The sequence below is a fragment of the Alteromonas sp. MB-3u-76 genome, from assembly GCF_002831605.1.
GTDB lineage: Bacteria > Pseudomonadota > Gammaproteobacteria > Enterobacterales > Alteromonadaceae > Alteromonas > Alteromonas hispanica.
This window is the reverse complement of the sequence record NZ_CP025115.1, coordinates 4209331-4265785: the sequence shown is the minus strand read 5'-3', so window position 1 is coordinate 4265785 and position 56455 is coordinate 4209331. Positions and strand designations below refer to the sequence as shown.

General features: G+C 44.5%; 60 protein-coding genes (2 of these 60 running past the window's edge). 32 read left to right on the top strand and 28 right to left on the bottom strand.

The window, feature by feature from the left end; all coding sequences use genetic code 11:
* Together plsB and CW735_RS18995 are read right to left on the bottom strand one after the other, a co-directional pair.
* On the bottom strand, window positions 1–1421 hold the 5' portion of the coding sequence (gene plsB, locus CW735_RS19000) for a glycerol-3-phosphate 1-O-acyltransferase PlsB (protein ID WP_071981012.1). Its footprint begins 1036 nt before the window's first position; 1421 of the gene's 2457 nt are visible here — the first part of the coding sequence; its start codon is at window positions 1419–1421; the stop codon falls past the left edge of the window.
* 169 nt (window positions 1422–1590) lie between these two features.
* Window positions 1591–1986 (bottom strand): GNAT family N-acetyltransferase, encoded by a 396-nt coding sequence (locus CW735_RS18995; RefSeq protein WP_083595344.1) that lies wholly within the window; start codon window positions 1984–1986, stop codon window positions 1591–1593.
* A gap of 304 nt (window positions 1987–2290) precedes the next feature.
* Here CW735_RS18995 and CW735_RS18990 point away from each other — a divergent pair, with 304 nt between their 5' ends.
* The 7 genes from CW735_RS18990 to CW735_RS18965 all read left to right on the top strand — a co-directional run bounded on the left by CW735_RS18990 (window position 2291) and on the right by CW735_RS18965 (window position 10264).
* Window positions 2291–4024, top strand: a complete 1734-nt coding sequence (locus tag CW735_RS18990) for a GAF domain-containing protein (RefSeq protein WP_232230526.1) — start codon at window positions 2291–2293, stop codon at window positions 4022–4024.
* A gap of 72 nt (window positions 4025–4096) precedes the next feature.
* Entirely contained in the window at window positions 4097–4585 is a 489-nt protein-coding gene (locus CW735_RS19995; protein WP_232368327.1) for a GGDEF domain-containing protein, read from the top strand.
* Window positions 4586–4691: 106 nt separating this feature from the next.
* Window positions 4692–5318, top strand: coding sequence for a transcriptional repressor LexA (gene lexA / locus CW735_RS18985; RefSeq protein ID WP_071981010.1), 627 nt, complete (start codon window positions 4692–4694; stop codon window positions 5316–5318).
* Between the two features lie 605 nt (window positions 5319–5923).
* Window positions 5924–7066, top strand: coding sequence for a cytochrome c oxidase subunit II (gene coxB / locus CW735_RS18980; RefSeq protein WP_083595343.1), 1143 nt, complete (start codon window positions 5924–5926; stop codon window positions 7064–7066).
* Between the two features lie 9 nt (window positions 7067–7075).
* Entirely contained in the window at window positions 7076–8689 is a 1614-nt protein-coding gene (gene ctaD / locus CW735_RS18975; protein ID WP_071981009.1) for a cytochrome c oxidase subunit I, read from the top strand.
* An 84-nt stretch (window positions 8690–8773) separates the two neighbouring features.
* Window positions 8774–9361, top strand: coding sequence for a cytochrome c oxidase assembly protein (locus tag CW735_RS18970; RefSeq protein ID WP_071981008.1), 588 nt, complete (start codon window positions 8774–8776; stop codon window positions 9359–9361).
* A gap of 21 nt (window positions 9362–9382) precedes the next feature.
* Window positions 9383–10264: a cytochrome c oxidase subunit 3 gene (locus CW735_RS18965; protein WP_100973104.1), complete on the top strand. Its 882-nt coding sequence runs from the start codon at window positions 9383–9385 to the stop codon at window positions 10262–10264.
* A 19-nt stretch (window positions 10265–10283) separates the two neighbouring features.
* Here CW735_RS18965 and CW735_RS18960 read toward each other — a convergent pair whose 3' ends face one another.
* Entirely contained in the window at window positions 10284–10493 is a 210-nt protein-coding gene (locus CW735_RS18960; protein WP_071981006.1) for a DUF2909 domain-containing protein, read from the bottom strand.
* Window positions 10494–10538: 45 nt separating this feature from the next.
* Here CW735_RS18960 and CW735_RS18955 point away from each other — a divergent pair, with 45 nt between their 5' ends.
* Genes CW735_RS18955 through CW735_RS18930 form a run of 6 tightly spaced genes read left to right on the top strand, consistent with a single transcriptional unit; the run spans window position 10539 to window position 15093 of the window.
* Window positions 10539–11243 carry an SURF1 family protein gene (locus CW735_RS18955; protein ID WP_100973103.1) on the top strand — a complete coding sequence of 235 codons (705 nt, stop codon included), beginning with the start codon at window positions 10539–10541 and terminating at the stop codon, window positions 11241–11243.
* Window positions 11236–11775 carry a hypothetical protein gene (locus CW735_RS18950; RefSeq protein WP_100973102.1) on the top strand — a complete coding sequence of 180 codons (540 nt, stop codon included), beginning with the start codon at window positions 11236–11238 and terminating at the stop codon, window positions 11773–11775. Before CW735_RS18955 ends, CW735_RS18950 begins: the two co-directional genes overlap by 8 nt.
* Before the next feature lie 5 nt (window positions 11776–11780).
* Window positions 11781–12944 (top strand): COX15/CtaA family protein, encoded by a 1164-nt coding sequence (locus tag CW735_RS18945; RefSeq protein ID WP_100973101.1) that lies wholly within the window; start codon window positions 11781–11783, stop codon window positions 12942–12944.
* Window positions 12937–13854, top strand: a complete 918-nt coding sequence (cyoE, locus tag CW735_RS18940; RefSeq protein ID WP_071981002.1) for a heme o synthase — start codon at window positions 12937–12939, stop codon at window positions 13852–13854. Before CW735_RS18945 ends, cyoE begins: the two co-directional genes overlap by 8 nt.
* Window positions 13851–14498 carry an SCO family protein gene (locus tag CW735_RS18935; protein WP_071981001.1) on the top strand — a complete coding sequence of 216 codons (648 nt, stop codon included), beginning with the start codon at window positions 13851–13853 and terminating at the stop codon, window positions 14496–14498. The genes cyoE and CW735_RS18935 overlap by 4 nt, the downstream gene beginning before the upstream one ends.
* A 4-nt stretch (window positions 14499–14502) precedes the next feature.
* On the top strand, window positions 14503–15093 hold the full coding sequence (locus CW735_RS18930) for a GNAT family N-acetyltransferase (protein WP_071981000.1): 591 nt from the start codon (window positions 14503–14505) through the stop codon (window positions 15091–15093).
* A gap of 130 nt (window positions 15094–15223) precedes the next feature.
* On the opposite strand, the gene CW735_RS18925 is transcribed toward CW735_RS18930, so the two are convergent.
* Window positions 15224–16318, bottom strand: coding sequence for a polysaccharide deacetylase family protein (locus tag CW735_RS18925; protein WP_083595342.1), 1095 nt, complete (start codon window positions 16316–16318; stop codon window positions 15224–15226).
* Window positions 16319–16370: 52 nt separating this feature from the next.
* On the opposite strand from CW735_RS18925, the gene CW735_RS18920 reads away from it, so the two are divergent.
* Window positions 16371–17717, top strand: a complete 1347-nt coding sequence (locus CW735_RS18920) for an MATE family efflux transporter (protein ID WP_071980999.1) — start codon at window positions 16371–16373, stop codon at window positions 17715–17717.
* 113 nt (window positions 17718–17830) lie between these two features.
* On the opposite strand, the gene CW735_RS18915 is transcribed toward CW735_RS18920, so the two are convergent.
* The 3 genes from CW735_RS18915 to nfuA form a co-directional block, all read right to left on the bottom strand.
* Entirely contained in the window at window positions 17831–18214 is a 384-nt protein-coding gene (locus CW735_RS18915; protein ID WP_071980998.1) for a VOC family protein, read from the bottom strand.
* A gap of 59 nt (window positions 18215–18273) precedes the next feature.
* Window positions 18274–18966 (bottom strand): aspartate/glutamate racemase family protein, encoded by a 693-nt coding sequence (locus CW735_RS18910; RefSeq protein WP_071980997.1) that lies wholly within the window; start codon window positions 18964–18966, stop codon window positions 18274–18276.
* Window positions 18967–19418: 452 nt separating this feature from the next.
* A complete protein-coding gene (gene nfuA, locus CW735_RS18900; protein WP_071980996.1) occupies window positions 19419–19997 on the bottom strand; it encodes a Fe-S biogenesis protein NfuA in 579 nt (192 codons plus the stop codon).
* Window positions 19998–20158: 161 nt separating this feature from the next.
* Here nfuA and CW735_RS18895 point away from each other — a divergent pair, with 161 nt between their 5' ends.
* On the top strand, window positions 20159–22813 hold the full coding sequence (locus CW735_RS18895; RefSeq protein ID WP_071980995.1) for a M14 metallopeptidase family protein: 2655 nt from the start codon (window positions 20159–20161) through the stop codon (window positions 22811–22813).
* Window positions 22814–22898: 85 nt separating this feature from the next.
* On the opposite strand, the gene CW735_RS18890 is transcribed toward CW735_RS18895, so the two are convergent.
* Window positions 22899–23525, bottom strand: coding sequence for a ComF family protein (locus CW735_RS18890; RefSeq protein ID WP_232230524.1), 627 nt, complete (start codon window positions 23523–23525; stop codon window positions 22899–22901).
* 135 nt (window positions 23526–23660) lie between these two features.
* On the opposite strand from CW735_RS18890, the gene bioH reads away from it, so the two are divergent.
* The 3 genes from bioH to CW735_RS18875 all read left to right on the top strand — a co-directional run bounded on the left by bioH (window position 23661) and on the right by CW735_RS18875 (window position 25993).
* Window positions 23661–24530 (top strand): pimeloyl-ACP methyl ester esterase BioH, encoded by an 870-nt coding sequence (gene bioH, locus CW735_RS18885; RefSeq protein ID WP_100973100.1) that lies wholly within the window; start codon window positions 23661–23663, stop codon window positions 24528–24530.
* Between the two features lie 121 nt (window positions 24531–24651).
* Window positions 24652–24957 carry a hypothetical protein gene (locus tag CW735_RS18880; protein ID WP_100973099.1) on the top strand — a complete coding sequence of 102 codons (306 nt, stop codon included), beginning with the start codon at window positions 24652–24654 and terminating at the stop codon, window positions 24955–24957.
* A gap of 10 nt (window positions 24958–24967) precedes the next feature.
* Window positions 24968–25993 (top strand): putative metalloprotease CJM1_0395 family protein, encoded by a 1026-nt coding sequence (locus tag CW735_RS18875; protein WP_071980992.1) that lies wholly within the window; start codon window positions 24968–24970, stop codon window positions 25991–25993.
* Between the two features lie 53 nt (window positions 25994–26046).
* Here CW735_RS18875 and CW735_RS18870 read toward each other — a convergent pair whose 3' ends face one another.
* Both CW735_RS18870 and greB read right to left on the bottom strand, forming a co-directional pair.
* Window positions 26047–28410: a Tex family protein gene (locus CW735_RS18870; protein WP_071980991.1), complete on the bottom strand. Its 2364-nt coding sequence runs from the start codon at window positions 28408–28410 to the stop codon at window positions 26047–26049.
* A 179-nt stretch (window positions 28411–28589) separates the two neighbouring features.
* Entirely contained in the window at window positions 28590–29075 is a 486-nt protein-coding gene (greB, locus tag CW735_RS18865; RefSeq protein WP_071980990.1) for a transcription elongation factor GreB, read from the bottom strand.
* Between the two features lie 278 nt (window positions 29076–29353).
* Between greB and CW735_RS18860 the strand changes: the two genes are divergently transcribed.
* Complete coding sequence (locus CW735_RS18860; protein WP_198033579.1) at window positions 29354–29623, top strand: hypothetical protein; 270 nt, start codon at window positions 29354–29356, stop codon at window positions 29621–29623.
* Between the two features lie 324 nt (window positions 29624–29947).
* Here the strand turns inward: CW735_RS18860 and fkpA are convergent, their stop codons facing one another.
* Complete coding sequence (gene fkpA / locus CW735_RS18850; protein ID WP_071980988.1) at window positions 29948–30733, bottom strand: FKBP-type peptidyl-prolyl cis-trans isomerase; 786 nt, start codon at window positions 30731–30733, stop codon at window positions 29948–29950.
* A gap of 198 nt (window positions 30734–30931) precedes the next feature.
* On the opposite strand from fkpA, the gene CW735_RS18845 reads away from it, so the two are divergent.
* The 3 genes from CW735_RS18845 to CW735_RS19785 all read left to right on the top strand — a co-directional run bounded on the left by CW735_RS18845 (window position 30932) and on the right by CW735_RS19785 (window position 32379).
* Complete coding sequence (locus CW735_RS18845) at window positions 30932–31864, top strand: WD40 repeat domain-containing protein (RefSeq protein ID WP_083595414.1); 933 nt, start codon at window positions 30932–30934, stop codon at window positions 31862–31864.
* 107 nt (window positions 31865–31971) lie between these two features.
* Entirely contained in the window at window positions 31972–32163 is a 192-nt protein-coding gene (locus tag CW735_RS18840; protein ID WP_071981400.1) for a SlyX family protein, read from the top strand.
* Between the two features lie 42 nt (window positions 32164–32205).
* Entirely contained in the window at window positions 32206–32379 is a 174-nt protein-coding gene (locus tag CW735_RS19785) for a hypothetical protein (protein ID WP_198033578.1), read from the top strand.
* Window positions 32380–32475: 96 nt separating this feature from the next.
* Here CW735_RS19785 and CW735_RS18835 read toward each other — a convergent pair whose 3' ends face one another.
* Window positions 32476–32682: a YheV family putative zinc ribbon protein gene (locus CW735_RS18835; protein ID WP_071980986.1), complete on the bottom strand. Its 207-nt coding sequence runs from the start codon at window positions 32680–32682 to the stop codon at window positions 32476–32478.
* Window positions 32683–32798: 116 nt separating this feature from the next.
* Here CW735_RS18835 and CW735_RS18830 point away from each other — a divergent pair, with 116 nt between their 5' ends.
* The 4 genes from CW735_RS18830 to CW735_RS18815 are packed head-to-tail and all read left to right on the top strand — an operon-like array spanning window position 32799 to window position 36694.
* Window positions 32799–34745, top strand: coding sequence for an ATP-binding cassette domain-containing protein (locus CW735_RS18830; protein WP_071980985.1), 1947 nt, complete (start codon window positions 32799–32801; stop codon window positions 34743–34745).
* On the top strand, window positions 34726–35325 hold the full coding sequence (locus CW735_RS18825; protein WP_071980984.1) for a DUF2390 domain-containing protein: 600 nt from the start codon (window positions 34726–34728) through the stop codon (window positions 35323–35325). The genes CW735_RS18830 and CW735_RS18825 overlap by 20 nt, the downstream gene beginning before the upstream one ends.
* A 55-nt stretch (window positions 35326–35380) precedes the next feature.
* Window positions 35381–36421, top strand: a complete 1041-nt coding sequence (locus CW735_RS18820) for a hydrolase (protein ID WP_071980983.1) — start codon at window positions 35381–35383, stop codon at window positions 36419–36421.
* Between the two features lie 36 nt (window positions 36422–36457).
* The gene (locus CW735_RS18815; protein ID WP_071980982.1) at window positions 36458–36694 is read left to right on the top strand and encodes a YheU family protein; all 237 of its coding nucleotides are present in this window, start codon (window positions 36458–36460) and stop codon (window positions 36692–36694) included.
* Window positions 36695–36783: 89 nt separating this feature from the next.
* On the opposite strand, the gene CW735_RS18810 is transcribed toward CW735_RS18815, so the two are convergent.
* Window positions 36784–37365, bottom strand: coding sequence for a porin family protein (locus CW735_RS18810; RefSeq protein WP_071980981.1), 582 nt, complete (start codon window positions 37363–37365; stop codon window positions 36784–36786).
* A gap of 614 nt (window positions 37366–37979) precedes the next feature.
* On the opposite strand from CW735_RS18810, the gene CW735_RS18805 reads away from it, so the two are divergent.
* Window positions 37980–39626 carry a glucan biosynthesis protein gene (locus CW735_RS18805; RefSeq protein ID WP_232368326.1) on the top strand — a complete coding sequence of 549 codons (1647 nt, stop codon included), beginning with the start codon at window positions 37980–37982 and terminating at the stop codon, window positions 39624–39626.
* Window positions 39627–39750: 124 nt separating this feature from the next.
* The gene (gene mdoH, locus CW735_RS18800) at window positions 39751–41637 is read left to right on the top strand and encodes a glucans biosynthesis glucosyltransferase MdoH (RefSeq protein ID WP_232368435.1); all 1887 of its coding nucleotides are present in this window, start codon (window positions 39751–39753) and stop codon (window positions 41635–41637) included.
* 159 nt (window positions 41638–41796) lie between these two features.
* On the opposite strand, the gene CW735_RS18795 is transcribed toward mdoH, so the two are convergent.
* The 3 genes from CW735_RS18795 to nudE all read right to left on the bottom strand — a co-directional run bounded on the left by CW735_RS18795 (window position 41797) and on the right by nudE (window position 43948).
* Window positions 41797–42378, bottom strand: coding sequence for a YceI family protein (locus CW735_RS18795; protein ID WP_083595339.1), 582 nt, complete (start codon window positions 42376–42378; stop codon window positions 41797–41799).
* A 157-nt stretch (window positions 42379–42535) separates the two neighbouring features.
* A complete protein-coding gene (cysQ, locus tag CW735_RS18790) occupies window positions 42536–43381 on the bottom strand; it encodes a 3'(2'),5'-bisphosphate nucleotidase CysQ (protein WP_071980978.1) in 846 nt (281 codons plus the stop codon).
* Between the two features lie 3 nt (window positions 43382–43384).
* Window positions 43385–43948 (bottom strand): ADP compounds hydrolase NudE, encoded by a 564-nt coding sequence (gene nudE / locus CW735_RS18785; protein ID WP_071980977.1) that lies wholly within the window; start codon window positions 43946–43948, stop codon window positions 43385–43387.
* A 76-nt stretch (window positions 43949–44024) separates the two neighbouring features.
* Between nudE and yrfG the strand changes: the two genes are divergently transcribed.
* From yrfG to CW735_RS18770, 3 genes are all read left to right on the top strand, one after another.
* The gene (gene yrfG, locus CW735_RS18780; protein ID WP_071980976.1) at window positions 44025–44723 is read left to right on the top strand and encodes a GMP/IMP nucleotidase; all 699 of its coding nucleotides are present in this window, start codon (window positions 44025–44027) and stop codon (window positions 44721–44723) included.
* Window positions 44724–44725: 2 nt separating this feature from the next.
* Window positions 44726–45271: an inosine/xanthosine triphosphatase gene (yjjX, locus tag CW735_RS18775; protein WP_071980975.1), complete on the top strand. Its 546-nt coding sequence runs from the start codon at window positions 44726–44728 to the stop codon at window positions 45269–45271.
* A gap of 197 nt (window positions 45272–45468) precedes the next feature.
* The gene (locus CW735_RS18770) at window positions 45469–46854 is read left to right on the top strand and encodes an NAD-dependent succinate-semialdehyde dehydrogenase (RefSeq protein WP_100973097.1); all 1386 of its coding nucleotides are present in this window, start codon (window positions 45469–45471) and stop codon (window positions 46852–46854) included.
* Between the two features lie 72 nt (window positions 46855–46926).
* Here CW735_RS18770 and CW735_RS19680 read toward each other — a convergent pair whose 3' ends face one another.
* Window positions 46927–47262 carry a hypothetical protein gene (locus tag CW735_RS19680; RefSeq protein WP_157812725.1) on the bottom strand — a complete coding sequence of 112 codons (336 nt, stop codon included), beginning with the start codon at window positions 47260–47262 and terminating at the stop codon, window positions 46927–46929.
* On the opposite strand from CW735_RS19680, the gene CW735_RS18760 reads away from it, so the two are divergent.
* Complete coding sequence (locus CW735_RS18760) at window positions 47263–47469, top strand: hypothetical protein (protein ID WP_015068459.1); 207 nt, start codon at window positions 47263–47265, stop codon at window positions 47467–47469.
* Window positions 47470–47843: 374 nt separating this feature from the next.
* On the opposite strand, the gene CW735_RS18755 is transcribed toward CW735_RS18760, so the two are convergent.
* The 11 genes from CW735_RS18755 to gspF all read right to left on the bottom strand — a co-directional run.
* Window positions 47844–48716: an alpha/beta fold hydrolase gene (locus CW735_RS18755; RefSeq protein WP_100973096.1), complete on the bottom strand. Its 873-nt coding sequence runs from the start codon at window positions 48714–48716 to the stop codon at window positions 47844–47846.
* Window positions 48717–48832: 116 nt separating this feature from the next.
* Complete coding sequence (locus tag CW735_RS18750; RefSeq protein ID WP_100973095.1) at window positions 48833–50260, bottom strand: YdgA family protein; 1428 nt, start codon at window positions 50258–50260, stop codon at window positions 48833–48835.
* 38 nt (window positions 50261–50298) lie between these two features.
* The gene (locus CW735_RS18745) at window positions 50299–51054 is read right to left on the bottom strand and encodes a type II secretion system protein N (protein WP_100973094.1); all 756 of its coding nucleotides are present in this window, start codon (window positions 51052–51054) and stop codon (window positions 50299–50301) included.
* On the bottom strand, window positions 51051–51530 hold the full coding sequence (gene gspM, locus CW735_RS18740) for a type II secretion system protein GspM (RefSeq protein WP_071980970.1): 480 nt from the start codon (window positions 51528–51530) through the stop codon (window positions 51051–51053). The genes CW735_RS18745 and gspM overlap by 4 nt, the downstream gene beginning before the upstream one ends.
* Window positions 51527–52726 carry a type II secretion system protein GspL gene (gene gspL / locus CW735_RS18735; protein ID WP_071980969.1) on the bottom strand — a complete coding sequence of 400 codons (1200 nt, stop codon included), beginning with the start codon at window positions 52724–52726 and terminating at the stop codon, window positions 51527–51529. The genes gspM and gspL overlap by 4 nt, the downstream gene beginning before the upstream one ends.
* Complete coding sequence (gene gspK / locus CW735_RS18730; protein WP_071980968.1) at window positions 52726–53736, bottom strand: type II secretion system minor pseudopilin GspK; 1011 nt, start codon at window positions 53734–53736, stop codon at window positions 52726–52728. Before gspK ends, gspL begins: the two co-directional genes overlap by 1 nt.
* Complete coding sequence (gene gspJ / locus CW735_RS18725; protein ID WP_071980967.1) at window positions 53736–54362, bottom strand: type II secretion system minor pseudopilin GspJ; 627 nt, start codon at window positions 54360–54362, stop codon at window positions 53736–53738. The genes gspK and gspJ overlap by 1 nt, the downstream gene beginning before the upstream one ends.
* A gap of 4 nt (window positions 54363–54366) precedes the next feature.
* The gene (gspI, locus tag CW735_RS18720) at window positions 54367–54765 is read right to left on the bottom strand and encodes a type II secretion system minor pseudopilin GspI (protein ID WP_083595338.1); all 399 of its coding nucleotides are present in this window, start codon (window positions 54763–54765) and stop codon (window positions 54367–54369) included.
* The gene (gspH, locus tag CW735_RS18715; RefSeq protein ID WP_071980966.1) at window positions 54762–55388 is read right to left on the bottom strand and encodes a type II secretion system minor pseudopilin GspH; all 627 of its coding nucleotides are present in this window, start codon (window positions 55386–55388) and stop codon (window positions 54762–54764) included. Before gspH ends, gspI begins: the two co-directional genes overlap by 4 nt.
* A gap of 7 nt (window positions 55389–55395) precedes the next feature.
* Window positions 55396–55833 (bottom strand): type II secretion system major pseudopilin GspG, encoded by a 438-nt coding sequence (gspG, locus tag CW735_RS18710; protein ID WP_071980965.1) that lies wholly within the window; start codon window positions 55831–55833, stop codon window positions 55396–55398.
* Window positions 55833–56455 carry the 3' portion of a type II secretion system inner membrane protein GspF gene (gene gspF, locus CW735_RS18705; RefSeq protein ID WP_100973093.1) on the bottom strand. It continues 604 nt past the right edge of the window, so 623 of the gene's 1227 nt are visible here — the last part of the coding sequence; its start codon lies beyond the right edge, outside the window; it ends in the stop codon at window positions 55833–55835. The genes gspG and gspF overlap by 1 nt, the downstream gene beginning before the upstream one ends.

Here is a 56455-nt window from a genome sequence, read left to right as displayed (position 1 = left end):
TCACCAAAATTCACGTAGCCGTGACCATAGTTTTTAAGCTTTCTGATAGCCGTAAAAACTTGAAGGTTAGATTCTTTTTTCTTCTTCGACCCCTTCAGCTCGTTCAAATAGCTCTTCACTTCCATCACGTTTTCATAACCAATATAAACGGGTACCAAACTTACTGGGCGATTTACACCTTTCAGCATGGCCTGAATGGTCATTGCAAGCATACCTGTTTTGGGGGGTATTAGTCTGCCTGTGCGGCTGCGGCCGCCTTCAGGGTAGTATTTAACGGAATAACCTTTATTAAACAGTAATTCCAAGTACTCTCTGAATACTGCCGTGTATAGTTTGTTTCCTGCAAAGCTTCGCCTTAAGAAAAATGCCCCGCTTCTTCTGAATATCTTGCCTACAGGCCAAAAATTTAAGTTTATCCCCGCAGCGATATGTGGCGTGACCATGCCTTCGTGATAGATAACGTAGGTTAAAAGTAAGTAGTCCATGTGGCTGCGGTGGCATGGAACATAAATAATTTCATGACCGTTAGCAGCCAGCTCTCGAATTCGTTCTGCGTGACCCACGCTGATACCGTTATAAATTTTATTCCAAATACGGGTAAGAATTCTGTCACCAAATCTAATCAGCCCTTCGCGATAGTCTGCAGCAATTTCAGTGATATATGTTTTGGCGCGTTCCTTGGCTTTTTCGTGAGAGATTTTTTTGCCGCGAGACTCTTCCGCCATCGCCCTGCGAACTGCATCAGAACCTAACACACTATTGTTGAGCTCCTGACGTTCTAAAAGCGTGGGGCCCGTCATACTTTGGCGCTTACGCTGAAAGTGAGTGCTTGCTACTCTTACAAGTTTTTGCGCTATGCTTTGATCGCTCCCGTGCTGATTAGCCATGGTGCGTGCAGAAACCGCTTTTGAGTAATTGATAAAATTGTCGCGGCCTAAAAACAGTACAATAAACAATTTTCGAAGCCAGCTGGGTGCCGCTTTATACGTAATTAGATCACCTAAACCCGGTTTACCTTTACCTGGCGTTCGTCCCCAGGTCACAAATACAGGAACCACCTGAAGGTCTAGGTTTTGATGATCTCTGTGCAGATGAAATAAGTCGGTGAACACATCGGCAATACCAGTGTTATCTGCACTTGAGCGGAATAGCGGCTGCGTTTTTCTCAAGAAAAGTGTTGATGGGTACTCTCTACCTGCTAGGGAAAGTGTTGCTGTAGGATCGGGAAGCCCTAGTGCTTCTGTCGACATCTTGAGTGCAAGCTGGTCGGTCACCGAATTAGTTGGCAGCAAATATACCATCGGCTTTTCTTTATCAATACCAAGCTCTGAATCGACATTCACCGGAATACTGTGTGCTTTGACGAGCAACTTAACAGGATAATGAAATACCGATAAAAAGGCTTTGCGCATCCACGACATGAATTCTGTCATCCTATGAAATAAAAACGGTAATAGTGTATCACAAAACCAGTGGCGTCTTGTTTTAAACGCGTAAACGGGATGTGGTACAACGAGTTTACGTTCCTTTACTTAGGCTGGTGAAGGGCAGCCTAAGCATTCGGTTTACGTATCGAATATGGGCGCAAATTTAACGAATATAGCGCATAGCAACATTACATCTTTCGTAGGCGCTTCCGTATTTATCCATAATGTCGGCGCAATGCGTAAATCCGTTTTTTTCGTATAAATGGATGGCGGCTTCGCAGTCTTTATTGGTCAATAAAAATAATGTATTGAAAGCAATAGAAGGTGCCTCAGTCAGCACATGCTGCAATAACCTCTCTCCTACCTTTAAGCCGCGAACGTTGGACACAACTCCCATTTTGGTGAGTTCAAATACGCCATCAGACTTTTTCGCCAGGGCACATGTGCCAACTATGCCTAAGGTAGGGTGTTTAGCAAACCAAATGTACCCGCCTTTGTCGATAATAAATTCTTTAGGACGAGAAATAACACCTTCGTCAACAGGTTCAAGAACAAACATCGATGTGATCCATTCTCTATTTATAGAATTAAAATAGGGCGACAATTGTTCGCTAAAAGGCAAAAATTCGAGCGGTGTTGAATGTTCCATGAATGACAAACAGCTTGTTTTACAATAACGCTATGCTAGTGAAAAATAGTGCCAATGAATAGCGAAAAGCGCACCTTTATTACCCAAAACTCGTATCAAACTTTTAACTAACGACAACAGCGGTTTGGTTAAGACTAATTGCTGGGCTTATAAACTGGTATTTAGCCAATAACTAACTACTTTTATAATAGAATCCGCCTAAGAGACGTTAAACTTGGACGACAGCAAACGACTGAAAACCATTGATGCATTCATGCTAAATAGCGAACTTAATTTAGATCTTGATGATTTAATGACGCTGCTAGCTGAAGCATACAATGTACCTATCGCGTTACTTGGAATTGTAGGTAGGCATGAAGAAGTGATTAAGGCATGCCACGGTACAGATATTAAAACTATTCCAAGGGAGCATGCGTTTTGTAATCGCGTAGTCGACTCAGGCGAAGCATTAGTCGTATCTGATGCTAATGAGGATGAGCGCTTTGCCCGCAATCCCATTCTAATTAACGACAATAAAGTCGTCTTCTATGCGGGTACTCCTATTGATGTTGATGGTGAGACCATTGGTGCGGTGTGTTTAATTGACAACCAACCTAGAAAGATTGAGAACGAGAACCTTACTTTATTAAAAAGGATAGGCGCTTTAGTTAGCAAACACATTGCTTTGTCCCGAGAGCATGAGATGCTTAAACGCGAGCATGGGCTTATTGAAAAGTCGCCTATTGTGCTGGCCACATGGAATTTTGCTAATTCTTTAAAGCTTGTATACATCTCTAAAAATGCCCGCGCCGTGTTAGGTGCAGAGGCGGCCGACCTGTTAAACGGGAATATCGAGCTAATTGATTTAATGTGCGATCAGTCTGATGCTGATTTCACGTTTGCGATGCAGGCACACATGGAAGGGGTAGAAAGCCATGTGTGCAGGCTGAAGGTGTCTGCTCCCACCCGCACCATATGGGTGAGTATGATTTCTACTGCCAGCTTTAACGACGATGGTAGTTTGGTTTCAGTACAGGCATTTTTATTCGACACTAGCGATCAGAAATATGTAGAAGACAAGCTAAACGAAACCAACCAGCGTATGCGCTTGCTGCTAGAAGCCTCGGAGTTAGGCACATGGGATTGGAACCTGAAAGCGAATGTTAATCAGGTAAACAAGCGTTGGTGCGAAATTATTGGTATTGATTATGAGTACTACGACAGTAGCTACAGGTACACAAGACAGCTCATCCACCCCGCCGACCTGATGCAATTTGAACAGCATCTTGAAGACCATATTGCAGGAAAAAGCCAAGTTTTTAATACTTCATTTCGAATGCAACATGCCAATGGCAGTTGGGTTTGGGTCGAGTCTTACGGAAAAATAGTAGAGCGCGACACAAATGGAAAGCCCATCCGCATAGCGGGTATCCACCGCGACATTACGCGGAGAATGGAAAGTGAGATTTTTGAGCGGAAAAAAACTCAGCTGCTGCAGTTTATCAACAAAACTCGCGCGTCATACTTGGAAAGCAATGATTTAACATTAGCGTGTCAGACAGTACTGCCCGAGCTTATAGATTTATCTGATAGTCAGTTTGCTTTTATTGCACAAATGCAAGACCAAGATACTGAGCCTAAGCTGTTTATACACGCTATTTCTGAAATTGTTTGGGACAGCGAAAGTTTTTCTCAATATTCGGAGTATAAAAACAGAAATCTATATTTCACTAGTTTCGACAACTTATTTGGGAAAGTTATTGTTTCAGGTGAGGTGATTATTGCTAATTCGCCCATAAACCACCCTGCATCAAGAGGAACGCCAAAAGGTCATCCTCGAATAAACCGATTTCTAGGGCTACCGATTAAGATAAAAGATAGAGTTGTCGGTATGATAGGTTTAGCGAATAAGTTTGAGAGTTACAAACCCTCTGATGCCGAATTTTTCCAGCCATTTGTAGATGCCTGAGCTGGCCTTTTCTATGCCGTTGATTTAGAGCGAGCGAGAGCTGATGCTGAAGAAAGACTGCGCAAGCTGGCAATGACAGACCCCCTTACGGGGCTTCTCAACAGGCGCTCTTTTTTAGATGAGTGCAATAGAATTGCTCAAACACACAAGCAGACTGCTGTGGCGATAGTGGATATAGATTACTTCAAAAGCATTAACGATACCTACGGACATGATGCCGGCGATTACGCCTTAAAAGAGATCGCAAACATTACTCAATCCATCTGCAACGAGCATGGCGTTGTGGCAAGGTTAGGCGGTGAAGAGTTCGCTATTGTATTGGTAGACAAAACCCCAAAAGACGCTGATTTGATTTTTGAAAGACTGCGGGATGCAATTAATTCAGCTCAGTTTAATTATAAAGCGGACCGTATTAGTCTAACAATCAGTACTGGTGTGAGTTATACGATGGATTCTTTCGAGGTTGACTTTAGTGCTTACCTATCTGTTGCAGATCAGGCACTTTATGAAGCTAAGTCCATTGGGCGTAATCGGGTATGCTGGCAACCTGGAATACGTTAAATGGTCGGTATTAAATCCGATTTTTTGTCTGTAGCGCCCGTCAGCGCTTGTTATTTGAATTTAGGTGTATATACTTACAGGAACTGTATGGACAGACAGGTCTTTTATGCGCCCACTCACAGCTCGACAAACAGAAGTTTTAGAACTTATTAAATCTAATATGCAAGCAACGGGAATGCCACCCACGCGTGCAGAAATAGCCCGTCACTTAGGTTTTAAATCGGCAAATGCCGCTGAAGAACATTTAAAGGCCCTTGCGCGTAAAGGCGTGATTGAAATTCTTCCCGGTACATCTCGTGGTATCAAGTTAACCATTCCGATAGAAGATGAAATAGCCGAAGAAGAAGGTTTACCGCTTATTGGGCGAGTTGCTGCCGGTGAACCAATTCTTGCTCAAGAGCACGTAGAGTCTCATTATAAAGTTGATCCTGCTCTGTTCCAGCCTCACGCTGACTTTCTATTGCGTGTAAACGGCATGAGTATGAAAAATATCGGCATACTCGACGGCGATTTACTAGCCGTTCATCGCACCACCGACGTGCACAATGGTCAGGTTGTTGTGGCCAGAGTCGATGAAGATGTAACGGTAAAACGTTTGGAAAAGCGTGGCCGAGAAGTGCTACTTCACGCTGAAAATGAAGAGTTTTCACCCATTAAAGTTGATTTAGCAAACGAACCTTTCGCGATTGAAGGTATTGCTGTAGGCGTTATTAGAAACGCTGACTGGATGTAGCCTTTTACCTTACTGTATTAAAAGCGGCATGATAGCCGCTTTTTTTAGCACTTAAGTCTAATAATCTCCCCTATTTCTCCTGTATAAGCTACAACTTTCAGTACTTATAAATATCATTGATATACCATTTTAGGCGTAAATCTTTAAGCGCCAGTTAAGATGGTTTTGCGCTGGTTTCGAGAGTGTTGCTAAACGAGCTCTGCTCAAAATTTATTCAATATTTGCCGCTTAGCGTTTGATTTTAAGAAATTAAATGGCAATAACCTGCACAACCAATCACTCCAAAAATCTACTCCCTATAACTCTGTTATCCCCCATCTGTGGCACTTTGCTTACTATTTGAGTAACGACCACGAAATTCTGCTTAGATTAAATTTTGACCTCTTCATTAAAATTTTAACAGAAAAGACTAGACGGAACGCTATTATTGCGCAATTCTTATACAAGCTTTAACAAAATAATAACAATGACTTTGAATTCAATTTACAAATTGATGTATTGAGTTAATCGTTCACAAACCACTTGGTAGAGACTGCGCAAAATAACATTTGGCGTTAATGGCTCTGCCATTACGGAGGTGCTGAGTGAAATCACTAAAGATCGCAATGTCAAAATGGTGTGTTAGCGTTCCATTTTTGTTCTTTTCTCAATTCCTTTTCGCGCAAGAGGCCGCAGAAGAATTATCTTCGCTTAATCTTCGCCGCGGTGCTACTGACATAAGTGGCCAAGTATACGACCTGCATATGCTCATGTTCTTTATATGTGTAGCTATTGCCGTGGTGGTGTTTGGAGTTATGTTTGCTTCTATGTATTTACATAGAAAGTCACGAGGCGCCAAGCCAGCAAACTTTCATGAAAATGTAAAAGTAGAAATTGCATGGACGGTGGTTCCATTCCTCATCCTTATTTTTATGGCCGTACCCGCTGCCAATACGCTTATTGCCATGGAAGATACCTCTGAAGCTGACATGACCGTTCTAGTGACAGGATCTCAATGGAAGTGGCATTACAAGTACATGGACAGTGACGTTGAATACTATTCTTTGCTTGCTACTCAGCGTGAGCAAATTCAAAACAAATTTACGAAGACCGACAATTACTTATTAGAGGTAGATCGTCCTTTAGTAATTCCCACCGGGCAAAAGGTGCGATTTTTGATCACATCGGACGACGTTATTCACTCTTGGTGGGTACCCGACTTTGCGGTGAAGAAAGATGCTAATCCAGGCTTTATTAATGAAGCTTGGGCAAAAGTTAACGAGCCAGGCGTTTACAGAGGCCAATGTGCGGAGTTGTGCGGTAAAGACCACGGTTATATGCCGGTAGTGGTTATCGCAAAGGAACCAGCGGAGTTCGACGCGTGGATGGGTGAGCAGGAAGATCGTGCACGTAAAGCGAAAGAAGAAGAACAGCGCTTACTATCGATGAATATGTCAATGGATGAACTTATGACAGAAGGTGAGCGAGTTTACAACGCCACATGCGCAGCGTGTCATATGCCAAATGGTGAAGGTCTGCCGGGCGTTTTCCCAGCGCTTAAAGGCAGCAAAATGGCACTGGAAGATCAAACTGGGCACATTGAAATTGTGCTTCACGGCAAGGCCGGAACGGCGATGCAGTCGTTTAGCAAGATGTTGAGCCTTAAAGAAATTGCAGCGGTTGTTACCTACGAGCGAAATGCGTGGGGCAATAACACCGGTGACATGGTTCAGGCTAAAGATGTCAACGCTTTAGCAACTGGAAACTAGGAGCGAATGATGAGTAAAGCAACTGAAGTAATTTCGCCAGATACCTCTGTGCATCACGATGACCACGATCATCATGACCATATACCGAAGGGAATTACGCGCTGGCTGTTCACTACGAATCACAAAGATATAGGTACATTGTATTTATGGTTCGCTTTCATCATGTTTTTGGTGGGCGGTGCTATGGCAATGGTTATTCGAGCTGAGTTGTTTCAGCCTGGGTTACAAATTGTCGAGCCAAACTTTTTTAACCAGATGACTACTGTTCATGGGTTAATTATGGTGTTTGGTGCCGTAATGCCTGCGTTTACCGGGCTGGCAAACTGGTTAATTCCAATGATGATTGGGGCACCAGATATGGCGCTTCCCAGAATGAACAACTGGAGCTTTTGGATTTTACCAGGCGCCTTTTTAATTCTACTTAGTTCCTTGTTTATGGAAGGTGGCGGTCCGGCGTTTGGTTGGACTTTCTATGCCCCACTATCAACAACCTATAGTGGCGACTCTACAGCACTGTTCGTCTTCTCTGTTCATATTATGGGTATTTCCTCAATCATGGGGGCGATAAACGTTATCGTAACTATCTTTAACATGCGCGCGCCTGGTATGACATGGATGAAAATGCCGCTGTTTGTATGGACTTGGCTAATTACTGCGTTCTTGCTTATTGCAGTTATGCCTGTGTTAGCAGGTGCAGTCACTATGGTACTGACCGACAAATTCTTTGGCACAAGCTTCTTCGATGCGGCCGGTGGTGGCGACCCCGTTATGTTCCAGCATATTTTCTGGTTCTTCGGACACCCTGAGGTTTACATTATGATACTGCCAGCGTTTGGCATTATCTCTCAAATAGTCCCTACGTTCTCCCGCAAGCCGCTATTTGGTTATGCCTCAATGGTGTATGCAACAGCGTCTATAGCATTACTGTCATTTGTTGTTTGGGCTCACCATATGTTTACCACAGGTATGCCGGTTTACATGGAGATGTTCTTTATGTTTGCCACCATGCTCATTTCCGTTCCCACGGGGGTGAAGGTATTTAACTGGGTAGCCACCATGTGGCGAGGGTCGCTTACCTTTGAAATGCCAATGATGTTCGCTATTGCGTTTATCGTGCTATTCACTATTGGTGGGCTATCGGGACTCATGCTGGCAATAACACCGGTTGATTTCCAATATCATGATACCTACTTCGTGGTCGCTCATTTCCACTATGTACTGGTTACTGGTGCTGTCTTCTCCATTATGGCTGCTGTTTACTACTGGCTGCCTAAATGGACGGGCAAAATGTACGACACCACACTGGCGAAGTGGCACTTCTGGTGCTCTCTTGTTTCGGTAAATGTACTGTTCTTCCCTATGCACTTTGTTGGTTTGGCGGGGATGCCTCGTCGTATTCCAGACTACGCACTTCAATTTGCAGACTTCAATAAATGGATAAGTCTAGGTGGCTTCGCCTTTGGGTTGTCTCAACTTATTTTCTTAGCGCTATTAATTAAAGCGTGCAAAAAACAAGGCGAGCCAGTATCGGCACAGGTATGGGATGGAGCTGAAGGGCTCGAGTGGGAAATTCCTTCTCCTGCGCCTTATCACACATTCGAGACGCCACCAGTAGTTAAATAGTGTTTCGAACTTAGACTGAGACGGGGCTATTAGTAATGGCCCCTGGCAGACTAAGAAATAGAATTCCAAGCGGAGGCACAGTGTATGACACAAGCAAGTGCGAACAATAAGATGGTGGTCAAATTAGTGGCCATTGTTATTGGTATGTTTGGATTCGGTTTTGCGTTAGTGCCGCTTTACGATGTCTTTTGCGACATTGCTGGCATAAATGGCAAGACAGAGGGGACTGCAGCGGTTTATCAATCTATCGATATTGATGAAAGCAGAGAGGTTACCGTTGAATTTATTACTCGCACTAATACCGGAATGCCGTGGGAGTTTCGAGCAGAAACCAAACGTATAAAAGTACACCCTGGTGAGTTGAACACGGTGTCGTTTTACGTGCGAAATCCGGCATCGAGCAATATTATCGCACAAGCTATACCGTCGGTTTCGCCAGGCACTGCAGCCATATATCTCAATAAAACCGAATGTTTCTGCTTTAATCAGCAGCCATTGCAGGCGGGGGCAGAAGCCTATATGCCTATGCAGTTTTATGTAGACCCACAGCTACCTGAAGATATTACGTTTTTTACATTGCAGTACACACTCTATGACGTCACCGCGAGAGCGAGTGATCTAACAACTAAACCGAATCCTTTTATGGATCCGTCGTTACAAAGCGGCGAATAGTCTGTTTGGGATAAGGAGAAAATGATGCAGCAAGAATATCAAAAATATTATGTACCCGCGCAAAGTCCGTGGCCCATTGTGGGGGCGGTCGCTCTGTTTTTAATCGCAGTAGGTGCCGGCAATTTTGTGGTTGAGGCAACGAAGGGCGAAAGTGGTTATGGCAGCTATGTGCTGCTAGCAGGGATTGTTGTTTTATTAGTTATGCTAATAGGATGGTTTAAAAACCAAATAGATGAGTCTATGTCTGGACTGTACAGCGACCAGTTAGGACGCTCTTACAGACAGGGCATGAGTTGGTTTATCTTTTCTGAAGTGATGTTTTTTGGAGCCTTCTTTGGCGCACTCTACTACGCGAGATTTATCGCTGTTCCATGGTTGGGCGGTGATTCAAATAATGCGATGACAAACGAAGTGCTTTGGCCAGGGTTCGAGGCCATGTGGCCACTGGTGAACACCCCAGGCGGTATTACCACACAAGAAATGAGTCCAGGTGGATTGCCCACTATTAATACAATTATTTTGCTTGTCTCCTCAGTGACGCTGCATTTCGCACATGTTGGTTTGGAGCAAAATAAGCGCAAACAGCTCACTCTTATGTTAGGTGCGACTATCTTACTTGGCTGTGGATTCTTGTTTTTGCAGGTTGAAGAGTACATCCATGCATACCGCGATTTGGGCTTAACTCTGCAATCGGGCATTTACGGTAATACTTTCTTTATGCTGACAGGGTTTCACGGCATGCACGTTACCTTGGGCACTATCATTCTAATTGTGATGTTCTTCAGGGTGTTGAAAGGCCACTTCACGTCAAAAGAGCACTTTGCCTTCCAGGCAGGAAGCTGGTACTGGCACTTCGTTGATGTGGTGTGGGTAATGTTGTTTATTTTCGTCTACGTGTTGTAGCGCAGCTAGTCGCCAAGCCCTAATAAGGCCTAGGGTTTGGCGAAATTAACCCAGTTCCAATAGCTATCAATATAAGTACAACGATGATGACAGAGGTAAGTACCCTTCGGCCGATATATTTGCTCATAGGGCCATCTTTAGGATCGTTTTTCATCATCACACGCATGGCCATAAAGAGATTAACAATCATAAATAACACCAGGGCGACAAGGATTACTTTTATTAACATAACCATCTCTTCTTTTTTTATTTGTTTTGGTTGGAGCTGTTAAGTATGTCACAACGTTTTCAGTTTTTATTTCCTTGGCTAGTCACCGCAGTGAGTGTGGCGGCGATGTGTGGCCTGGGATTTTGGCAACTGGAGCGTATGGTCGAAAAACAGCAGCGTTTAGCAAGCATAGCGCAAAAGCAAAGCAATGAAAGCCTTAGCTTAACCGATGCGCTGATGGAAGAAGATCCCAGAGATATTGCAATCAGCTTTGTGGGTACACCGGATGGCGAGCGCGCTTTATTACTTGATAATCAAATCCATGAACAAAAAGTTGGCTTTGATGTATTTGCGCCTGTGTTAACTAATGCAGGCTGGATTTTAGTTAACTATGGCTGGATACCGGCGCCAGACTTAACGCGAACAATACCCCAGGTTAACCTATCAAGTGCGACACGCCAATTTGACGGCATTGTGACCGTTCCTGGAGACAACCCCCTTGTTACTGAGACTAATGTCAGCCTTCCCAGTTTTCCTGCCCTTGTCCAACAGATAGCGTTCAAATCGTTAAGTGAAAGTTTAAATGTTGCACTTTTACCTTATGTTGTTGAGCTCACCTCAAAAGACCCGGCTTTTGTTCGCGATTATAAGCCGGTTGTTATGCCGCCAGAAAAACACCTTGGTTACGCAATGCAATGGTTTGGTTTAGCCATCGCTGCGGCAGCCATAGGTGGCTTCGCAATCAGTAAAAAAGGACGTATTCATGAGTAATACTACTTCCAAAAAAACACTAATTATTATGGTCGCCGTTTTTGTTCTTCCGGTGGTGTTAGCGAAAATTGCGCTAGAAAACGATTGGTTCAACAAAGCGTCTACAAATAAAGGCGCATTGCTTCAGCCAACCCTTGATTTAAGCACCATGCTAAAAGAAAGCTCACCAACTTGGCGTCTTCTTTATATTTTGCCTGAACAGTGCGACCTGCGTTGTGAAAATGCTCTGTTTAGTATTAATCAGGTGTGGCTGGCGTTAGGGAAAGAGTCTGATCGCGCTCAAGCGCTGGTATTAACCACGCCAAATAGCGACAAAACTGCACTCGCGTCATTAGCCGATTACCCTAATGTCGCAACGTTGTCGGTAGATGACACGGGGCCGTTAGCTTTTCAAAGCGTTTATGTTGTCGACACCCTGAATAACGCCATGCTTTTTTATCAGATCAGTGAAGATAAAGAAGAGGCGGTGATGGAGAGTCGTAACATGCTCGCTGATATCAAAAAATTGCTTAAATTATCGCGTATAGGGTGATAGCCATGAAAAAACTCACGCTGTTTAGTCTTTTTTTAGCTGCCTTTGTTATTGTCCTTGGGGCCTATACACGCCTTACAGATGCTGGGCTTGGCTGCCCAGACTGGCCCGGCTGTTATGGCAATTTAACCGTGCCGCTTGGCGATGAAAAAGTGAGTGCGGCAAATGCGGCCTACCCAGAACGCCCAGTTGAAGCGTTCAAAGCATGGAACGAAATGATTCACCGTTATTTCGCAGGTACATTAGGATTATGCATAGCAGCCATCGCGTTCATTGCCATAAGACAACGTAAACAGGGCACACCGCTAAAACTACCGCTTATGTTATTAGGGCTAGTCACCTTTCAAGCTGCGTTAGGCATGTGGACCGTGACGCTGAATTTATTACCTGTGGTGGTGATGGGGCATCTGCTTGGTGGTTTCAGTGTGCTTTCTTGCCTATTTATTTTGTACCTGAGGTTACGTGAGGCTGAATTCACTCAACATCCGAATACTAACCGTCAAGCCAGCGCTGTCTATGAAACAAGTAGTGGTGGTAAATCTGCCAATGGTTTTAAGGTATTTGCTTCTATTGGTGTTGGCGTTCTTGTAATACAAATAGCGTTGGGCGGGTGGACTTCTGCCAACTACGCGGCACTTGCCTGCACAGATATGCCAATTTGTGAAGAGGGATGGCAAAGCCGACTCGATTTCGCAGGTGCATTTAGTGTTCCCGATGCAGATAATTACGAGTTTGGTGCTCATGACTATGGCGAGCGAGCCACCATGCATATTGTTCATCGCGCTGGAGCGCTCATTACCTTCGTATATCTCATGGCTTTGGGAGTTGCCATGTTATTTAGTCGCTCCTCGAAAGGCAGCAGCTTAGCTAGCATTTCGCCCTCTCAAAAAAGATTAAGCAAGATAATGATTGGTTGCCTTTGTGCTCAGGTAGCGTTGGGCATTAGTAACGTGGTGTTCGCGCTACCTCTTGCTGTGGCTGTGCTCCACAACGCAGTCGCTGCCATTTTACTTCTTTCGCTATTGGGCATCGTGTTTTCTCTTTACAGCCCGCGCACTGAGTTATTTGCTCGCTCTGCATCTGTTTATGCTGCATCAGATAATGCAGCTTCGTCGTCTCACCCATTGCCACAGGCCTTATCTAAGGCTTCAGGAGGTCTTCATGGCTAAATCAGCCTCTCTTCAATCTCGCGCGGCACGGTCGCATAATACTGTTTCATGGAAAGATTATTATGAAATGACCAAACCCAATGTGGTTATGTTGCTTCTTTTAACCGCATTGGTGGGCATGTGTTTAGCAACGCCTAATTGGGTAAATGCTATGACGCTTATTAGCGGCCTTATAGGTATTGGCATGCTGTCGGCTTCAGCGGCGGTAATTAATCATGTTGTCGACCATAAAATAGATAGCGTTATGGCACGTACCTTTAACCGGCCCGTCGCAAAGGGCAAGGTGAGCGTAAATAACGCACTGTGGTTTGCCGGTATATTAGGCGTAGTTGGTTTCGCCGTGTTGGCAGTTTTTGTCAATATGCTCACTGCATGGCTAACATTCGCCAGTCTTGTAGGTTATGCGTTTGTTTATACTATGTATTTAAAGCGTGCAACGCCGCAGAATATTGTCATTGGCGGTCTTGCTGGGGCAGCGCCTCCGTTACTGGGGTGGACAGCGGTAACAGGTGAGATACACGCCCATGCGCTGCTACTAGTTCTTATTATCTTTACATGGACACCGCCTCATTTTTGGGCGCTGGCCATTCACCGAGAGAAAGACTACGCAAAAGCGAAAGTTCCCATGCTGCCTGTTACTCACGGCGTATCCTTCACTAAAACATCGGTGTTGGCTTACACAGTATTACTCGGCCTAGTTTGCTTGCTACCCTATCTAACTGGCATGAGCGACATGATTTATTTAGTGGGGTCGAGCGCGTTAAACATTGGATTTTTGCTCTACGCTTTAAAATTAAAGTTCGCAGCAGACGAGCAAACGGCGATGAAAACTTTTAGGTTCTCTATAATTCATCTCATGGTATTGTTTGTGGTATTGCTACTCGACCATTACATACCAGTGAGTTTATGAATCAGAAGTTTTTTGTAGGAGTTGTTGCGCTTGTTGCTCTAATCGGTGGTGTTATCGGTGCGCTTTACATAGCGCCACCGAGCACAGACAGTAGCAACACTCCTGCCTATTTCCAAGAGTACCCGCAACCTCGAGCTATTGCCCCTTTTACACTTTCACACCACAGCGGCAAAGAGTTCACAGAGGCATCGCTTAAAGAACAATGGAGCTTGGTGTTTGTAGGTTATACCTTCTGCCCCGATATATGCCCAACCACCATGGCCGAATTAAATGGTATTTATCCACAGCTGCAGCAAATCGACAGTGTTTATCCTATACGCGTCGTATTTGTGTCAATCGACCCTAAAAGAGACACTTTAAATAGACTTTCTGAGTATGTGAGCTATTTTAATAAAGAGTTCATTGCGGTCACAGGTGAGCATAAATCGCTTTTTCCGTTTGTCAGAAACCTTGGCATGATGTACGCCATCGCTGACAGCACAGACAATCCGAATTACCTCGTAGACCACAGCGCATCAGTAGTGCTTATCGACCCTGAAGGGCGAGTAGTGGGAAGATTCAAACCAACTAGACAACCAGGAAAACTGTCGATAAGCGATCCTCAGCAGATTCTGGCAGACATGCCAATTATTATTGCGAAGTAGTTATATGGAAATAAATATCAGGCCGGGCGTGGCATCCGACGCCGCTTTCGCAGCGCCGCTCATTTTAAGCGCTGCCGAATCATTACTCACTGCTATTTTTGGGCATGACAAAAATAAGACGGCCATGGGCTACCTGACTCACTCATGGGAGCTGGGTGGAGGTCAATACGGTTTCAAAAATCATTGGGTGGCTGAAAAAGATAACACAGTGCTAGGCTTAGTTACCGCTTGGCACAGCAAATTGGGCGCGGCATTTGATAGGGCTACGTTGGACAGTATAACGTCTTACTTCACTCTTGATGAAGCCATACAGGTGGTAATGCGAAATCAAACGGTTGCTGTTAATTTAACACCGCCTGGTAACACCGAGTTAATGATTGGTCATTTGGCCGTTGCAACAGAGGGACAGAGACAAGGTGTTGGTCGTAAGCTTGTTCAGACAATGTTTGAGCAGGCTAAAGCCCTTAAAAGACGACATTTAGTATTAGACGTTGAAGTTTCTAATATTGCTGCCATTCGTTTTTATCAATCTCAGGGTTTTATTGAGGACTCTGTAAATAAAGGTTTTATTCGTTTCTCTCGCGAAGCGCTGTAAACGTATTACCTTTGATTAATGGCCTTATATTAAGGCCAATAGATTTTTCTGCTTACTGTTATCCAATATTCTTATTTCATTTCCATTGCCCCAATAGCAAACCTTTTCGTTGAGAAAAGGTCATTAACATTTAATCGGGATATTTACCCTCACTATTGGCGAGGAAAAATGGCACAGAATACCAATAAAAGCGTCCTGCCATAGATTCAGATGGAGCAGTACAGTTAACCCTAGAGCGGCCAACGGGCAATTCACCCTCAATAGAGAAGCTTATTTTTTGATTGTTAACCTCAGTATTAATACTGCTTCCTGCATAAAAGCAATTTACCTGTGATAGGCGCACATCACCTTTTGATACTGTTAGTGTAATTGGCGCGTTAAGCATTTTGTCTTTCAAGCGGGGCTCAGGCATAGAGGTGTGGGTGACGGGCATTGCTAAACTGTTGAGCTTTGTCTTTAGTGTGTCGAGTTTTGCATAAGGCCCTGCAGCGGGGAAACGCGGTAATGCGAACAAATTACTGGTTGGGCCTACAGCGCCAGAGTGCTGTCCAAAACCAACATATCCGTGCTCTTCTAATTTAGATGCCAGAGCTAAATTAAATTCACCGAAAGGGTAGGCTAGGTATTTAAGACTTACGCCAAGTTGCTCTTCTATTTTCTGTTCAGCGGCTTCTACATTTCGCCATACTTTTTCAAGCCATTCGTCGTCGGTGAATTCGTTATTAAGCATGTGCAGGTGGTCTAAAGTGTGGTTGGCAAACAGCACACCGTCTTCGTGCATCGTGCTTACCTGCTCCCATGAGAGCTGTTTAGGCCCTACGCCAATTTCATTGGGGTTGATAAATATTGTGTAGGAAAACCCATACTCAGAAAGAATTGGGTGCGCATTGTGCAAAATATTGGCGTACCCGTCGTCAAAGGTAATGGCAACGGCATTGTCGGGGAGTGGAAGGTTTTCAGAGATTGCTTTAACCACATCTGAAAGCGGAACAACGGTATGGTTTTTTGCAATATACTGCATATGAGAACGAAAAGTATCTGGGCTCACACTTGTGCTTGGCGGTGTGTCATTTGAAACATGGTGATAAAGCAAAATGGCTGCATTTGTGGTGTCTTTTGACGCAGCAACGCTGTGTAGCGAAACCAACATAAATGCTACACAAGCAGTTAAATGAGCAAGGAGTTTGTTTACGAACTTACTCTCTCTATTCATCGTTATTAGCATGTTACACTTCTCCCTAGTTATTCTACCTAACCCTTCATGTTTGAGAGCCTTGATGTCGACTGCCACCGAACAGCATAAACCACTATGGTTTGATCATACACGTTTACTTGCCCTTGCGCTGCCTATGATATTAGCCAATATCACCACACCACTGCTTGGCTTGGTAGATACCGCAGTGCTTGGGCATATGCAGGTGCCAGCTATGCTTGCCGGAGCGTCTGTTGCTGCGCTTATTCTTACGCAAATATATTGGGTTTGTGGTTTTCTAAGGATGTCTGCGACGGGCCTAAGTGCACAAGCAAAAGGGAGTGAAAACCCGACCGTAGAATCGGCAAAAGTACTTTGGCAAGCCATGGCATTTTCTTGTGTTTTAGGTGCTCTCATTTTGCTGCTTCAACAGCCTATTTTACATGTTGGGTTAACGCTTACGCAGCCAAATGAGAGCGTAGCAAGTTACTTAAACGATTATTTCGCAAACCGAGTGTGGGGAGCGCCTGCAGCGATGCTGAATTTGGTGCTTATAGGTTGGCTGGTAGGACAGCAAAAAACCAAGCAGGTCATGATCATTCAAATTGTGGGAAATCTATTAAATGCTGGGCTCGACGTTGCATTTGTTTATGGCCTCGGTTTTTCCGTCGCTGGTGTCGCCCTTGCTAGTGTTATAGCTGAATACAGTATGATGGCAATGGCGTTGTATATTGCCTTAGGTCGGGTAAAAGGCGTACGCATTGCAGGCGATTGGTTTAACCGCGCGGCTCGCCGCGTATTAATGAAGCTAAATGGCGATATGCTTATTCGCAATTTAGCATTACAGGGCTGTTTAGCGTTTCTTACCATACAAGGTGCTCGGTATGGAGAAACATCTGCGGCTGTAAATGCGATATTAATGCAGTTCTTTGTTTTAATTGCCTTGGGATTAGATGGTATCGCCTATGGCGTAGAAGCTTTGGTGGGCGAAGCTAAAGGCGCCGGCGACAACCAAGAGATCAAACGAAGAACCTACCAAGGGTTATTTTGGTCTTCGCTCTTTGCTGTTGGCTATAGCATTGGCTTTTGGCTATTTGGCGAGTCCATTATTCGTTTGCTCACCGAGCATGGGGATATTGTTGAAGCGGCACTGCCCTATTTACCTCTTATGGTGCTGCTGCCTGTTTTAGCCCATTGGTGCTTCTTGTTCGACGGTGTTTTTGTGGGGTTAACAAGGGCTTCGTCAATGAGAAACACGATGCTGGTGAGCGCATTATTCGTTTATTTTCCTATTTGGTTTATTACTCAAAATGCAGGTAATAAGAGCCTGTGGTATGCGCTAATTGCATTCTTATTTGCCAGAGGAGTGACTCTGGGCGTGAGCTTTTACCGGTTAGGCAGTAAAAATGCGTTGTCAGTCAGCGAAAGTTAATGTGCTGATACTGCAAGAGTTATGAAAAGGTTGGCGGTGCTGAGAAAGTTTCTGTGCATAAAATGATGGTGGCAGAAAAACAGGCTTCTCTGCCACATCAAAAGGTCTTGAGCTTATTTTTGGATTATATGTGTTGCGCAGAGTTTATTCCCCGCAGGATCGCGTAAATAAGCAAGGTATAACTGGCGCTCTTCGGTGCCTCTAATGCCGGGTGGATCCTCGCACACAACGCCACCATTTTCGCTACCTACTTTAAACCATTCATCCACCACTTCTGGTGAGCGCGCGGCCAAGCCCAGAGTGAAACCATTACCGTGGGTGGCTTCCTCGCCATTGATTGGCTTTGTCAGTGCGAGTATGCCTTTGGGGGTGAAATAAAATATCCGACCGTGCTCGTCATAAACACCGGCGTCAAATCCAAGCACGCCCAGAATGGCATCGTAGAATTTTTTAGATGCTTCTAGGTCATTCGCACCTAACATGACATGGCTAAACATGTTGTATCCTTCTTCTTATCATTCCCAAATGGGGACTATTTTATACGGCGTATTTAAATCTACCCCGTGGCGAAATCCACTGCAGCTGCGGCATGCAGTGCTGTGGTGTCATACAGTTGAACGTTAGTATGTAGTTGCTGAACTAGTAAAGCAATTTCAGTGCAGCCAAGAATAACGCCCTCTGCTCCTACAGATGCAAGATTGTCGATGATTTCAATATACGCGCTGCGAGACTGTGTGCAAATCACGCCTTTGCATAATTGCTCATAAATGATCCTATGGACAATTTCCCGCTCGTGCTTGGAAGGAACCACAACCTCTATACCAAAACGCGATTTTAACCGCTCGGTGTAAAAGGTTTGCTCCATAGTGAATTGGGTACCAAGCAAACCCACTTTTTTCACCTTGTTAGCGGCTAGAGATGTACCTGTGGCGTCGGCTATATGAAGCAATGGAATAGAGAGATCTTTAACAACGTCGTCAGCTACTTTATGCATGGTATTTGTGCAAATAACAATGGCATCGGCACCTGCTTGAGAAAGCACTTGCGCCTCATTGTTAAGAAGTTCGGCCATTTGATTCCAATCGCCGGCTCGTTGAAGCTGCTCTATCACGGCAAAATCAACGCTACTTAATAGCAATTTTGCGCTGTGAAAACCGCCGAGCTTTGCGTTTACACCGCGATTAATCATTTGGTAGTAGCTTACCGTAGATTCCCAACTCATTCCGCCAATCAGGCCAAGCGTTTTCATTGTGTTTTACTCTGTTTTTAATTTAAAAAGACGCGCTTTCTTTTACCTACATTGCAATGTTGCGCTAGCCATTGCAAGTGACATGAGAAAAGTCACTGTTGCAAAATATGGGCTACATTGTGAAAGGCGATGTGTAAAACCTATGTCTTAGAGTATGGTGTTGAAAGGCGGGTATTAGCGGCTCTTGCTTATTTGGGCGTTATTGAGGTGGTGGAGGTTTTATATTTTTCAACGATGAGAATCTTTGCATAAAAATGCCAAAATAGCCCCACATAGCGTAAGCAAAACCACAAAGGAGTACAGCAACAGAGAAATAATGCAGAACTGCATACAAGTGGCTGATAAAAAATAACAGCACAACGCCGACAGCAAAAATAGTGAGTCCTATTTTGAATCGCTGCCAGCTTGTGTGAATATCTGGAATGGGGATCAAGGTTATTCCAGTTTAAGGCTTAATAGTAAGAGTGCTCACCAGCCTCGTGCTCGGTAGCATCTCGTACGCCATTCAGCTCGCCTGCAAACTGCTCTAGCATTTGTTTTTCAATGCCGTCTTTCAGCGTTACGTCTACCATAGAGCAACCGTTACAGCCGCCGCCAAATTGCAAAATGGCGAAGCCATCGTCGGTGACTTCTGTAAGCACAACTTGTCCGCCATGATTGGCAAGCTGAGGGTTTATCTCAGACTCAATCATGTAATTAATTCGGTCTATAAGGGGAGCGTCGTCTGCTACCTTTCTTGCTTTAGCGTTCGGTGCCTTCAATGTAAGTTGAGAGCCCATCTGATCAGTAATGTAATCAATTTCAGCTTCTTCAAGATAAGGAGCACTTTCTTCATCTACAACCGCGTCAAAACCATTGAACGTTAAGCGAGTGTCAGTATCTTCAACCGCGTCGGGTGGGCAATAAGACACGCCACATTCCGCCGACGAGGTGCCTGGGTTTACGACGAATACACGAATATTCGTGCCAGACTCTTGTTTACTCAGCAGTTTTACAAAGTGAGCCTGGGCTTCTTCTGATATAGTTATCATCGGCAAGTCCTATATTATTCAAAATTTGCAGTATTGTACCAAATTTACCTGACTAAAACAGTCAAGTATTAATTAAAAATTTAGAACATGTTGATGACTAAATCTTATTTAGACCGTTACTATCAACATGCCATCATGAAACAACAAGACGGGGAAGCGCTATGCTAGCGAATCTTTATAACACCGCCAAAAAAACACGCCTTACATGGATAAAAACGCTGCTTTTAAGCACCGCTGTGTGTACATCTGCCATCGGTATGTCAGCAAGCGCCTCGACTATTACCATCGCGCCTGATAAAGGCGGCATGCCTGTTCAAGATTATCTTCCAGACACGGTCACTTACGACCCAGCCATCCCCACGCCTGAGTCGGTGCTAGGAGCAAATCTTGGGCAGTGGCATGTACGTCACGATCAGCTTGTGAATTACATGTACCTTCTTGCTCAAAAGTCCGACCGTATCACCATAGAAGAGACAGGGCGTACTCATGAAAATCGTCCGCTGCTGCTTCTCACTATTACATCTCCTGCTAATCGAGATAACCTTGAAGACATGCGCAAAACACATCTCAATGTGTTGGAAAAAGGAAATACGCCCGCAAGCGACGCCCCTTTGGTTTTCTACATGGGGTATAGCATCCACGGCAACGAACCTTCGGGAGCAAACGCGTCGCTCGCATTAGCCTACTACTTGGCTGCCGGTCAGGGTAAAGAAATTGACACACTGTTAAACAATAACATTGTACTACTAGACCCTTCTTTCAACCCTGACGGGCTGTCGCGCTTTGCACAGTGGGCAAATATGCATAAGGGTAAACAGCTGGTAGCAGACAGTAATAACCGAGAGCATGACGAAGGGTGGCCTTCAGGTAGAACTAATCATTATTGGTTCGACTTAAACCGAGACTGGTTATTACTGGCTCACCCAGAATCCCAAGCGCGTATTAAGCAGTTTCATAAATGGCGTCCGCACGTTTTAACCGACTTTCATGAGATGGGCACAGACAGCACCTACTTTTTCCAACCCGGTGTGCGCTCTCGCAAAAATCCGCTTACGCCTGATGAGAACGTTACGCTAACTGAAGCGATTGCGAACTATCATGCTGCAGCGTTTGACGCGAAAGGTCAGCTTTATTTTACCGAAGAAGCATTTGATGATTTTTATGCAGGGAAAGGCTCTACCTATCCCGATTTACACGGCAGCATAGGCATTCTTTTTGAGCAGGCAAGCTCTCGCGGACATCTTCAATCGTCAATTAACGGAGATTTGGCTTTTAGCGACACTATCGCTAATCAAGTAACCACGTCGCTAAGCACATTTAAAGGTGCTATTGCTAATAAAGCTGCAATTCTCGACTATCAGGCAGAGTTCGTTAACAGCACCATGTCTATGGCGAAAGATGATGACACACATGGCTTTGTGGTAAGTGCTTCGAACGATAGCGGGCGTTTTCTTGCGTTCACCAATCTACTTAAGCAGCACGACATCGCGTTTGATGTAATTACTAAAGATACGTCGGTAAATGACGTAAAAGTAAAAGCAAATAACGCTATTTTTGTTCCAGCTGAACAACCGCAATATCGCTTAGTTAAATCAATCTTTTCAACGCAAACGTCTTTTGAAAATAATACATTTTACGATGTATCAACGTGGAATTTAGCGCTTGCCTTTAACCTCAATTATACCGCGGCTGAAAAGGGAGATATGCGCGGTGTGAAGCGCACTAATATTGAATCATTCGATGGCACATTAGCCAATGTCGATTTGCCTGATGTAGACGAGGACGCTTATGCCTACGCGTTTTCTTGGCAGCCCTACTACTCTCCAGCACTTCTTCAAACCTTGTTAGAAAAAGGTGTTCAAGTGAGAAGTTCTGAAAAAAGTTTTGCTGCTGTAAGTATGGATAACAGTGTTATTAATTTCCCTGCTGGCAGTGTTGTCGTTCCTACAGGGCTGTCGCAACCCAATAATATTGCCACTATTATCAGACAAGTTTCTGAGCAAGTTCAGGTGCCGGTTTATAGTTTGAAAAGTGGGTTAACGCCGTCGGGCAACGATTTGGGCAGTCGCAGCATGTCACCTATTAAAGCGCCAAGTGTCCTTATTGTTGGCGGAGAAGGTACACGAGAGTACGATGTTGGCGAAATTTGGCATTATTTCGATACTAAACTAGGGCTCTCAGCAAGCATTGTAGAGCAACAAAAATTGATGAGAGCTCTACGTGATGACAGTACGCACTATACCCATATTATTTTTCCAAATGGCCGTTACTCATTCTCAGAGAAAGAGAACCTTGAGCTCAAACGCTGGGTAGAAGCAGGTGGTGTGGCAATAGGTCAAAAGTCGGCGCTTCGTTACTTTGCTGAAAACGACTGGTTAGATATCGATATTGTTGGTCGCGATGCCATCGACAACGCTTTTGATGAAAGCACCTTGTCTTACGGCGATGGATCAGCACTGTATGCCAAAAAATTGGTTGCTGGTGCTATTTACGAAGCCGATGTAGATACTACTCATCCGCTTTTTTACGGTTATACAAAAGATACATTGCCGTTGTTCAAAACCAGCAACATGATTGTGAAAAATGAATACTCTCCGTTTACAACGCCTGCACGCTATACCAAAAGTCCGTTAATGGCCGGCTTTAGCGATACTGCGATGGTGGCGTTAGTGGCCGAAACTCCGGCGGTGATAGCTGAAAAGCAAGGCCGAGGCGTAGTAATTGGGTTTACCGATAATACTCAGTTTAGAGGCTATTGGTACGGAACAAACAAGATGTTAGCTAACGCGATATATCAGTCTCATTTCATTCGCTAATTGTCGCTTTAATAATTAACTATTCCGCTAAGTCTTTATTGCTAGTGGAGCGGCTAGAACTTGGATAAGGATGTCTCTAGCCCCGTTATATTTTCAATAAACTACTTTTGGGCGGTGGTGTAAAAGTCATCGCCCAAACCTGAATAGTGATGTTTGGGTATCGCTTCCTTAATAAATAACTCAGCATATTCACAGTAACCCCCGTTGTTATCACGTCATCTACAATAGCCACATTCAATTTCTCACCGCTATTACACGCAATTAGTTCAGCAGCATGATGAACTAGAGAAAAAGCCTGTTTTGCATTATCTTTTCGTTGTGCCTTTGTGAGCTGATGTTGAGTGCTTGCGCCTGTTCTTTTAGCCCATTGGTGAAGACAAGGAATTCCCAGCTGCTTACTTAAATACTCAGCAATGACTCCCGCCTGATTATAATGGCGTGTAGCGAGTCGCCATGCACTTATTGGTACAGGAAGGAGTAAATGAGGCACAGCAAGTGTGCAGTGTTGCTTTTTATCGACAAACCAACGGCATAAGATCTTGCCCGCAGAGAGTGAGTGTGAGAATTTAAAATGATGAATAAGCGAAGACATTGGCCACATATGAAGCCCAAGAATAGATAAGGAATGGTAATGCTTATGGGCGACATGACTGCCAACAGGACCAAATCGCAACAAGTTATTTCCGTGAACCTCATCGTTGAAAAAAAACATGTCAGATTCACACCATTGACACACTGGCGCAGGACTTGCCTGATAACATAATAGGCATGAGAGGTTCATTTCAAAACGGGCTCTGATTTTTAAAGCAGTCCGGTTTTAGACCGAAACACTTATTTGAGGTGCTAAATGGAAAGTTTGATTAAAAATGAGGCACTTGTCACCCGTACTTATGGTACTGAAATCAAAGATAAGAGCAAAAATGCAATAGACACAAACGCTGCTGATGTGAGCAACACAGGAATAGATATAGTTCTTCTCCATGGCTGGGGCATGAATAGCGGTGCTTTTTCTTCTTTTATTCCCTATCTTCAAGACAGCTTTCGCGTAACTACCATAGATTTGCCTGGTTTTGGGGAAAACGTAGCTGCGCTTCCATCTCCTTACACGGTGGATGCGTTAGCAAAACTGTGCGCGGCACAGCTTCCTAAAGATTGCGTATTAATAGGCTGGTCGTTAGGTGGGCTAGTGGCTCAGAAAATAGCGATTAATGCGCCAGAAAAACTGTCCGGTTTAATCACTATTGCGTCAACGCCTCGCTTCAGTGCCGGCCCTTGCTGGCCTGGGATAGCAGAAGATCTATTAAACATGTTTGAGGCGCAGTTAGAAAAGGACTATAAAAAGACGTTAGAGCGCTTTCTTGCTATTCAAGCTATGGGCAGTGCAACTGCAAAAAACGATATAAAGACCATAAGGCAGCAAATAACTGACTACCCAGACCCAGCCGAGGAGGCCTTGAAGCGAGGCCTCAGTATTCTTGCAAACGAAGATTTGCGAGCGCAGATCGGCAGAATTATGACACCGACACTTAGATTATATGGCCGTTTAGACAGCCTTGTACCTACAGCGGGAATAGACAGGGTTTGTGAGCTTCATCCTCAAGCCGATACCGTAGTAATGCCTCACGCTTCTCATGCGCCGTTTATCTCTCACCCTCAGCAAACAGCAGATATCATTTACCGCTTTTCCACTAGCTTACAGCACCAAAGAGCATCTTAAGTGCCCTTTATTGAAATAAAATTCATTGTAGGTACAGCGACTTAGTTTGTACCTCTGCGAACGGGCTTTATATTTCCCTCTTGTTGGTTAATAATTGTGCATGAGAGGTTAGGGGATTTTTATGTCTGAAGTAAGTGGTGTTTCGTTAAATTCTGCGTTTGCGGCAGGACAGATGGGCTTGCAGCGTGCCAGCGATGGTGTGACACAGGCAGCAGCAAATATTGCAGATAGAAATAATAAAGATAACAGCGCACAAGCAGATATACAATCTGCTTCTGCTGATGGGGCTGCTAAAAGCCAGCCTAACTCAAACCTTACCTCCGATCTAATATCGCTAAACGTCAATAGTTTAAACGCCCAAGCGTCGGCAAAAGTTATCGATGTTGCAAACGATACACTTGGGACCATCATAGATACGCTAGCGTAGGGAGCAAGATGTGAACTTTGTCGCACCTATCCTTACCGCTGTTGCTTATCCCACAGCAAACACAAACACCGAGTCTGCTCGTAGAGACAACGTGCAGCGCGAGACCATTCCTAAGCCTAGCGATGCCGAACAGGGCGCTTCGCAAAAGGGGTTAGGATCTGAAGCGGATAAAGCGAGAAGCCCGGGTCTACCTCCATCTCCCGTGACTTACGAACGACCTCAAATTCAGACTGAGTTACAAGCTGCATTTCAAAATGTCTTTGGCCAAGAAAAAGACAACGCACAAGATGAGAGCGCGGGTAAAGAAGGTGCCGAGCAAGAGCAACGAAATCAGCAGCAGTCATCAGTTTCAGAGGTTACCGATGAAGAGCGGCAAGAAATTGAAGAGCTTAAAGCTCGAGATCAAGAGGTTCGTACGCATGAGCAAGCTCATGCCGCTACTGGCGGTCAATATGCTGGTTCTCCGCAGTATGAGTACACTACTGGTCCTGACAACAAACGTTACGTCACCAACGGCCAAGTATCCATAGATATTTCAGAGGCGCAGTCGCCTGAACAAACCTTGCGCAAAATGCAGCAAGTTAGAGCGGCAGCGCTAGCACCAGCACAGCCGTCTTCGCAAGATTTAAAAGTAGCGGCTGAAGCGGCTCAAAAAGCGTTTGAAGCGCGTAACGATATTGCCAAAGAAAACAGAGAAACTGTACAACCGTCTAGCGGCGGGAGTAACCCCATTTCTGGAGTTCAAGGCACGCAAGGTGGCGGTGCTGATGAAGTTAGTGGAATAGAGATTCCCAGCGTTGATATTGCTGTTCCAAGTATTGATGATATTACCGGTAGCGCTGGCGTAGAAAGGCCTACACGTAGTTTAGATGAAGCTATGTCAATGACGAGTGCCGCAGCGACGTCACGAGAGTTAAATATTGAAAGTGAACGGGCAGTAGACAATGCGGGAATGAATGCGCGCATTGGCAGAATTCAGAGCCTCTACACGCAATCTTATACCCCAGCAAGAGAAGGCTTGTCGCTACAAGCCTAGCTTCAGCAGTTGCTGAGCGCGCTGCCTATTGCCTGTCCCCTCACCTTTTCGCCTTATTTTTTCGCTTTTGCAAGAGCATCGGCAAATGCATTTCCCATTGCGCTATTTTGCGGTTGCTTTGCACTGTGGTTTTGACTATTTCTTTGATTACGTCTACCTTCACCCTGGTGTGAACGCGGCGTTTTATTTTGCTTACCCCTACCGTCTCTGTCAGACCTAGGTGAAGATTGAGTGCCTGCGCTTGCAGATTGCGGTGTGTCATCTAGGCGCATGGTGAACGAAATACGTTTACGGGCAACATCTACGTCCATCACTTTAACTTTAACGATATCGCCCGCTTTTACCACTTCACGGGGGTCGGAAATAAACTTGTCTGTCAGTGCCGAGATATGCACCAAACCGTCTTGATGAACGCCCACATCGACAAAGGCACCAAAATTGGCGACGTTACTTACCACCCCTTCTAAAATCATTCCTAATTTTAGGTCATTGATAGTTTCTACGCCTTCCTTGAAAGATGCTGTTTTGAACTCTGGGCGAGGATCTCGGCCGGGCTTTTCCAGTTCCTTAAATATGTCCTTAACTGTTGGAATACCAAAGTCGTCGCTAGTAAAGGTGTCTGGAGATAGACTTTTTAATAGCTCGGTGTTCCCAATAATATCGTTAACGGCAACAGCAGTGGTGTTTACTATTTTATCTACCACAGGATAAGCTTCAGGGTGTACAGACGAAGCATCAAGTGGATTTGTACCATTTACAATTCTCAAAAAACCAGCCGCTTGCTCAAATGCTTTAGGGCCTAAACGCTCTACATCTAATAATGCCTTGCGGTTTGAAAATGCTCCCTTGCTATCGCGCAGTTTAACAATGTTGTGGGCTAAGGTTTTATTTAAGCCCGATACATAGCTAAGTAGTGCAGGAGATGCAGTGTTTACATCTACACCTACGGCGTTTACGCAGTCTTCAATAACTCTGTCTAACGATTTGCCAAGTTGGCTTTGGCTTACATCGTGTTGATATTGGCCTACGCCAATGGCTTTTGGCTCAATTTTAACAAGTTCAGCAAGAGGGTCTTGAAGACGACGGGCAATAGAAACTGCTCCGCGAATAGAAACATCTAGCGTGGGAAGTTCTTTAGAGGCAAGTTCAGACGCAGAGTACACTGATGCCCCAGCCTCACTTACCATTATCTTTTGTGCGTTAATATCACTGTTATTTTTCAGTACTTCACCAACAAGCTTATCGGTTTCTCGCGAGCCGGTTCCATTGCCAATGCTGATGAGATCAACTTTATATTGTTTACACAAAGTGGCTAGGGTACGACTAGATTTATCCCATTGGTTTTGTGGGGCATGAGGAAATATTGTATTTGTTGCCACAACTTTGCCAGTGCTGTCTACAATGGCTACTTTTACACCCGTACGTAAACCGGGATCCAGTCCCATGGTGGTTTTTGCGCCAGCAGGAGCAGCCATCAACAGGTCGTTGAGGTTTTTAGCAAATACTTCAATTGCCTCTTTTTCTGCTCTTTCTCGAAGTGCGCTGAACAATTCTGTTTCCATGTGAAGACCAATTTTAATCTTCCATGTCCACTGAACTACTTGTGCTAAGAAATCGTCTGCTGGGCGCCCTTGGTGCGCAATGGAGTAATGCGAAGCAATAATGTGCTCGCAGTGAGATGGTCCTTTCTCTTCCTGTTGCGGGTCGGCGTCAATTTGGATGTGCAGCAAACCTTCGTTACGGCCTCTAAACATGGCAAGCGCTCGGTGAGAAGGCGTGTTCTTGTATTTTTCACTGTGAGAAAAATAGTCTTTATATTTGCTCGCTTCTTGCTCTTTACCTGGAGCTACAACGCTTTTTATATGTGCGTTATTGATTAAGTAGTCGCGAATTTTACCTAACAGCGAAGCATCTTCTGCAAAGCGCTCCATCAGGATAAAGCGTGCCCCTTCTAAAGCTGCTTTGGTGTCAGCAATGCCTTTTTCTGCGTTTACAAATTCACCAGCGGCTTCTTCAACGGCTGTATTTGGTTGGTTGAATAAAGTATCAGCTAATGGTTCTAATCCCGCCTCTATAGCAATTTGACCTTTGGTTCGGCGTCTGGGTTTGAACGGAAGGTACAAGTCTTCTAACGTTGTTTTGCTATCTGCTTGATTGATACTGGACTTAAGTTCGCTAGTCAGTTTACCTTGCTCGTCTATCGAGCGGAGAATGACGTCTCGGCGTTCTTCTAACTCGCGAAGGTAGGTAAGGCGCTGCTCTAAATTTCTAAGCTGTGTGTCATCAAGCCCTTCAGTAGCCTCTTTTCTATAACGTGCGATGAAAGGCACCGTTGCGCCCTCGTCGAGAAGTTTTACTGCAGCATTTACCTGAGAAGCTTTTACTGAGAGTTCTTCAGCAATTTTGTTGATTATCATATGTGGCCTAAATTTCTAATGAAGCGCTTTTGGCAAAAGCGAAATAACCTATGTCGTTTTATACGTCAGGTCTTTAGTGAAAATAAGTATGACGAATATTCTGTTGGCGAGTATAGCACTGCACCTTGCTGAAAGTCGTCTCAACCCCCTCTTTGTGGAGATATTTTGCGTTTACCCTGTTAAATTTTATCGGTCGGGTCATACCAAATTTTATTTATCCACCATTCTTTAATATCGGTTTCAGTTTTCACTACAAATTCGTCGTCTTCTTCTTTGCCTAATAATGCTCTAGCCATTGGGGAATCAATAGAAATGTAATCTTTGCGACCGAATATTTCGTCGTAGCCTGTGAGTCGAAGCTCCATGACTTCGCCGGCCTCATTCTCTATTTCTACCCAAGCTCCGAAAAATACTTTTCCCTCTTGCTGAGGATCGTAGTCAACCACCTTGAGGTTTTCTAGGCACTTTCTTAAGTAACGTACTCGGCGGTCTATTTCCCTAAGCTTTTTCTTATTATATTGGTAGTCTGCATTTTCGCTGCGATCGCCGAGGCTTGCTGCCCATGTCACTTTTCGAGTTATTTCAGGCCTTTCCTCACGCCACAAAAAATCCAGTTCTTTTCTAAGTTTGGTATAGCCTTTTCGAGTGATAAGTGGTGTTTTCACAATATTCCGTTAGTAAGTAAAAAGATGAAGTTGTCACTATCGCGTTTTCAGCTTTACCGTAAAAGTGTACAGAAAAGGTTAACGCGCATTACGCTTGTAGTGTATGTGGGTAATTATAGAAAACCCAATCACAAATGTAGAGACTCCTGCGTATTACCGTTTTTTGAGAGCTTATTAGGGAAATAAACCTCGTCCTTTTACTGAACCTAATCTTTTTTATTGTTGTCGCAGTATAAATAGTGAACAATTCAAGCGCGGTTAAACCGCAAGGCTGTGTTATGCAAAATAAACTGTCCATGTTGTATCGTCAAAAAGCAGTACACGACCCTGTTAATGTAAGCGGCACAATCATTGGGTTTGTGGTGCTGTTAACCGGCGGCCTTTTACTCTTTTATGCACTTCTGGACATGGTGGTGCGCCTGCAAAGTCTACAAACCGTCTGTTATCTCATTGTAGGTGCAGCTTTTTATAAAATTGGCCAGTCGGTATTAAGGCACTTCGCTACATTTAACGTTGTTACTGAGCGTAGACGGGGACCTAAGCGTTAAAACAAAAAGGTCTAAACGGCTTTGTTTTAGGCGAAAACGTTACAAGCGGACACCTGGTAAACCATGACAAATCACCGTTTTGTACTATAGTTAAAGAGTGATTCGAGGCACCTAGCACATTGAAATATCCACTTTACTATTTGGATAACAACGTGGTTGAACACCACTTGCTCATTGGAAAAGGTAGGCACGGAGATAGCCAAATTCACAAAAACAAAAAGCCGGCGCGTGGTGCGCCGGCTTTCTCTTTGAAGCTTCAGAAATACCGCTTTACTAAGGGTAAGTTAGCCCATGTGTTACCGCAGCATTTTGCTTATCGAGTTACTACTCAGTAGGAGCTTCCGTTGCCGGGGTGGTGACTTCAAGCAACTCCACGTCAAAAATTAGCGTAGAATTTGGTGTAATTGCACCTGTTGCACGCTCACCATAAGCAAGGTCAGACGGAATGTGGAAGCGATACTTTGCGCCTTCCTTCATTAACTGAACGCCTTCAGTCCAGCCAGGAATAACACGGTTCAATGGAAACTCTGCAGGCTCGCCTCTATCGTATGAAGAGTCGAACACAGTGCCGTCTAGTAGCGTACCGCGATAGTGTACTTTAACCATGTCAGTAGCGGCTGGGCTTGCGCCTTCGCCTTCTTCAAGTACTTCATACTGAAGGCCTGACTCAGTTGTTGTGACGCCTTCACGCTCTGCGTTTTCTGCAAGATATGCTTCGCCCGCTTCAATGTTCTTCTCAGCTGCTTGCGCTGCCATTTCTTGTTGCTTTGCACGCAGCATTTCTTCGCCTTGTTGAGCAATTTGTTGAATCTGCTCTGGGGTGAATTTCAACGTGTCGTTCAAGCCGTCAGTAAAGCCTTGTTTAAGCGCTTCTTGATCTAATGCCAAGCCAAGTTGCTCTTGTTGTTGAGCTCGATTGGTAACAAATAAGCCCATACTTGCCCCCATCGCATAAGCTTGCTTTTGCGTATCGGTCATTTCTTCTGCCGCAACAGTCGATGTATCTGCGCTCTCTGCGCTGGTAGTAGTAGCCTTATCTGAAGTATTTGGCTGGCAAGCGAATAAACCAAGCGCAGCTATTGTTGATAGGGCAACGAGCGACTTCTGCATAAAAAACGTCTCCATTAATTTTTATCATCATGCTTCTGTATCTATACTGCTGCATCTAAGGCAGTTTGCACAATAGTTTAAGATGCGTAATCCGTGCTATGTTAAACGTAGCGTTTATAAAGCGAAACCCATTTGATTATGTTTAGGTTCAAAATGTTCCCGAGATTATTGTTACTCGTTCCACTTTTTTGCGGATCCATAGGGTGTTCAGTCCCTGATACTACGCCAATAAAGCAGTGGCGTCATGTTGAAGAAGGTGCTTATGCGGCAGACATTTCTTCAGATGGGACCATCGCCGTGGTGTCGGGAATTAATAATGGCATAAATGTCTGGCGTATTGGAGAGAATGAGCCTTTGTATCGGTGGGGCCATCAGGGAGAAGGTAATAATCTGGTGGTTTCTGTTCATATAAGTGCAGACAAACAATACGTGGTAACGGCCGACAGAGAAGCATTCGCCTTATGGAACATGCAAACGGGTGATCCGGAAGGCTTTTGGCGGATAGATGAATCAAATATTAGAGATGTTGCTGTGGCAAATAACGGTAGAGGGGTACTGGTTGCTCGCTCTAGCGGCACTATCATGTTTTTCGAGCCCGTTACCCAGCGGCGCCTTGAGTTTCTCGGTCACCAAGAAAAAGTAAATTCAATTGATATTTCCCCGAACGGTAAGTTTGCGCTGTCGGGGGGAAATGACTATATCGCTTATCTTTGGAGTACAGAGACGGGCCAAATTATTCACACCTTTACCCACCCCTCGCGAGTCACCAAAGTCGCACTAGACGATCAAGGAAGGTTTGCATTTACAGCGGATAGCCAAAGCAAATCCCAAATTTGGAATGTTCAGTCAGGTGAGCCTGTTAGCAGTTTAAAATTCATTTCGCGGCAGAGAATATTCACCGATGTTGAGTTTTCCAAAGACGGTAAGTATTTACTTACCGGATCGCCGTCTAGAAAGGTGTACCTTTGGGACATTGGCACAGGTGACCAATTGCAATCTATTCAAGTGGCCTCTCGCGAGACAATATCACCACCAACAGCAGTTGTTTATGGCGTTGGGTTCTTGCCCAATGGTAATATAGTGACTGAAAGCAGTAGTGGCCTGGCGGAAGTATGGGCTAGAGAAAATTAGCAGTGGGATTAATATAATAAATGTCTAAGAATCGCAGCGCCGAAGAGACTAAAAAAGATAGCCAAGTATTAGAGTTACAAGAGCAGCTTAAAGATGCTCTAGAGAGTATAGAAGAGCTGCAGACCAAAGTGGCGTTTCAGGAATACACTATTGATTCGCTAAATGATGCGTTGTCTTCTCAACAAAAACAGATGGACGATATATCATTTAAATTGCGTCATGTAGTTGATAGGGTGAAGTCTATAGAGCCATCTAACATGGCTAAAGAGTCTGAAGAAACGCCGCCGCCTCATTTTTAATGTAAGGCATTTTTTGAAATTACTATTTAAGAGAGCTAATTAATGAGCGATTTAGATACAGATTCATTTGATATAGATTCACTCGATAACATCGACTTTGATTCAGTTGAAAAGTCAGTGGCTGAAAACCAGGCCAAAAAAGACCAGCAAGAAAAGCAAGCGGTAGAGGGAATGCGTGATGGAGCGAATGATTGCGGCGACAGCTGTACCATATAACACCACCGGACAATAACATAATCAGACAGATCACCTGATGGGCCTGGTGTGCCCTACCGCCAACAATATCCATCCTTCAGAAAGCGTAAACGTAAATTAGTGAGGCTTGAAAATCCCGATAACGTTTTCGCTTTCGCGCGTCACTGCACTGACTTTATCATCAGTTTGCGCTTCGTTGTAGCCACAGGCTACACACTCTAATTTTTCCACATTGTTCTCATAGTACAATGAAATCGTGTCCAGCTCTTGGCACTTTGGGCACGTTGCGCCTGCGACAAAACGGCGTCTTGATGATTTTGACATATCTATACCTTTTAATGCATTGCCCTTATTATACCGCCAAACACCATGCGTTGATCAGCTTTTACTTTAAGTTTTTGCTATTATACGCGCCCGAAGTTTCCCAGCGAAGGTAAGTCATGATAAAGCTCTCGAATGTATCGCTATTGCGCGGCAGAAAATTGCTGTTAGAGGACGCATCTGCACAGGTTTTTCCTGGTCATAAAGTTGCGTTAATAGGAAGCAATGGCTGTGGTAAGTCGACCTTATTTGCCTTGTTGAGAAGTGAACTTACAGTGGATGCTGGCGATTGCAGCGTACCAAGCGATTGGCGAATTGTTAGCGTTGCTCAGGAAACACCTGCTACCGATCGCAGAGCTATCGATTATGTAATTGATGGCGACAAGCATCTGCGCATGCTGCAAGAAAAGTTACGTGTTGCCGAACAAGAAGAAGACGGCGTGCAAATTGGGCAAGTTCACGGTCAACTAGAACAGGCTGGAGCCTATGATGTTGAATCGAGAGCCGCCACTATTCTATCGGGCTTAGGCTTTACCAATTCTCAATTAACCGCGCCTGTCACCGACTTTTCTGGTGGCTGGCGTATGCGTTTAAACTTGGCGCAGGCACTGCTTTGCCCATCAGATCTATTGTTGCTCGATGAGCCAACTAACCACTTAGATTTAGACGCGGTTATTTGGCTTGAAAAGTGGCTTCAGCGTTTCTCAGGAACATTGCTTCTTATTTCACACGACAAAGCCTTTATCGATAATACAGTTGCGCAAATTATTAGCGTAGAGCAGCAGAAGCTAGTCACCTATACGGGTAATTATTCAGCCTTTGAAACCCAGCGGGCTGAACGTATTCGTCTTCAAAATCTTGAATATGATAAACAGCAACAGAAAGTGGCTCACCTGAACTCCTTTATCACGCGGTTTAAAGCAAAAGCCAGTAAAGCCAAGCAGGCCCAAAGTCGAATTAAGCAGCTTGAAAAGATGGAAACCTTGTTGCCTGCACATATGGCTAGCCCATTTAGCTTTTCGTTTGCTCCCCCGTCTGCTTTACCCAACCCGTTAGTGCAAATGGAGAAAGTGCAGCTAGGATACGGCGAGCATACGGTATTACAGCAGGTTAAACTCAACCTAGTTCCGGGTAGTCGTATTGGTTTACTAGGGCGCAATGGGCAGGGTAAATCGACGCTGATAAAACTGCTTGCAGGGGTTCACGCTCCTAAAAACGGCATTTTTAATACCGCTAAAGGGCTAAAAATTGGCTATTTCGCGCAGCATCAATTAGAGACCCTCGACGCCAATGCCACCCCCATTTTGCACTTGCAGCGAATAGATCAAAAGGCCACTGAGCAGCAGTTGCGGGACTACTTAGGTGGCTTTGGTTTTAACGGTGATGAAGCGCTCGCACCTGTTGCCCCTATGTCGGGCGGTGAAAAAGCGCGCCTTGTATTAGCGTTAATCGTGTATCAAAAGCCAAACTTGCTGCTGTTAGATGAACCGACTAACCACCTAGATTTAGAAATGCGCCATGCGCTAAACATTGCGCTACAAGGTTTTGAAGGTGCAATGGTATTGGTTTCTCACGACCGTTTCCTTTTATCTTCAGTATGTGAAGATTTTTATCTTGTCGATAGAGGCTATGTTGAGCCATTTACTGGCGACTTAGATGATTATCGTGACTGGATTTTAAAACAGCAAGCTGCTGAAAAAGCAAAATCTAATCAAGATGCCAAAGATGAAATTCAGGGAGAGCATGGCGATAAACCTGAACGCAAAATTGACCGCAAAGAAGAAAAGCGCAGAGAAGCTGAATTTAGAAAACAGATCGCTCCCTTAAAGCGTGCCGTAGAAAAACATGAAAAAAATATGGAGTCTCATTCAGCGTCACTTGCTGATGTTGAAGAGGCGCTTGCTGATACCACGCTTTATGGTGAGGACAGAAAATCTGATTTGATGCAGTTGCTCGACAAACAGACTCTGCTGAAACAGCGTTTAGAAGAAGAGGAAATGGCGTGGTTAGATGCGCAAGAGCAAATAGAACAGCAGCGAGAGGCATATGACATCGCAAATGGTTAATCTTGATAAAGAAAAGTTTTGGCAGTACAGCATTACTCGCTATGCAAAAGGAGATGTAGCGCCGCTATCATTATTGCTGCAAGACCAGCATGGGGTTAACGTTAATGTGCTATTACTAGTGTGCTGGTGTTTGGAAAATAACGCTGTTATAAACCTAATGCAGTTAAAGTCTGTAATTGATGCCGCGGCAAATAGCGATGTGCAACTTAAGTTACACAGAGAAAAGCGCAAAGCCGCTCGCCCGGTTTCTAAAGGCTCAAATTTGTCGCAAACCTCAACCGATACTTCTCAAAGCGGTGGCGAACACAATTCTGAAGATGGTGCTGGTAAAAGTACCGGTAAAAGTACCGCAAACTATGAGGCACTAAAAGAGCAAGAATTAGAGCTTGAGAAAAAGCAACAGGAGGCGATTGTTAAAGCTTTTTGTCAATTAGATGTTCACCGAATATCTGCACCACCGTCTGGCGATAAATCGAAGGTATTGAATGCCTCTGTTGCTGCCCTCATCAATGCCTATGGGTTGAGAGAAAATCAAGAAGCTCGCAGTCTGGTTAGTCAGTTAATCGCACAGCTACCGTAAATAATGAGTATTCTCAATATCCAATACTATACCTATTACATAAAAAGAAACCGCAATGAGTAAGTTAGCGAAAGCACACGGAAAAATCATTAAGAGCAGTTTTACAGTGCCTAAATGGGCGAAGAATCGCCATGTGCAAACTATATGGCCTCGGTTTATTCAAAAGCGAATGCCTCTTTCTTATCAAATGGAAAGGCTCACGTTACCCGATAACGATTTTGTCGATGTTGCATGGGGTCCAAAGCCTGAAGAGGTATCAGGTATTGTCGTTCTTTTTCATGGTTTAGAAGGCAGTATTAAGTCTCACTATGCTAACGATATGATGGCAAATCTGTCAGTAAATGGCTGGCAAGTTGTCATGATGCACTACCGCGGCTGTAGCGGTGTACCCAATCTCAACCCTCGTGCCTACCACAGCGGCGAAACAGGCGATCCTAGTTTTTTTCTTGAATGGTTAAGCGATAAGTTTCCACAGGTTCCCAAAGTGGGCATTGGCTTTTCTTTAGGCGGCAACATGCTATTGAAGCTGCTTGGGGAAAACCCCGCGCAAAAATGGCTGCAAGCGGCGGTTGCTATATCTTCGCCGCTTAAGCTTTCTGAGTGTGCAAAGTCGATTAATCACGGCTTTTCTCGGGTTTACCAAAAATATTTGTTAAACAGCATGAAAAGCACACTGCGTAAAAAAATGGAATATATTGATTATCGGAAGCTTATTCAGCTTACTAAAGACGATGTGGATAGCATGACTAGCTTCAACGAGTTCGATGAAAAGGTGACTGCTCCTTTACATGGTTTTGAGGATGCGCAGGATTACTATGAAAAATGTAGTGCCTATCATTTTTTAAGTGCTATTCACTGCCCTACGCTGGTTTTACACAGCATAGACGACCCTTTTATGAACCACTTAGTTGTGCCAAAAGAAGAAGATCTCGCTAGAAGCGTAACGGTTGAACTGAGTGAGCGCGGCGGCCATGTGGGATTCATGCAGGGGTCTATTTTTAACCCCCGCGTTTGGCTTCATGAGAGAGTGAAGCAATTTGTTAGCGACGTGCTTCCAATAAATAGCTACTGCCGTTATACAAATAGCGGATGTTAGTATTTTTATGATGAAAATAGCCACCTTGGAGCTGTTATGTTAATTCCTATTGAAGCGTTAGAGCCTGACACTGTTTACAGTTTGGCAGAGTCGTTTGTATTGCGTGAGGGTACAGATTACGGTGAGCAAGAAACTGACTTTAAAACAAAAGTTCAGCAAGTTCTTGATAGCTTAAAAACGGGCGAAGCCGTATTGGTGTACTCTGAATTACACGAAAGTGTAGACATAAAAAGAAAAGAAGACATTTTACCTGAAGACGACAGCCAGAGTTGATGCGCCAGAAGTAGGTACAGTGAAATTATTTGAACGGATAAAAAAAGCCGGGTCGAGCAACCCGGCCACCTTCCTGAGGAGAGGGAGGTTTAAAACGCGTAACGAGCTGTCACTTGCATAATATCTAACTCGTCGATGAGCTTATAGCTTGCTCCTACTGCCCACTGGGGCGTGATGTAGTAGTTAGCGCCTACTTTAAAAGTGGGTTCACCGTCGTCAACGTCGTAGTAACCCACTTCACCAGCTAGTTCCACTTGCTCTGTAATCATTGAGCGAAGGCCAGCATTTATACTGTAGCCAGTTTCGTCATCAAAATCTCCATCAACACGCTCTAGGTTTGCGCCAAAGTACGCGTCGGTCGTAGCATTGACTGGCAGTCTGTACCCACCACCTAAAGTGAGCATGTCGAAGTCGAAGTTACCTTCTTCAAAAAAGCTGTACTCGCCATTTAAATACCAGTTGGCGTTAAGTAAGTACTTTCCATTAATCGTCAGGCCGTCAGGCTCAAAAGATTCATTGTTATCGAAATCTAGCTTTGTATAGCCGCCTTCAACATAACGCCAATCTGGCTTATCGGCCAAAGCTGCAGTTGGTGCAACTGTAGCGACAACTGCTGCGAGTGATGCAAGTGGAAAAGTAAGTGCTGTTAATAGTGTGATTGCTTTGTTCATGTGTTAACTCCTTAATAAAAAATGATGATAACTAGCGAACCTGAATTCCTGCGTTCTGCCCTGTCATCCTCGTCCTATTGCTCGAACTACTACTGTTTTTGCAAAGCCTCTGCCAACTCGCTCATTTAATTGATATCAATCGCTGGGATTGTTTTAAATTATTGAAAAGATAGAGAAATATATTTTTAGTATGCTGGAAGAAAAGATGCAGACAGGGGAGTATTTCGAAAAAATAGAGAGGCGAAATGAATACAGAGATTAAAAGTGTCTCTAAAAAACAACAGTTTTTAAGGGGGTTGATAATGTATGTACAGTTTAACGCTAGATATTTGCGAGCATTTTAAAGAAAACCCTTTTTATTTTATTGGTAATTTATTGATAGTTAAAGAGATTATTTTATTTGGCTTCTTTTTTGAACGCGTTGGAACGTCTTTTGCTCACCTATCATCGAGTGCTATCGCAATGTTGTGAAGTCGCAGCGAAGTTTTCATATTTCAATTTTCTTTTTTTAGTTTTACTTGCTGCGAAATCTAGATGAAAGGAATAGAGCGCCTTTCTGCTGTTTAAGTAAGCAAAGCCTATGTGATAGCCCATTTACCTAAAGGAGAGGAAAAATGGCATTACCACGTTTTTCGAACACTATTTGTAATTTATCTAAAAGTCTTTTACCTAAAAGTTCTTCGCTGCCGCGCGCAATGATCAGCGCTGCAAGTGTAATGACGTATATTTTCTTAACAACAGCATGGGCCTTGCCTGTTAATGCAGCACCGGTAAGCAAAGCCAACGAGCCGCAGCAAGCATCACCGGTTTTACAATCTATCATCGATGCAGCTCGAGCTTCTGCTAATGAAAGTTATGAGCAAGATGATCATAACCTAGACAGCAAGTTGAAAGAGATAGATTATCAAACTTATCGTTCAATTCGTTTCGAGCCTAAGCAGAGTCTTTGGCATCAGGAAAATGACTACGAACTTCAGTTTTTCCACCCTGGGTTTCTTTATGAATACCCAGTCACTGTTTATACCATCGGCAGTAGTAACTCGCCAAAACGGCTTCCTTTTAACAGCAATATGTTTCGTTACGACGGAAAGTCCTCTGAGCTTGCTGGATTAACAGATGATGAATCTGGTTTTGCCGGTTTTAGAGTTCACTACCCCATTAAAAGTGAAGAGTATAAAGATGAATTTGCGGTTTTCTTGGGGGCTTCTTACTTTCGCTTAGTAGGCAAAAATCAAGTTTATGGCATTTCAGCCAGAGGCCTAGCGATAGACACTGCGCTTACAAAAGGTGAGGAGTTTCCCCACTTCACAGAATTTTGGGTAGTTGAACCTAAGGACGGGGATCCGATCACTATTTATGCAAGGTTAGAGAGCCCTTCGGTGGCTGGTGCATATAAGTTTGTTATTGAGCCAGGTAAAGACACATCGGTAGATGTAGAAAGTTGGCTATTCGCTCGAGAAGATGTTGATAAGTTGGGTATCGCACCTTTTACCAGCATGTTTTTGTATGGCGAAAATACTCAGCAATCTTTTGATGATTATCGCCCTGAAGTTCACGATAGCGATGGTGTTTTAATGGTAACGCATGCCGGGGAAGAAATTTGGAGACCGCTTACCAATCCTTCGCGTCTGCAAATCACATCACTGAGCGATAATAAGCCTCAAGGGTTTGGCATGTTGCAGCGCGATGGCGAATGGAGCAACTATCTCGATGCCGAAGCTAACTATCACATACGCCCAGGTTTGTGGGTAACTCCTAAAGAAGGTTTCGACAAAGGCCATTTAGAAATAGTTGAAATTCCAACCACTTCTGAAATTCATGACAACATTGTTGCGTTTTGGACGCCAGAGCAGGCGCTAAACGAAGGCGAGTCGATGTATTTCTCCTACGAGCTTAAAACTGTTGAGCAGCATGCTTTTGACAGCGAGTTGGCTACAGTTGAGCGCACCAGGCAAGGCCAAGCAGTGCTGCCTGGTGACGAATTCAAAGATGAGGTGTTAGCGACTACACGTCAGTTCAACATTGATTTTTCAGTGCCAGAAGATCAAGTTTTCGATGCAGAGACAACCAAACTCGTTGTGCAAAGTGTCAACGGTACAGTATCGGAACAACGCCTATACCCCGTTGCAGACGGCGCAGAATGGAGAGCTACTTTCTTCATGAAGCCAAACGAAAAGCAAACTGTTGATATGCGTGTGTATGTAGAGCAGAACGGCGAACGAGTAAGCGAGGTGTGGAATTATGTCTATCAACCTAAATAAGTTTGATAACGGCAAGCAAGATACACGCTCGTCCGTTCGCGATAAGAAACAATTCGATAGCGGTTTGCAATCAGGGTTGCAATCAGCACAGCCACAACGAAATCAGATCGTCAAAGGAGCAAGTATGCGTTTATTTATAATGGCAATGCTCGTAATACCAAGCACGGCCCTAGCCGGCTGGAGCTTGTATGAAATTTTCTTACCCAACGGATTAACCAATTTAGAGATCGCTCAGTTAGGACTTGGTTTAACCCTATTTGCGTGGCTGTGCATGGCGTTTTGGACAGGTATTATTGGGTTTGTTTTACAGCTGTTTAACATCGACCCTCTTAGTTTGAAGAAGAAGCCCAGTCAGCCCGACTTTAGCGTTTCTCTTAACCAGCGTCACGCTGTTGTAATGCCGGTGTACAATGAAGATACAAAGCGAATTATGGTTGGCTTTGAAGCATGTATCCGCGAGCTCATGGAACGTGAAAGTAGCAACAACTTTGACTTTTTCATGCTTAGCGATACCCGTGACGCAGAGAAGGCCGATGCCGAGCTGCGCGCATTTGCTCGGCTTCAAAGGCGCCTTGGTGATTATGCGCAGCACGTTTTTTATCGTCGCCGTGAAAACAACACGCACAGAAAGGTGGGTAATCTCAAAGAGTTTTGTGAACGTTGGGGCGGCAATTATGAAGCTATGATTGTGTTAGACGCTGACAGCGTAATGACCGGTGAGCGTATGGAGGATTTAGCGAGAAGAATTGAGCAAGCTCCAAATACAGCGCTTATTCAAACTATTCCTATGCCAGTTCGCCAAAATACATTTTTTGGTCGTTTTGTGCAGTATGCTGCGCATTTATATAGTCCAATGCTGGCCACAGGGTTGTCGTTCTGGCAAACCGACAGTGCGAACTATTGGGGGCATAACGCTATTATACGTATAGCGCCGTTTATGCAGCACTGCGGCTTACCTACTCTTAAAGGACGCGCTCCGTTTGGCGGGGAAGTATTAAGCCATGATTTTGTTGAGGCGGCCCTTTTGGCTCGAGCTGGATGGGAAGCCTATTTACTAACAGATACTACGGGAAGCTATGAAGAAGTACCGAGTAACATTGTTGATTATGCTATTCGCGATCGCAGATGGGTACAGGGGAATATTCAGCACCTCGGGCTTTTGAATGTAAAAGGCCTAAAAATGGCTAACCGTTTGCACTTCCTATTCGGTGCGTTCGCTTATATATCATCACTTGTTCTGTTTTGTATGTTGGCACTGGGCACAGTCGATGCGTTAATTCGTGCTACTACCGTTCCTCAATTCTTCATGTCTGAATATCAGCTATTTCCAAGTTGGCAGGTTGCCAGACAGGATATGATGATGGTGACAATGTGGGGGACTGCAGCCCTGTTATTCCTGCCTAAATTATTGGGTATTACTCTGGCGTTAACTAAACGCAGAAGCGAATTCGGTGGCGCATGGTCGCTAGTCAAAGGCGCTACAGTGGAGCTTATAATGGCAGTGCTGATTGCGCCTCTTATGATGTTTTATCATAGTTACTTCGTTATAAGCGTGTTTTTTGGGTTCTCAGTGAAGTGGGAAGCTCAAGAGCGAGAAGGCCGAAAAGTGCCGTGGTCTGTTGCAATTAAGCATACTCAAATCATGAGTTCGTTGGCCGTGGCATGGGGAGTTACAACGTTCTACTTCACGCCATCGTTGTTTATGTGGTTGCTGCCTGTACTCGTAGGCATGGTGTTAGCAGCGCCAGTTATCCGACTAACCAGCAGTGATGCACTGGGTATCACTATGCGTAAGTGGGGTGTGTTTGTTATCGGTGAGGAGGTGAATGAATGTAGGGCACTGAAGCGACTGAAAGTGGCTATGAAGCATTTTGCCATATCTCACTTTGCAGCTTCTAAACACGAGGTTGATGCGCCTGCATTACCGGATAGCCTGTGGTTAACTATGCCAGAGCAAGCGCTGAACCAAAAACCTGAGGTGAGAAAGCCGGTGCTGGCCGAGCAGATGTAAGAACATAGAAAAGCCGCTGATTTAAGCGGCTTTTTCGTCTCTTGTGGCGGCTGTAAGCCCACTGTAGCTCAATCTTCTCGAGCTCTAAACTCATAATGCTCCAAGCTGTTCATGCTTGAATTTTGCACTCACTTAAGCAGCATTGAAGAGATATACTTTCTAGCGCTTCAGGGTAACAGAAAATGTGACTGGTACTGTGGTGGTAATGCTTTTGAGCCCCGCTATTTCTTGCAGTGCAGCTACACCTTTTGCCAGCCCAAATGATTCTGCTTTGATAAGCGTAGGGGCGCTTGTGGACACCGTTAAGGTATCTTCATCAACCTGACTAACAGTTACTGCGAACGTTGTTGGGACGGCTTGACCATGCAGCGTTAAAATCCCGTCTACCTTACCATTAACAACGTCGCCAGCGTTAAGCTTCATCATAGAGTCGGTGAGCGTTGCTTCAAAAATAGCGGTGGCATACTTACTAACGTTAAACAGCATTTCTTGCATGCGTTTGTTGCGAATATCAATTGCTGTATTCACTGACGACAAATCAACTTCAACATTGAGCTTTCCGCTGTCTGATAAATTGCCATTGAAGCTGTCGAACTTGTGAACTTCGGTGACTTGCGAATTTTTTGTAGACAGAAAATGTAATGCACTTGTGTCACCGTCAATCGTCCAATCTGCGGCGGCCGGGAATGCAAGGCCACAAGTAAGTAAAGCTGTCGATAATGTACGAATGTACTTGGTCATCGTTTTATTACTCCTTTTAATACGTTAACTTCATTTGGCACGGTACTTTCGTGTGTCAGGCCAAAGGAAATGTATTCGGTAACAATATGGTTGAATTACAGCGAAATAATGCGTAAGCCACACCGATAATTACGCAATGTCTAAAAACGCATACGTTTTATTTTGTGTATGGGTTTTCGTAGTCATCATACTGCACAATGTCTTGCCATGGAACGCGTTGATCGCCCATTACCACAAAATCTGGGTTCTCTAGCGAATGACGCTTGTTATAAGTGAGAGGTTCGAAGTTTGCTGTGGTAATGCTGCCACCTGCTTCTGAAACAATACACTGAGATGCGCCCGTATCCCACTCGCCTGTAATGCCAATACGCATGAATACATCTGCTTTACCTTCAGCGATAAAACAGGATTTGAGTGAGCAACTGCCAAGCGGCAACATGTTGTAAATGCGTTTAGCACACATCCGATTAAGCACTTTTTCGCGAGATTGGCGTCGACTAATGGCAATCATTACTACACTGCTGTTAGGATCGCTCAATTTGCGAACGGAAATGGGTCTGTCACCTTCAGGCGAAGACTTAAACGCTCCCTTTCCCTTTTGCGCATAATAAATAGATTGACCAGGTGGCCAAAAAATAACACCAATAGTAGGTTCGTTGTTTTCAATCAGGGCAATGTTAACGGCAAAGTCGCCGCTTCGAGCAATAAATTCCTGCGTACCGTCGATAGGATCGATAAGCCAATAGCGACTCCAATGCTTGCGTTCCTCTAAACTGGCGTGCTTATTTTCTTCTGATAAAATTGGAATGTCGGGCGTAGCTTCCGATAACCGCTTATTGATGATGTCATTAGCGAGATAGTCGGCGCTTGTAACCGGAGAGTCATCGTCTTTTTGATAGGCGTCAAAATCACGATTTTCATAAACTTCTAAGACTGCTTTGCCGGCTTCTATTGCAACTTCTTTTGCCAATTCTAGTAGGTCGGGGTGGGCATCGTCGGGCATTGTTTATTGTTCCTTTAACCACTTTTGCGCTAAAAACAGTGCAGCAATACAGCGCGCTTCAACAAAATCCTCTCTTGCAAGTAAAGCATCTGCTTCGTTAATAGGCCAATTTATGACTTCCAAGGGTTCAGGTTCGTCGCCTTCTAAGGTCTTAGGATAGAGATCTCGAGCTAAAACGATGGTCATACTGGCATTGAAAAAAGTAGGGGCCATACTGACTTTGTGTAATTCAATGAGTTCTTTGGCGGCAAAACCGGCTTCTTCCTGTAACTCTCTATTGGCCGCCTCAATAGCAGTTTCACCTGGATCGATTAACCCCTTAGGAAAGCCTAATTGATAGGAATGCGTACCCGCGGCATACTCTCGAATAAGCACCATGGTTTGTTCATCTAACATCGGAACAATCATTACGGCACCGCGATTGCCGCCGGCCATTCGTTCAAATTGACGTGTTGCACCGTTAGAAAATTCTAAATCTAAACTTTCTACCCTGAAAAGATTGCTCTGTGCCACAATCTTACGAGAATGAATTTGTGGTAACGCTTTGTTGGGGTCAATTTTTGGCATGTCTCTCGCTACATCTTTGTTATCATGTTCACTGAATTACTCATATTCTAGCTTACTTCATTATAAGGAAAATCGCTTGCCCTTTCTGCCCTGGAATGAAATAGACACTGTGCTGCTCGACATGGACGGCACCTTATTAGACTTACATTACGATAATCAGTTCTGGTTGTATCACCTTCCAAGGCGATTAGCTGAAATTCGCGGTATCTCGGAGGAACAGAGTCAAGCAGAAATGAAGAAGCGCTACGAAAGCGTGTTTGGTCAAATTCAATGGTATTGCCTAGATTACTGGGCCGAATCCTTGTCATTAGATTTAGATACAGAATTTATGCCGCTAAAGCGCGAGTTATCTCACTTGCTATCACTGCGAGACGATACCATTCCGTTCTTAGATGCCTTGCATAAATCGGGTAGACAAGTTGTGCTGGTAACCAATGCTCACCCAAACAGTCTGGCATTAAAGCTCGAGCACACGCAGTTAGACGCCCATATAGATAACCTTATTTCTACTCATGAGTTTGGTGTAACGAAAGAGTCGCAGCTACTGTGGCAGCGTTTGCAGGAGCGCATTAACTTTGCAAACGATCGCACACTATTTGTTGACGACTCTCTACCCATTTTAAATGCGGCTAAAACCTTCGGAATTAAACATCTATTAGCGGTAGACAATCCCGACAGAACACTTCCAAATAGAAATATTACCGAGTTCCCGGCAGTAAGAGATTACCGTTTAATGCTCGACGATATTATCAACAACCCTAGCGAGGGGCAGTGATCATGGTTCTCGACACCATTTATATTGGATCGCAAAATCCAGTTAAGGTAAATGCTGCACTTAATACCTTGTCAGATACCTTAGAGCATGACTTCGATGCCGAAGGTATGTCAGTAGAGAGTGGCGTTTCCGACCAACCTATGTCCGAAGCCGAAACTCGAGAGGGGGCAATTAACCGCATAAAAGCGATGCTCGCTGCACATGAAGGCGGCTTTCCAGACTCTTGGTATGTGGCGATAGAAGGCGGAGTTGACGTTTTTGAAGATGGCCCTGCCACTTTTGCTTATGTTGCCATTTATCACGAAGGGCATTGGTCTGTTACGCGAAGTGCAAGTTTGCCGCTTCCCGTTGCCGTCTTTCAGGCCTTACAAAGAGGTGAAGAGCTTGGCTCTGTGATGGACGCATTATTCGACACCGTTAATGTAAAACAAAAAGGGGGGGCCATTGGTCTATTAACCCTAAACCATGCAACCCGCCAAAGTGTTTACGAAGTTGCTCTTACGCTTGCGATGGCAAAGTTTCATTTTCCTGATTTGTTTACCGATTAGGAAGGGCATGGCTTAATTATTCTCTGAAATCTTTACTGTTTCCCGTAATCTTTTCCCAAAAATCACTGCTGTTCAAAAGCTCCTTTTTAACGGGGGTTTGTTGTTAAAGCTATGATTTTATTGGGCTATTTGGGCTTATTGCGGGTTGGCGCTGTAGTTGCACTACTTGTTTCATTATTGGAACAAGGAGTTTAACAATGAGCGATACAATTAATACGTACAACCCGGCAACTGGTGAGCAGCTTGATCATTATCAACTAATGTCAGCAGAGGATGCAGAGCGCGCGGTTACCCGTTCTCACGAGGCCTATTTAAATTGGAAAAAGACCTCTTTTGGCACACGTGCCGATATTTTCAATAATCTTGCCGATTTGATGGAAGAGCGCATAGATGACCTAGCTAATCTGATGACCTTGGAAATGGGTAAAGTGACCGCGCAAGGCAAACAGGAAGTGCAGCTATGTGCTGAAATTTGTCGATATACCGCAAAGCACGGTGAATCGTTTTTAGAAGATGAAGCCCGTGTATACGAAGGTGGCAAGGCTATTATAACTTATCAGCCCACAGGCGTTATTCTTGGCATTCAGCCATGGAACTTTCCGCTTTACCAAGTTATTCGTTATAGCGCATCAAATATTATGGCCGGCAACACCACCGTGCTTAAGCACGCTCAAAACGTATTTGGTATGGCGCAGGCAATTCAGCAACTTTACGAAGATGCAGGGTTCCCTAAAAATGTATATCAATCACTGATGATCGACGGCAGTACGGCCAGTGAGCTTATTAAGCATGAACATGTGAGAGGCGTAACGTTTACAGGTAGTGACGGCGTGGGTAAACAAGTGGCCAAGGAAGCTGCCAGCATGTCTAAAAAGACAGTGATGGAGTTGGGAAGTAACGATGCCTTTGTAGTGCTTGCAGATGCAGATATCGATAACGCAGTAGAAATGTGTATTAAGGGCCGGGTTATTAACAATGGTGAAACCTGTGTCGCAGCGAAGCGTTTTGTTGTTGTAGACAGCATATACGACGAGTTTAGAGACAGATTTGTTGCTCAATGTAAAAAGCTTAAAGTGGGCGACCCCTCAAAAGAGGATACTGATTTAGGTCCTATGGCTCGCGAAGACTTGCGCGATGAACTGCACGAGCAAGTAGAGAAATCGGTAAGTTCGGGAGCAACCATATCATTAGGTGGCGAAGTACCTGATGAAGCTGGCTACTTCTATCCAGTGACTGTGCTTGAAAATGTTACACCGGGCATGCCAGCCTACGATGATGAACTATTTGGCCCCGTAGCATCACTTATTCGAGCTCGTGACGACAAACAAGCGATGGAAATTGCTAACGATTCTCGTTATGGACTTGGCGGCGGTATTTTCAGTACCGATACTGATAAAGCCATTGAGCTTGCTAAAAACGAATTTGATACAGGTATGGTGAATATTAACGGCTATTCATTAGCCCAGCCTAACCTGCCCTTTGGTGGTGTGAAAGACAGTGGCTATGGTAGAGAGCACGGTGGCTATGGTATTCGCGAATTTGTGAATATTAAAACGATTATGGTAGCAAGTAACGAGGCGTAAAAATTGACCTTGTTAAATAACTTAAGCGAGCTTTAGAGGGTTGAACTGAAATTCAAATCTCACTGACGCATGCTAAATAAAAGGGGCAGAGTGATTACTCTGCCCCTTTTTTGTTTGCCCAGCGAAGCTGGCAAACCCGTCAGGTTGAAAGAAACCTGAATCACCCTGACTGAGGGGAAGATAATCCGAATGGCAAGGGCGTTGTTGGCCAACGGCAGGGTCTGAAGGAAGCCATAGGAAGTTAGAGGTACACAACGCAAGTGAACCTGATTCGGCAAGACAGGAGGGTAAGCGTGCAAAATAGCGCGAAGCCCGATACTCAGTCAGTCCTGTTTTGTGTTTGAGGGTGGAATTTCTAACAGGGAGCCAGTGCAGTAACTGGGGAAGCCTGGCATTAGATCCAATCAAATGGTTGGACGTATCGTTCAAGGAGTGATCCAAGAATGTTGCGAGTGTGAGGTGGCAGATGAACCCGTAGTAGTGAGTAAGGCTAGGCCGATGAAAGCCAGTAATGGTGTGGAGGGTAAAACCAAGCCGACTATCAGCATTGTGTTTGATAGGATCTATTTTAGCCAAAAGCTTAAATGGATTGCGAAGGGGGGAAGCAGACTTTAAGACTCTGATGAGTTGTGAGTTTTTTTATCATTGATACACAAGCCGCCAGATCAGCGGGACAAGTCGAATCGGTGCGCTAGGAATAGTGATGTCTGGTGAGACAGGCCGTATATGGGAAGTAATTGTAGTCAAATTTGGTAGATTGCCTCAGTGCTAGAACGCCAAACCCTGCAATGAAAGTTACCACAATGTTAGAAAATGAACGATGTCCATAGGGCGCACGATACTAGATTGCAAATTAGCATTGTGTCACTTAGCAAGTGATATGAAGTATGCAGGAGCCGTATACGAGGCCCGTACGTACGGTTCTGTGAGAGGGATGAGGCGCAAGCCTCACCCTACTCGATATGCCTGTGAATGCTTTTATGGTTTATTTAGCCTTTGTCCTCTGCGCTTCTCTCAATATGCTCAAGCACTGATGCTAACACTTCTTTCGGGCTCTCTATTTGTGGGTAATGACCAATGTTATTCAGTTCTACCACGTGTGGGTTGGGAATGAGCTCCTTGTATCGACTGGCCATATGAGCTCCTGAAATAGGATCTGACATACCGACCGTTAACCTTATTGGAATTTTGGCATTTTGAAGTGCTGTCACCCATCGCTCTCTGTGCTTTTTGCGCTGATTCATGTAATCCAGCAGTAGATGCATATATTTATGACCGCTGTTGGTACTGATCAACGTCCAAAAATCATCAATGTCTTGTTCAGTTGGCGGTGTAGTTTCGCCAAAAATACCCCGCATACTTTTTCTAATAGCGTTTTTATTGAGAAAGCGAATAAGTATTCCTCCAACGGGAGAAAGTAAAAGCTTTTGAATAGGTAAGGCTAAATGGGTTTCTGGAAAGAGGCCGCCATTTAAAAGATTAAGCGTACTGATATGAAATGGCAGCGAACCATCGGCCTGCTGGGCCATAAGTTCTTGGGCAACTGTGTCACCATAGTCGTGAGAAACTACGTGTGTTTCAGGCACGTTTAGATGCTTCATAAGTGCACAGATAATACCGGCCTGTTGAGTAATTTGATATTTTACTGGCGCTTTGAAGCTAAATCCGAATCCCAGCATATCAAGCGTAATGCAGCGAAAGTACTTTGTTAATGTGGGCCATAGTTTTACCCAGTCATAACTGGCTGTGGGATAGCCGTGGATAAGCAGTAAGGCTGGCCCTTCACCGTTAGTGCGGAAAAATATCTTTTGCCCGTTAACGGTAAAAAAGTCACCGCCGCTATGCCATCTTTCAAGCTGCATGTTTAAACACTCTGAGTGTTGGTTGTTCGCTGTTATTCAAACTACCTTACTTTTAAAGACTTCGTCTGTCGTTTTAGCGACAGACCAGCACTAAAAATAAGCGCATAAACCGGCCACTATTGGGCAAATGGGAGAGGTACCTCGGTGCCATTTATGGTTGCTGTTCCGTCTTTCAATGCAAATGATGTTTCAAAGCCCCGTTCGGTTTCCTTTAAAAGGCCCTGTTGAACGAATGAATCAAGCACCATAGGCACCTGCTGTTCCGCTGCACTCTTAAGCTCATCGGCAGTCATACCTTGGGTTTGCGGGTTTGCAGCAAGCTCAGCTACCATATACCCTGAAGCCATGCTTTCAACGAACGCTTTGTCGGCGCTAATTTGTGCATCCATTAATAGGTGGGATACCCAATAAGCAACATCTTCCATGGTGTCAGGCAGTGAGGTTATGCCGGTCAACTTCGAGTTTGCTGTACCCTTAATACTCCCTTCTGGAAGCGTCATAGCTAGCTTTTTAATATTAATCTCGGGCTCTGTTTGCAGCTGCTGCAATAAATTATCTTTGATAAACACCTGAAGCTTTTCAGGCAAATCTTCGCTTGGAACCATCAACGATGCATTGCTAAATTCTTGATAAGCTTCAATGAAATCTATATCGAGATTGTTTACTGCAATACCAATTGCAATGTCAGATGCCTCTTGGGCCGCGCCTTTTATGTCATCAACGGCATATTCAAGATAAATATCTGCAGTATTAGCTTGTTCATCTATGTCGGTAGAAGTGATCATACGCAAAGTATCAATAATGACATTCGTATCTGTACTGTCTGAGAATTCTATTTGCTCTGCGGTCAGAGCGGCATCTGATTCGAAAAGCTTTCCACTTATCGCTGCCATAAAGTCACCGTGATAGGTCATATCAACAGTAGTATTTAACATGCCTAATGAGAAACCCGCTCCACTAATCTCAACAGATTTGCTACTGCCAATGTAGCGAGTTGCGCCACCTTCGTCGCTTGCTTCTCCGTTAAAACCAGAAAATACGAATTCTATGTCGCCGTCATTTTCAAGCGCTTTTAACGCGGGAATAGTATCGGTATAACTCAGGCCGTTAAACAGGCCTACTTTCCCTTCATTATAATAAAACGGCTGATTTTCTTGCCAAGTAACATATTCGCGAAGCATGTTTCCATCAACACTCGCATTGTATTTTACTTTTGCAATGCCCACGCCGTCGCCAAAATAAACGGGGCCGTGAAATGCGTTTACTTTAGCAATAACAACAGGCTTATCTGGAGTGTCTTGTTCCGCAGGGTCTATCTGCTGTGCGGCTAGCAAAGTGTCGATTTCTAGAGAGAGTTCAATGGTAGCAGTGCTAGAAAACCAGCCCTTGTCATAGGAAAGTACACTCGCTGAATAGAGCGGATGGTCGTCTATTTTCTCTATCGCGGCTCGAGTTTGCGATTCTACGCTATTGCCCACAAATGTGGGTGCTATTAATAACCCCGCGAGAGTTACACCGGCTCCAACAATAAACGCTTTATTCATATTACAGTCCCTTGTCCTTATTATTTACAGTCAAAAAATTACAGCTTTATACGGGTATAGCCATCTGCGTCGGGCTGTCCAAAAAGACGGGCAGCTTGGTGAACTTCGTTTGGTAAGCTGTCGTCGGGCTTAAATTTGCCTGATACCTGAAATTGCTTCATGTTTGCCGCAACGGTAGCGTCGATAGACAATCCCAGCATGTTTGGTTCACTCACGGTAATGCCGATATCTTCGCCTTCACAGCGCAGCTTAGCTGAGTATGTACCAAAGTCGATAGGGCCTTTGGTTCCCGCTACTGTGGCGTTAAGCCAATCTCCTGTACCAGACAAAGAGCGACAGCTTGGCCCGTAATGGAGTTCGTCAAGCTCAACTTTAAAGCGTCCTCCAGCATTTACAGGTAAAGGAAGTTGAACTTGCGCCAGCACCCTGTCAACGGGCAAATAAAGCGTAAACGCCTCGGTGCTCACGGTTTTTTGGCTAAACAAGCCAGTGGTGATGGGCCCTGTAAACGCTATCTCGTTTTTATCGCGAACGTTGCCAGCTTTCACATCCAGGTTAACTTGCCCAATTAGCATATAGAGCGGGTTTAGGTCCCATCTAAAGCTGTTTATGGGTAGACCGTTAACCACCACTGTTTGTGCTTTACCTGAAAATAAGGTTCCACTAACCCCTTCAATAGAAACACTTTGCGGTAATGTAACGCGTCCAATAACGTGAACTGCGGGCATATAAGCAATAGCGAACAATAAAAATGCAACTATTCCACCTAATACCCAGCTTATTTTTGACTTCATGCTTTACCTAATCGTAATCGGCGAATTTTGATAAACCCTTCGGCATCGGCCGTTGTGATATCAGCTTGTAAAATCACTACCCCCATGTTTTCCATAGACTTTAGCCATTCCAGCACATCATTAAAGGGGGCTTGATCAACCCAAATTTGAAGCTCGTCATTTTGCGGCTGCATTCGGGAAATGGCAATGTCGTGCTTGGCAGTAGTGCGATTTACTGCTTGCGGCAATGAGCCTGAAAAGTTCTTTTCTGAACCAGAAACTCTGCGAAGCTGTTGGGCACGCGCTGCACTGTCTTTTACCCACACAAGCAGCGATTGTTGGTTGTCGAGCAACTTTTGCTGCTGGGCCAGCGCATTATTAAGCGGAGACCAGATAGCAAAATAAAACAAAGCGATAACAATGAAAACACCAGACAAGATAACCAGTTTTTGCTCGCGTTCTGTGAGCGCTTTGTATCTTTCTAATAACGCGTTCATGATGTACTCCTAATAGAAACTGTGCCTATTACACCGCTATCGCGATTATTAATTGCACCTTGCTCAACCAAAAAGCCTGCTTGTTCTACAGATTTTTTGAATTTTTCGAGTGCTTCAAAACTTTTACCCTCTGCCTGAATACGAATTTCTGTGCGGCTAGCGTCAAACCTAAGAGTTTGAGGTTTAACGCCCGTTGCTGAAAAAGCTGGAGAGAGTTGGTCGAGCATCACTAACATAGAGGCATTGCCGCCGCTTTGTTCTAGCTTAGCCATTTCGCTTTGCAGTTTGCGGCGAACGTCGCGATAAGCGCCAATATTAGGGAAGCCGCGTTTTACAGTGTCGCTAATTTGAGTTCGCAAGGCCTCGTTTTGAGATTTTAACTGATACAGCGAAACTGTTTTATCAATTAGGCTGGTACACAGCACAAGCACAGCAAGCACTGCAGCAACTCGCCATTGAGATAAAGCGCTGCTGCGCTTGCGTTTAATTCTGTATTCACCCTGACACAAATTAAAGCTTGTCGTCATAGCCTCCTTAGCAAGTACCTGCATAGGAAGCTCTAGCGGCGTTTCTGTTTCTTCAATATTGGGCAGGTTTGAAAGATCGATACCCGCAAAATTAGTCACCTTTACCGGAGTTTCATGCTGCGAGGTAAAGTGGGCAAGGGTAGGCAACAGCCACTCTTGTTCTCCTTGAATACCTTTAAAGTTATCTTGTCTTACTAGCAGTTGTTCGCCTAAAGTAAGTACTGACCAACCATCTTCGGTATAGGGAACGGCAAGCACATCTGGAATAATGGTGTCACAAAACAGCTCAGCTTCTCCAAGCCACTGCTGCCACTGCTGGAGTTTTTCGTGACTTACAACCGCCACTGCCTGTTCATTGCCTATTTTAGGGCCCAAGGCAAAGAACTGCTGACTGATATCCGTGGCTAGCTCTTCTTCTAACATAAAAGGAAGTGCTGCAATCACCTTTCTTCCAGCGCGCGGAGGCAAGGTTACCCACTTCAGCAAGATCTCGCTGCTAGGGGCTAGCGCAATTACTGTTCGCTGTCCCGTACGCTCATTAAGCGTCGACAGTGCATCAGCATTCTCTAACTCTCCAGATGCAATGATGTCGTCATCTGTGGTTGAGTAAACCAGCCAGCTTACCGGGTCGCTTTTGTTTGCGCCCAACCGTACCAGTAGTTGTTCCATTATTGTGTTCCTCCGAACTCGCGCTTCAATATAGTAACGCCACTATCTGTGCTTGCTTGAAACACGGTGGAAAGCTTAAATGTTGCTTTATTGTATTGAGTTTTTGTATGCAAAATAAAGTATTCTGATTTAACCGTAAACCAGTCCCTTCGGGTATTTGATAGGCTTAGTGCCTGAATAGATGGTTCGTTTAAGAAGTCTTCCACTTCGTCCCAGCCGTCTTGCGGTCTGCTAGACAACAAGCTGGTAGCTTGTTGTAAATCTAGCCCGGTTAATCCCGCTAGCAAAGGAGCTTTGTCATCATCAAGGGTATTAACGTTCACTTTTAGCTCTACGTTATCCGGTATGACACACACCAGCGAAAGAACGTTGTTTAGCCACTGAGGCGATGCGCCGTTAATAATGCGCAATTCGCTGATAGACGCAATAGGTCCGTTTGCCGCTAAATAAGGATACTCCCGAGATTCGTATTCACTGTCTTCAGCGCCATAGGGCCGCTGGTTATCGTCCTCGTCTACCCAGTCGGCAAGACTGTCTCTAAGCGTCTCTGCGGTATAGGAATCTAAACCGTCTATACCCAAGGCCAGTAGCATATTGCCAAAGGCATCCATCGCTTCTGTTGTGTTGCCTGAATTATTTGAGCCAGCACTAGTTGCGCCAGAAGCAATAGCATTAAGATTAAAGCACGCCCGTAAGTCTTTTAAGTTAGCGGTTAGTCCACCACCATCTAAAGGGTAAGCGAATTCTTGTGCCCAAGGCTGATCTAGAGATATTTTTTCTGGCGTTTCTTCAATCAGCGTTTTAATTGATTTTCTCGCAAACGCCTCAGCCCCCATGGCATACCAGTAAGCCTGATTGTTATCTTTTAGATTCATGGTTCGCTGCACCTGAAGTTGCAGCCTAGTGCCCATCTCAGTGGCAAGTACCGCAACAAGGGCTACTATCATCAGCACAATCATCAGGGCAACGCCCTTCTGATTGGCGGGTGATTGAGGCACAGAACGTCTCATTACGAATTACCTGATATCAAGGTAAACTCGCGGCGTAACAAGCCAAAGTCTTTACTCACAAACTCAATGGCCACAGCACGAGGCAGTACCTTGCCCTGATAACTTTCGCTCCATTTTATGTCGTCATCTTCTTCAACCGTGGATGAACTATTGTTGCCAGCTAAGAACTCAACCTTAAAGCTTTCTATTTCATCTAGCAGCACACGCACTTTGGGCTCGTAACCAATAACGTTATCAACATAGTTACTGTACAGACGCTCAAGCTGGTTGTCGCGAAGTCTGTAAGCTACATATTGGAGTGTGCTTCTTGGTAACATAAGTTGAGGGTTATGCCAGCCTCCGCGCACAAAGCCTATGCCATCATCGTCACTTCCCTCGACTTCTCCCCCCGCCATAACAATTTCACGCTTCTCTCCGTCTACCCGAACCGAACGAGATACCGCTTGCTGAATGTCTCGCTCGATGGTCACCATAGCGCGCTGCAGTAGCTGAAGCTTTTCAAAACGTTCTTGTGACAGCGTATTGCTATCTATAACGGTGGTCAGTAAGCCGGTAGAGGCCAAGCCAATAAGCGTAAAAATCGCCATAGCGACAAGTATTTCAATGAGTGTGAAACCGCGCTGCATCGTATTAACTCTTCGTTGGTTTGGCGACGAAGGTAGTGACAGAGGTCACACTACTTGCGTAATTTTGGTCTTCGCCCACAGATATTGTTACCGAGCGAAGGTCGGCATCGTTAGTCTTGGTTACCTTTTGTTGCCAAAACCAAGTTCTGTCGGCCATTTCCATAGAGCCTTTTAAATTGTTTTTAGGCGGCCATGTAGTTTCAAGTTGTAGCTGATTTAAACGATTGCTAGCAACCCAGTTCGCAAAGGTAACCGATTCAATTTGACCTACGCTAGATAAGTGATCGCCAGCGGCTTTTAATATAGCAGTGCCGGTGAGTGCAAAAATTAGCAGGGCAACCATAACCTCAAGAAGCGTAAGGCCTTGTTGTTTGCGGCGTATAGAATGTAGCGACAAAGTCATAGCGGTCGCTCCAATGGTCCCTCAAGAAAAAGCGGCGGTAAGTCTTTATTTTGAAGACTAAAATAAACCGGTTCATCACCTTCCTTACCGTCGTAATTGAACGACAGCGTAAAGGGCGTTATTTCGCCGCTCGACATAATTAATATTTGCGGTGGAGGTAGCTTTTTATCTTCTTCGCTACCAATTTCTACGCCGTCTTCAGACACGCTTAAGGTTTCGTCGAACAATTCTCTGTCGAATAGTCTGTCTTCAACCACCCAAGGTAAATCATCTAAATTGAGAGTGAGCGTGAAAGGCTCGGGTAGGGTGTGCTCACCATATACCTTCTCATCTTCAATACGCTGCCATTCATCGTTATCGTCTAGATAAACGAAGTAATATTCGCTGTCGTCCTGCTCAACACGCACACCAAGTTGCTGCTGATTAAGCACGGCAAAGTCGCTTGCCATATCTACGATAACTTGTAGCCGTTGTGCTTGGCTCTTTAGTAAGTCTGACTTGCTGGCACCGAAAGCGTTAAACATAACGTAACCAGCAGCAAGACCCATAAGTAGCAATACCAACATGACTTCTAATAGAGTGAAGCCCTTCGTTCTTAAATGAGTATTGCCACTATGATACATAACGTACTTAGTTAAGATATTCGTTGATATTCCAGTTGCCGATGTCGTCGTCGGTACCTGGTTCACCATCTGGGCCGTTAGAGAATATGTCCACCACACCAAGTTCTCCTGGGCTTATTAGCGCATAGGGGTTGCCCCAAGGATCTTCAGGTAAGCGTTTTATAAACCCGCCTTCTGGATAATTGCGAGGAATGGGATCCACCGTCGGTGCTGTTACTAAGGCATCAAGACCTTGTTCAGTTGTAGGAAAACGGTTATTGCGAAGCTTATACATTTCCAGCGCACTTTCCATTTGCTGAATATCTACGGCCGCTTTCTTAAGCTGTGCTTCTTCTTGGTTGCCTAATATTTGAGGGGCAACCATTGATGCCATAATGCCGATAATCAACAGCACGACCATTACTTCAATTAAACTGAATCCAGAACTACGTTTTAAAGATTTCATTACATATTCACCATGTTGTTCAATGCTAAAATTGGCTGCAGAATTGCCATTACGATAAACAAAACTATTCCTGCCATTGTGACTATCAGTAAGGGCTCAAATACCTTCAGTGAGACACCAATAAGCGACTCGAATTCCCTATCTTGGTTATCTGCGGCTCGGGCAAGCATTTGTTGCAATTCACCCGACTTCTCACCTGACGCAATCATATGCATCATCATGGGTGGAAATATTTTTGTGTTATCTAGTGCAGCACGCAAGCTGCTGCCTTCTTTAACGTTAATGGCAGCATCGGCTACTTGATTTTTTATGTACTGGTTTTCAAGTACATCGCCTGAAATTCGCATGGCTTCTAAAAGCGGCACTGCACTGGCGCTAAGAATACTTAGCGTACGTGCAAACCTAGCTGTATTAAGGCCTCTAGTAACCTTTCCAATGAGCGGTACTTTTAAAAGCGCTTTGTGATAGCGCAGTTTCATTAACTTTTGTTGTAAAACCCGCTGCAAGATAACAATGAGCACCGCAATGGCGATAAGCATAAACAGGCCGTAGTTTTGCAGCCAAGTACTGAGTGATATAAGAAACTGCGTTATGCCGGGAAGGTCCTGACCCATGTGGTCGA

What these genes read in the sequence shown, in the direction of transcription:
- CW735_RS18995 (WP_083595344.1), bottom strand. Translation starts at nt 1,986, where the DNA reads ATGTTTGTTCTTGAACCTGTTGACGAAGGTGTTATTTCTCGTCCTAAA.
- CW735_RS19995 (WP_232368327.1), top strand. Translation starts at nt 4,097, where the DNA reads ATGACAGACCCCCTTACGGGGCTTCTCAACAGGCGCTCTTTTTTAGAT.
- lexA (WP_071981010.1), top strand. Translation starts at nt 4,692, where the DNA reads ATGCGCCCACTCACAGCTCGACAAACAGAAGTTTTAGAACTTATTAAA.
- coxB (WP_083595343.1), top strand. Translation starts at nt 5,924, where the DNA reads ATGTCAAAATGGTGTGTTAGCGTTCCATTTTTGTTCTTTTCTCAATTC.
- ctaD (WP_071981009.1), top strand. Translation starts at nt 7,076, where the DNA reads ATGAGTAAAGCAACTGAAGTAATTTCGCCAGATACCTCTGTGCATCAC.
- CW735_RS18970 (WP_071981008.1), top strand. Translation starts at nt 8,774, where the DNA reads ATGACACAAGCAAGTGCGAACAATAAGATGGTGGTCAAATTAGTGGCC.
- CW735_RS18965 (WP_100973104.1), top strand. Translation starts at nt 9,383, where the DNA reads ATGATGCAGCAAGAATATCAAAAATATTATGTACCCGCGCAAAGTCCG.
- CW735_RS18960 (WP_071981006.1), bottom strand. Translation starts at nt 10,493, where the DNA reads ATGTTAATAAAAGTAATCCTTGTCGCCCTGGTGTTATTTATGATTGTT.
- CW735_RS18955 (WP_100973103.1), top strand. Translation starts at nt 10,539, where the DNA reads ATGTCACAACGTTTTCAGTTTTTATTTCCTTGGCTAGTCACCGCAGTG.
- CW735_RS18950 (WP_100973102.1), top strand. Translation starts at nt 11,236, where the DNA reads ATGAGTAATACTACTTCCAAAAAAACACTAATTATTATGGTCGCCGTT.
- CW735_RS18945 (WP_100973101.1), top strand. Translation starts at nt 11,781, where the DNA reads ATGAAAAAACTCACGCTGTTTAGTCTTTTTTTAGCTGCCTTTGTTATT.
- cyoE (WP_071981002.1), top strand. Translation starts at nt 12,937, where the DNA reads ATGGCTAAATCAGCCTCTCTTCAATCTCGCGCGGCACGGTCGCATAAT.
- CW735_RS18935 (WP_071981001.1), top strand. Translation starts at nt 13,851, where the DNA reads ATGAATCAGAAGTTTTTTGTAGGAGTTGTTGCGCTTGTTGCTCTAATC.
- CW735_RS18930 (WP_071981000.1), top strand. Translation starts at nt 14,503, where the DNA reads ATGGAAATAAATATCAGGCCGGGCGTGGCATCCGACGCCGCTTTCGCA.
- CW735_RS18925 (WP_083595342.1), bottom strand. Translation starts at nt 16,318, where the DNA reads ATGCTAATAACGATGAATAGAGAGAGTAAGTTCGTAAACAAACTCCTT.
- CW735_RS18920 (WP_071980999.1), top strand. Translation starts at nt 16,371, where the DNA reads ATGTCGACTGCCACCGAACAGCATAAACCACTATGGTTTGATCATACA.
- CW735_RS18915 (WP_071980998.1), bottom strand. Translation starts at nt 18,214, where the DNA reads ATGTTTAGCCATGTCATGTTAGGTGCGAATGACCTAGAAGCATCTAAA.
- CW735_RS18910 (WP_071980997.1), bottom strand. Translation starts at nt 18,966, where the DNA reads ATGAAAACGCTTGGCCTGATTGGCGGAATGAGTTGGGAATCTACGGTA.
- nfuA (WP_071980996.1), bottom strand. Translation starts at nt 19,997, where the DNA reads ATGATAACTATATCAGAAGAAGCCCAGGCTCACTTTGTAAAACTGCTG.
- CW735_RS18895 (WP_071980995.1), top strand. Translation starts at nt 20,159, where the DNA reads ATGCTAGCGAATCTTTATAACACCGCCAAAAAAACACGCCTTACATGG.
- CW735_RS18890 (WP_232230524.1), bottom strand. Translation starts at nt 23,525, where the DNA reads ATGTTTTTTTTCAACGATGAGGTTCACGGAAATAACTTGTTGCGATTT.
- bioH (WP_100973100.1), top strand. Translation starts at nt 23,661, where the DNA reads ATGGAAAGTTTGATTAAAAATGAGGCACTTGTCACCCGTACTTATGGT.
- CW735_RS18880 (WP_100973099.1), top strand. Translation starts at nt 24,652, where the DNA reads ATGTCTGAAGTAAGTGGTGTTTCGTTAAATTCTGCGTTTGCGGCAGGA.
- CW735_RS18870 (WP_071980991.1), bottom strand. Translation starts at nt 28,410, where the DNA reads ATGATAATCAACAAAATTGCTGAAGAACTCTCAGTAAAAGCTTCTCAG.
- CW735_RS18860 (WP_198033579.1), top strand. Translation starts at nt 29,354, where the DNA reads ATGCAAAATAAACTGTCCATGTTGTATCGTCAAAAAGCAGTACACGAC.
- fkpA (WP_071980988.1), bottom strand. Translation starts at nt 30,733, where the DNA reads ATGCAGAAGTCGCTCGTTGCCCTATCAACAATAGCTGCGCTTGGTTTA.
- CW735_RS19785 (WP_198033578.1), top strand. Translation starts at nt 32,206, where the DNA reads ATGAGCGATTTAGATACAGATTCATTTGATATAGATTCACTCGATAAC.
- CW735_RS18835 (WP_071980986.1), bottom strand. Translation starts at nt 32,682, where the DNA reads ATGTCAAAATCATCAAGACGCCGTTTTGTCGCAGGCGCAACGTGCCCA.
- CW735_RS18830 (WP_071980985.1), top strand. Translation starts at nt 32,799, where the DNA reads ATGATAAAGCTCTCGAATGTATCGCTATTGCGCGGCAGAAAATTGCTG.
- CW735_RS18825 (WP_071980984.1), top strand. Translation starts at nt 34,726, where the DNA reads ATGACATCGCAAATGGTTAATCTTGATAAAGAAAAGTTTTGGCAGTAC.
- CW735_RS18820 (WP_071980983.1), top strand. Translation starts at nt 35,381, where the DNA reads ATGAGTAAGTTAGCGAAAGCACACGGAAAAATCATTAAGAGCAGTTTT.
- CW735_RS18815 (WP_071980982.1), top strand. Translation starts at nt 36,458, where the DNA reads ATGTTAATTCCTATTGAAGCGTTAGAGCCTGACACTGTTTACAGTTTG.
- CW735_RS18810 (WP_071980981.1), bottom strand. Translation starts at nt 37,365, where the DNA reads ATGAACAAAGCAATCACACTATTAACAGCACTTACTTTTCCACTTGCA.
- CW735_RS18805 (WP_232368326.1), top strand. Translation starts at nt 37,980, where the DNA reads ATGGCATTACCACGTTTTTCGAACACTATTTGTAATTTATCTAAAAGT.
- mdoH (WP_232368435.1), top strand. Translation starts at nt 39,751, where the DNA reads ATGCGTTTATTTATAATGGCAATGCTCGTAATACCAAGCACGGCCCTA.
- CW735_RS18795 (WP_083595339.1), bottom strand. Translation starts at nt 42,378, where the DNA reads ATGACCAAGTACATTCGTACATTATCGACAGCTTTACTTACTTGTGGC.
- cysQ (WP_071980978.1), bottom strand. Translation starts at nt 43,381, where the DNA reads ATGCCCGACGATGCCCACCCCGACCTACTAGAATTGGCAAAAGAAGTT.
- nudE (WP_071980977.1), bottom strand. Translation starts at nt 43,948, where the DNA reads ATGCCAAAAATTGACCCCAACAAAGCGTTACCACAAATTCATTCTCGT.
- yjjX (WP_071980975.1), top strand. Translation starts at nt 44,726, where the DNA reads ATGGTTCTCGACACCATTTATATTGGATCGCAAAATCCAGTTAAGGTA.
- CW735_RS18770 (WP_100973097.1), top strand. Translation starts at nt 45,469, where the DNA reads ATGAGCGATACAATTAATACGTACAACCCGGCAACTGGTGAGCAGCTT.
- CW735_RS18760 (WP_015068459.1), top strand. Translation starts at nt 47,263, where the DNA reads ATGGTTGGACGTATCGTTCAAGGAGTGATCCAAGAATGTTGCGAGTGT.
- CW735_RS18755 (WP_100973096.1), bottom strand. Translation starts at nt 48,716, where the DNA reads ATGCAGCTTGAAAGATGGCATAGCGGCGGTGACTTTTTTACCGTTAAC.
- CW735_RS18750 (WP_100973095.1), bottom strand. Translation starts at nt 50,260, where the DNA reads ATGAATAAAGCGTTTATTGTTGGAGCCGGTGTAACTCTCGCGGGGTTA.
- CW735_RS18745 (WP_100973094.1), bottom strand. Translation starts at nt 51,054, where the DNA reads ATGAAGTCAAAAATAAGCTGGGTATTAGGTGGAATAGTTGCATTTTTA.
- gspM (WP_071980970.1), bottom strand. Translation starts at nt 51,530, where the DNA reads ATGAACGCGTTATTAGAAAGATACAAAGCGCTCACAGAACGCGAGCAA.
- gspL (WP_071980969.1), bottom strand. Translation starts at nt 52,726, where the DNA reads ATGGAACAACTACTGGTACGGTTGGGCGCAAACAAAAGCGACCCGGTA.
- gspK (WP_071980968.1), bottom strand. Translation starts at nt 53,736, where the DNA reads ATGAGACGTTCTGTGCCTCAATCACCCGCCAATCAGAAGGGCGTTGCC.
- gspJ (WP_071980967.1), bottom strand. Translation starts at nt 54,362, where the DNA reads ATGCAGCGCGGTTTCACACTCATTGAAATACTTGTCGCTATGGCGATT.
- gspI (WP_083595338.1), bottom strand. Translation starts at nt 54,765, where the DNA reads ATGACTTTGTCGCTACATTCTATACGCCGCAAACAACAAGGCCTTACG.
- gspH (WP_071980966.1), bottom strand. Translation starts at nt 55,388, where the DNA reads ATGTATCATAGTGGCAATACTCATTTAAGAACGAAGGGCTTCACTCTA.
- gspG (WP_071980965.1), bottom strand. Translation starts at nt 55,833, where the DNA reads ATGAAATCTTTAAAACGTAGTTCTGGATTCAGTTTAATTGAAGTAATG.